This is a genomic window from Bacillus sp. DU-106, from assembly GCF_004799705.1.
Taxonomy (GTDB): domain Bacteria; phylum Bacillota; class Bacilli; order Bacillales; family Bacillaceae_G; genus Bacillus_A; species Bacillus_A cereus.
The window spans coordinates 4537297-4594967 of sequence record NZ_CP026607.1; the positions used below are offsets into that span (position 1 = coordinate 4537297).

The following is a 57671-nucleotide window of genomic DNA, read 5'->3' on the forward strand; positions in this document are numbered from 1 at the left end:
TTTTCCACTGCTTTACACGCGGATTTTGTACTGAATCAATGTTTTTCATAATATGTATTTCCCTCTCTTCTTGTCTTATCATTATAGCCTATTTTTCATACATATTTACATAAAAAAGAACAAAAACTAACGTCAGTTTCAATTCTGAAGAAGAGGTGAAAGCAATGAGTTTTAATTTACGCGGTGCCGTATTAGCGAATGTATCTGGAAATTCACAAGATCAATTACAAGAAACAATCGTCGATGCAATTCAAAGCGGTGAAGAAAAAATGCTTCCAGGTCTTGGCGTTTTATTTGAAGTCATTTGGAAAAACGCTGATGAAAATGAAAAGCACGAAATGTTAGAAACACTAGAGCAAGGATTAAAAAAATAAGCAATTTGAAAATCACCTTTGCATAAGCTAAGGTGATTTTTTTGCAGAAAAATTTTTTCTTCTCCTAAACATTTCTACTTTACTAACGAACTATGATGGAGTACAATGTTCAAAATACATTTAAACCGATCGATTTTTCTTCATATACACCATAAGATAAAAGGAGTGAATGTTTTATGCACCGTATTACGCTTGAACAAATTTTTAAACACCACATTACACAAAAATACGTAAACCGTTCTGGAATGGTCCACGCGATCGCTGTCGCTTACCATGCGTTTCACCTAGCCAAAAAGCATCACGCCTCAGTCGATGCTGCCACAAAAGCTGGCTTCCTTCATGATATCGGACATCATACGTGGTACACAGGCGGCGAATGGGATTATGACTTATATAAAAAGAATGATATCCATGCAATTAAAGGCGCTGAAAGAGCACATAAATTACTTATTAGATTAGGAGAACATCCAAAACTAGCAAAAGAAATTTCTATTGCAATTCTTCTTCATACAGATTCTTTCTTAGTGGAACAAGAAATTGAAAGAACATCTCTTCAAAATATTATTAAATGGGCAGACGAAGCAGATGAAGAACCGGGCGGAGCGCATCATTATCGAACAATTTCTTATGAAAAAGCACTTAAAGCAATTCAGCAATTAGATCGATTGGTAGAGCGTGAATTGCAAATAGAGCAAGCAAAATTGAATAACAAGACAGAACATAGTTATCAATGAGAAAGAGGCATCACTACAGGGTGATACCTCTTTTATTATTTTATGGAAAATAAACCTTTATCCCGCATTAACGAGCAGTAAGACCCCCACCTCGAAATTCAGCAAAGACGAGGAAGTTAGGTGGAGAATCAACTGCCCGTAAAAGCCCGATTGGTGAGGGCTGATAATCAGTGGGGGATGAACCTCCCCAATGATTAAAGTTTCACTTTATATGTAATATTTAAATGTTACATTCAAAAACATCTTACTTTATAATTAAATATACAAATATAAAAGAGGTGATTTTACAAATGCAACCCGCTACACAGCTTTCTAATGAACAAAAACACTCGATGTCATGGGGACAATTTATTAGCTCTGTTTTATTCGCCTTTTTTGGAACTGGACTTATTACTATGTTCCTCGCAATGCCATTAACAATTTATACAGCAGGTCTTACAGATAAAAAACAAGTTGCCCTGTATGAATCTATTGCAAATACTGCAAGTACCGTATTACAACTAGCTGTATTGTTATTCTTCATTTTTAAATTCGAACCCGCAAAAAAATTACTACTAAAATCTTTTAACTTTAAAACACTGAAAGAATGGCGCACATACGTATACTTACTTCTTTTCTTCGTTATCAACATCATACTCAATTACATCTTGTTAAATTATGTGTTCCAAGACGCAACAAAGCAGCAATCTTCCGCACTAAGCTTAGACGTCTTTAAGCAATATCAAATATTATTACTTCTCAGCTTTGCAATACTCACACCCATTTTTGAAGAACTTATTTTCCGTGGTTTTATACTTCGCTTCTTCTCAGAACGCTTTCCATTTTGGATTGCAGCCATCGTAACAAGTTTCTTCTTCGGTATCGCTCATACATACTCACTTGGGGTAATGGTAATTACTTTCTTTATGGGATTATTAATGGCCATTTTATGTAAAAAAACAAAGTCCATTATTCCAGCTATGTTATTTCATATTATGAATAACATGTTGGCATTCTTGAGTTAAAAAGAGGTATCATCGCGATACCTCTCTTTACTCTTTTATCATAACTTCAAACTCTTCTGCGGTTAGCGTTTTTGATAATCCGTATCGTTATTACCCATTTCCTTCAATTTATATATACTCATTAATAATATCCAAAATAAACCTCATGTAGTAAAATATAACTTAATTCACATAAAGGAGTTTACATATGTTCAGTATTATTTGGATGCTTTTCACGCCACTTCTCTTACTATGCGGGATTGCTGGTGGTATTTTTTTAATAGTAACGGGGATTAAATATCGGAAATTACTCGTTGGTTTAATGGGGCTACTTAGCCTATCCTTTGTCACACTACCTTTTGTTCTTTTAAGTGTAGGGATTCATATCGATACAATTTTCCCGATTCCAACTGCTCTTTACTGGACCCTATTTTCTTTAACTGGATTATTAGCAGGGGTAAGTGGAGTACAAGCCAAAATTAAAAGTATACGTAATATGGGATTCATTATTTTTACCATTGGAATATTAGGTGTTATCTTCTGGGAGCTCATGTCTGTAGGTGATTCATTCTATATATAATATTTTTTAGCAACCTACAAATCGGAGGTAATACAGAAGTGTTTGGAATATTAACTTGGATGATTTTAGCTCTTACTTTAATGTTATGCGCATTTATCGTTGGTATTTTTTTAATTATTTATGGTATTAAATGTCATAAATCACTCACTATTATAGCTGGTTTAATTAGCATATTACTTATCGTTGTTCCTATCGTTTGTATAGGTTCTGGAATAGATTTAGAGGGGATGGTTCCAATTTCGGGAACTTTATATTGGTGCTTCTTCTCTTTAGCTGGACTATTAGCTATTATAAGCGGCAGGCAAATATCGAGTATTTGTTCTATGGGGATAATTTTGTTTCTAGCAGGGCTGTGCTCCGTAACTGGTTATTATTTTTTATATCTCACTCTTTAAAAAGACAAAAAAGCAGGGAAATTAATTCCCTGCTTTTCTATTTGGTTTATTGCCTGATTGTAAGAAGAACGATAACACCCAAGCGATACCTGCTAGTATCGTTGCGATTAAGAAGGCATCGTTAATACCGTTAATTGCAGATAGCTTTGAAATTTGTCCATATAATAGTTGTGTGCTCATCGCGTCTCCTGCTTGAGCTGATCCAGCTAAGGCCGCTAAGCTTTGACCCATGCCGTGTACTTTATCAACTAAAATTGGGTTTGATGTTGTTAACATGTTGCCGTAATCAGCTACGTGAGCAGTCGTTTGTTGCGTCATAAGTGTAATTAAAATAGCTGTTCCGATTGAACCCGCTACTTGTCTTGACGTATTTTGCGTTGCTGTACCGTGAGAAATTAATTTCATCGGCAGCGCGTTCATACCAGCTGTCATAATTGGCATCATAATGAATGACATACCAATTGAACGTATAATATAATCCGTCATAATAACGCTATACGGTGTATCCATCGATAATTTTGTAAATTCATATGTCGCATACGTCGTAATTGCCAATCCAATTATCGCTAATGGACGAATACCATATTTATCGAATAATTTACCCGCTACTGGTCCCATGATCCCCATAATTAATGATCCTGGAAGAAGTAGTAAACCAGATTCAATTGGCGTAAAGCCACGAATGTTTTGCAGATATACTGGAAGCAATAACATACCTCCGAATAATGCCATCGTAACGATTGCATTAATTACTAAAGTAAAAGTAAATACTGGATATTTAAATACTTGTAAATCAAGCATTTTATTGTCCGTTGTTAACTCTCTCCAAATAAATAACGCTAAACCAATTACACCGATAACAAGTGAAATAATGACTTCTGCACTAGTCCAACTATTATTTCCAGCTTCACTAAATCCGTACAATAAGCTTCCTAGTCCAATACTTGAACTAACCACACCGAATATATCTAATTTCGTTTTAGACACCGGCTGAGCTAGTGTAAAGAATTTTAAAGATAGGAACGTAATAATTAAACCAATAATAAACATCGCATAGAACATTAAGTTCCAGCTATAGTTTTCAATCACCCAACCTGTTACAGTTGGTCCGATAGCTGGTGCTAAAATCATCGCTACACCTAGTAATCCCATCGCCGCTCCGCGTTTATGAGGCGGGAATAACGTCATGAAGATATTCATACCAACCGGCATTAAAATACCCGCACCAACTGCTTGAATTACGCGACCTGTCATCATCATTGTAAAGTTTCCTGAAGTAGCACAAATGATAGATCCTACCGTGAAGAATAACATTGCTGCTACGAATAATTTACGATACGTAAATCGTGAAACTAAAAAGGCACTAATCGGTACTAAAATACCATTTACAAGCATGAAGCCTGTAATTAACCATTGTGCTGTTGAAGTTGATACATTAAATTCATTCATTAACGGAGGTAATGCAACATTAATGATTGTTTGGTTTAAAATAGAAACGAACATGCCTAGAATTAATACAGCTACAACTGCTTTTACGTTCACATTCTCTACAGGCATAGACATTTGTTTTTTCGGCACTTCTTTTTCTTGTTTTACTTCTTCTTGCTTTCCTGTTTCTAACTCAACTACATTAGAAATTTCCGATTCTTGCTTTCGTTCAATTTCTTTCTCTTCTGTTTCAACTTTACTTACTTCTATTTTACTTACGGCTGGGACTTGTTCTTCTCCCATTTTCGTTTTTTTCTTTCGTAAAAGACGATTTACAAGGAAGAAGACGATTATACAAAATAGTGCATATCCTGCAATTACAATTGAGGACATCTCATCTCCCCCTTACTTATGAATACGAACTGTCACATTCATGCCAGGAACAATATTTACTGATTTGCTATGATCTAAAGAAATTTTAACTGGTACTACTTGTGTTACTTTCGTATAGTTCGCTGTTGCGTTGCTTGATGGCAACATAGAGAATGTATTCGCTGTTGTTAAGCCAACTTGTTCTACTTTTCCTGTTAACGTCGTATCTGGGTATGCATCTACATACACATCTACATCTTGACCTTTTTGAACATCATCAACATCTGTTTCTTCAATGTTTGCTGTTACCCATAAATTGTTCATATCAAATGCATAAGCAATCGGGCTACCCGCTCCAACGAAAGCATTTGTTGTCGCGTTTGATTGTACAACTGTTGCATTTTGTGGAATTGTTACATCTACTGTTTGTTCTCCATTAGCTGCCGCTACAGTAACAGTACCTAATTTATCGTTCTCATTATAATTTTTTCCTACTTCAGCTTTCCAGTCAGTTAGTTTACCTGCTACTGGTGAAGCAACCGGAATTACCTTTCCATCAATCTTTGCATTGTCTGTTTTTAAGTAATTTTCCGTTTGATTGTAATAGTAATAACCGCCAATACCGCCGCCAACTAGTACAATTAATGTGATAATGTTGATAATTACCATTCTTCGAAACTGATTCATTGCATTCCTCTCCTTATATCGCATATAATTTTTTTCTAAACTATTTATGTCCTTATTGTTTAGATTGTTTAATTGTTAATTATATTAACCTTTTAACAAAAAAATCACACCATCTGCAGCGTAAATCGAAATTTATCTACCTGCGAGCGGTGCTGATTTCTGAAGGACTATCGTTTATAATTATAAATAATTATTTTGAATCTACAACCGACAATTCACGTATGAAATGTCGTTTAAACAACAATATAATACCAATATGTTGTTTAAGTATAGAAAATTAAACGAGGGGAAATAAAAATGTCTATTAAAAATACAAATGATCCACGTGTAAAACGGACGAGACAACTCATACAGGATGCTTTTGTCGCTTTAGTAGGCGAAAAAGGCTTTGAAAATGTAACTGTGCAACATATCGCAGAACGCGCTCCTGTAAACCGCGCTACATTTTATAGCCATTACCACGATAAATATGACTTACTAGACAAAAGCATTGAAGAAATGTTAGAAAAGCTAACTGAAGTAATTAAACCGAGAAATAGAAATAAAGAAGATTTCCAACTAACATTTGATTCGCCACATCCAAGTTTTTTGGCCTTGTTCGAACATATTGCAGAAAACACTAACTTCTATAACGTCATGCTTGGTGATAAAGCTGCTGGAAACTATACGTATAAGATGATGAAAGCAATTCAAACGCATTTAACATTAAGCCTCTCTATTTCACAACCTAACGATGAAAAACTAATGGTTCCACGCGATATTCTCATTAGTTATGTTACTGGTGCCCACCTAGGAATGATTATGTCATGGCTAAAAAGAGGGATGATATATACCCCGCATTTTATGGCGATGCAATTAACTCGTTTAATTATTTTAGGGGCTCATACTGCTGCAGGATTAGAAAGGCCTTTTTAAAACATAAAAAAGCGAAGGAGAAGCTCCTTCGCTTTTTCTATTAATTAAATGTAATGTTATGTACAGCCTCTTTATCAAGACGTTTAATAACTTCTACAATTAACTTCACTGCATTTTCATAATCATCACGATGTAACATTGCCGCATGAGAATGGATATAGCGCGTTGCAATTGTAATTGCCATAGAAGGAATACCATTTACAGCAATGTGAATCGCACCCGCATCCGTTCCTCCGCCTGCTACTGAATCATATTGATACGGGATTTGTAATTCATCAGCAACATCAACTACGAAATCACGTAAACCTGTATGTCCAATAACAGAAGCATCATATAAAATGATTTGTGGTCCATCGCCCATTTTACTTTGTGCTTCTTTTGACGTTACACCCGGTGTATCTCCAGCGATACCAACATCTACTGCGAACGCGATATCTGGTTTAATATAATTCGCAGATGTTTTTGCGCCACGAAGACCAACTTCTTCTTGTACAGTTCCAACGCCATATACAACATTTGGATGCTTTTCATCTTTTAATTGTTTTAATACGTCAATTGCAATTGCACAACCGATTCGGTTATCCCATGCTTTTGCAAGTAACATTTTTTCATTCTTCATCACTTGGAATTCAAAGTAAGGTACAACTTGATCTCCTGGTCGTACGCCCCACTCCATCGCTTCTTCTTGGCTAGAAGCACCGATATCGATGAACATGTCTTTAATTTCAACTGGCTTTTTACGAGCTTCTGGAGGTAAAATGTGCGGTGGTTTTGAACCAATTACACCTGTTACATCTCCTTTACGCGTTACAATCGTCACGCGTTGCGCAAGCATAACTTGTGACCACCAGCCACCAACCGTTTGGAAGCGAAGGAAACCTTTGTCATCGATTTGTGTAATCATAAATCCAACTTCATCTAAATGACCTGCAACCATAATTTTCGGGCCGTTTTCTTCCCCTACTTTTTTCGCAACTAAACTCCCTAAATTATCAGTAGAAAGTTCGTCCGCAAACGGCTCAATATATTTCTTCATTACTTCACGTGGTTCACGCTCATTACCAGCAATACCACGTGCATCTGTTAATTCTTTTAGCATTGTCAATGTCGCGTCTAATTTTGTCATTGCCAACACCCTCCTTTTTCTTCAGTCAATTCATTATACAATAATTAAATTGAAATATTCAAAAATTAAATTAGTATCCTTGTGTTTGACGCTGATGATTTACTTCATTTTTATCTAAATATGCTTTTTCAATCTCTTCTTGTTCAAATTCAAGTGCTTGTCCAAGTCGAAGATAGCTCGTAAATAATTCAATATAGTTTGTAATAGATGGTTGATCTGTAAAACGAATTACTTTCGCATATGTGTCTAAGAAAATTTCCACTTGTGTTTTATTCGTCTGTGCACATTTATAGAATAGGAAGTTTTTATCAATACCTAAATCAATTCCGATTGATAAAATAAAATGCAAACCATCTACGTATTCTTCTAATATTACTTCACGTTCTGATGCCGGTTTGTTGCTCCAATATTTAAAACAACGTGTTTCATTTGCAAGTTCTCCAATTTCTACAAGAAGAGCTAACATTTTTTCTTTTAACAATTTTTTCGGTTGTAAGTCATGTTCTTTTGCAATACGGTCATCTAATTCTTTTTGTAATTTAAATAGTTGTAGTAAGTCCATTCTATTGTCCTCCTCCAACATCGCATTTTACGCAACAATGTTGTTTCATCTCAAAGTTCATTATTATGTTTCAGTTCTTATGAATAAGTCAGCTATCTAACTCTTTATAAAATAGCTTGTCCTTAATTTACAAATACGTTTCAGTCATCGCTCTTAAATTGTTCATCTGATGAAAGTTCCATATCATCTTTCCATTATAGCAGTGTCGTTTCAGCTAGGAAAGATACTCTTCTTTCCAAACGAGCAGAATTGAAAAAAGCCAGGAGTATTCTCCTGACTTCATATGTATATTCTTCTATACTGCTATAACTTTTATATTGATTTTGTCATATTGATAACAACATAGCCGTTAATCTTTAGAATTTCTTTCACTTCTAACTTCTATTTGAATACAAATAAAAAAACCTTAGAAGAAAATTCTTCTAAGGTTTCAACTAATTAATTAGTTAATGTTGTTTTTTGCAACTGTTGCTAATTCAGCGAAAGCTTTTTCGTCATGAACAGCTAAGTCAGCAAGCATCTTGCGGTTAACTTCGATGCCAGCATTTTTAAGACCGTGCATTAAGCGGCTGTAAGAAAGACCATTCATACGAGCTGCTGCGTTGATACGTGTAATCCATAATTTACGGAAGTCACGTTTCTTTTGACGGCGGTCACGGAATGCATACATTAGAGATTTCATAACCTGTTGGTTAGCAACCTTGAATAATGTATTTTTTGAACCGTAGTAACCTTTTGCTAATTTAATTACTTTTTTACGACGTTGACGAGTAACTGTACCACCTTTTACTCTTGGCATAATATTACCTCCTAATTGTTCTATATATCAGCCGAACTTATTTTAAGTTGTCAAGCATTTGACGAATGCGTTTGAAGTCACCAGCGCTTACTACACCAGCTTTACGTAGTTTACGTTTAGCTTTTGTAGATTTGTTAGCGAATAAATGGCTTGTGTAAGCGTGAGAACGTTTCAGTTTACCTGATCCAGTCTTTTTGAAACGCTTTGCAGCGCCGCGATGAGTTTTTTGTTTAGGCATAGGTATTTCCTCCTCTATCTATTACTTATCGTTTTTCGGTGCTAAAACTAAGAACATACTGCGTCCTTCCATTTTAGGCTTAGATTCAACTGTGCTAACTTCAGCACAAGCTTCTGAGAAGCGATCTAAAACACGTTGACCGATTTCTTTATGAGTAATGGCACGTCCTTTAAAGCGAATTGATGCTTTAACCTTGTCGCCTTTCTCTAAAAACTTGATAGCATTACGAAGTTTTGTGTTAAAGTCGTGTTCATCAATTGTTGGACTTAAACGAACTTCTTTCATGCTAATTACTTTTTGATTTTTGCGCTGCTCTTTTTCTTTCTTCTGTTGCTCAAAGCGGAATTTACCGTAGTCCATAATGCGGCATACTGGCGGTTTCGCATTTGGAGCAACTAATACTAAATCAAGATTAAGATTTGCAGCTAAGTCTAAAGCGTCATTACGAGACTTGATTCCAAGTTGATCGCCATTTGCGCCAACTAAACGTACTTCACGTGCACGAATTTGCTCGTTAATCATCATATCCTTGCTAATAGTAAGCCACCTCCAAGGTTTTCTCAGAACATATTTTGTAGTCATAGAACCCGAACAAAAAAAGTGCGGGCATACGACACCCACACTTGTAAAATCTTAAGTAAGAAATACATTTACCTGTTAACTGCGAATGCGTCCATCAGGTGAGAAGCGGGTGCTTCTACTTGTTCCACAAAACAATATTCTATTATCCTTGATGAGTTTATCATAGGACATGACGTCTGTCAAGAAGACGCGATGTGTTTTACTAACAACAAGAAATATTGTAACAAACAACTAACATACTTGCAATACTTTTTTATGATAAGTGTTACATGGTTATTTTTTCTAATTTTCCTCAAGTATATTACATAAAAAAGCCGCGGTATACCGCGGCTTTTTCTTATCGTTTTCCTTCTACTTTAATCATGTCAACAAAAGCATCTAATGCGATTGTTTCTGATTTTTGTTCACCATATTTACGTACGTTTACGCCGTTTTCAGTTACTTCATTGTCACCTACTACAAGCATGTACGGAATTTTTTGCATTTGTGCTTCACGGATTTTGTAACCGATCTTCTCTTCACGAGTGTCTAATTCAACACGGATACCAGCACGACGCAATTCGTCTTGTACTTTCTTCGCATAGTCTAAATGTACTTGCGGAGAAACTGGAATTACTTGTACTTGAACTGGAGCTAACCACGTTGGGAATGCACCTTTGTATTCTTCAATTAAGAAGGCTACAAAACGTTCCATAGTTGATACAACACCACGGTGAATTACAACTGGACGATGTTGTTTACCGTCTTCACCAACGTATGATAATTCAAAGCGTTCTGGAAGCAAGAAGTCTAATTGTACAGTTGAAAGTGTTTCGTCTTTTCCAAGAGCAGTACGAACTTGAACGTCAAGTTTTGGACCGTAGAATGCCGCTTCACCTTCAGCTTCATAGTAATCAAGACCCATTTCATCCATAGCTTCTTTTAACATACCTTGTGCTTTTTCCCACATCTCATCATCCGCATAATACTTTTTAGTATCTGCTGGGTCGCGGTAAGATAGACGGAATGAGTAGTTCTCTAAACCGAAATCTTTGTACACTTCTAGAGTTAAGTTTACAACACGTTTTAACTCTTCTTTAATTTGATCTGGACGAACGAAAATATGCGCATCGTTTAAAGTCATTCCGCGTACACGTTGTAATCCAGATAACGCACCTGACATTTCATAACGGTGCATTGTTCCAAGTTCCGCAATACGGATTGGTAATTCACGGTAGCTGTGAATATCATTTTTATAAACCATCATATGATGAGGACAGTTCATTGGACGAAGAACTAATTCTTCGTTATCCATTTCCATTGATGGGAACATGCCATCACGGTAGTGGTTCCAGTGACCAGAAGTTTCATAAAGCTCTCTGCTTCCTAGTACTGGAGTATATACGTGATCATAGCCTAAGCTTGCTTCTTTATCAACGATATAACGCTCGATAATACGACGAATTGTTGCACCCTTTGGTAACCAAAGTGGTAAACCTTGTCCTACTTTTTGGCTATTAGTAAATAGTTTTAATTCTTTACCTAATTTACGGTGATCGCGCTCTTTCGCTTCTTCAAGCATACGTAAGTGCTCATCTAATTCCGCTTTTTTAACGAATGCAGTACCGTAAATACGTTGTAGCATTTTATTATTGCTATCGCCGCGCCAGTAAGCACCTGCAACGCTTAATAATTTAAACACTTTAATTTTCCCTGTAGATGGAAGGTGAACACCACGACAAAGGTCGAAGAATTCGCCTTGCTCATAGATTGAAATAACTGCATCTTCTGGAAGATCGTTAATTAAATCTAATTTTAACTCATCGCCGATTTCTTCAAAGCGACGAATTGCTTCTGCACGTGGTACTTCATGACGAACGATTTCTAAGTTCTCGTTCACGATTTTTTGCATTTCTTTTTCGATTTTCTTGAAGTCTTCAACTGTAATTGCTTCTTCCATATCAATATCGTAGTAGAAGCCATTTTCAATTACTGGACCAATGCCGAGCTCAACCTTAACATCTTTATATAAACGTTTTAACGCTTGTGCTAAAAGGTGGGCTGTTGAATGGCGTAAAATATATAGGCCATCTTCAGAATCTAATGTAATGATAGAAACTGCACCATCTTCTTCGATTGGTGTAACAAGATCGATCATCTCATCGTTTAATTTTCCAGCTACAGCTTTTTTCTTTAAGCCTGGGCTAATAGAAGCTGCGATTTCTTCAGTTGTTACGCCTTTTGGAAACTCCTTCACAGCTCCATCAGGGAAAGTAATTTTAACTACATCTGCCATCACTGGTCACTCCTCTTTTTCTCAAAATAAAAAACACTCATCCCGTAAAAAGGGACGAGTGTTGAATTCGTGGTTCCACCCTTGTTCCAATTAACATAATTGTTAATTGCTCAAGTTCAACATAACGGTGTTGTCCGTTAGCAATTACTAGAAAAACCGTTCACTGCTAAAGTTTAGAGGTGGTAAGTAATAATCCCGTACTAGGAAGCTCACACCCTAAGGCTTCCCTCTCTGAAAATCGTAGAAAACTACTCATGTCCTCATCATGACATTTCAATATATTTCATTTATGTAGGTAATTATATGCTCAAAAACTTAGAAAATCAAGGGCGTTACCTTTATTTTTTAAATTTTTCACATTGCGCTCAAAATCATGTAATCCATGTAATTGGACCCGTTCTTGGAACACATTTCGCAAAGTAATAATCATATTATGGTCTTGTTCTTTCGTATATAAATAAATCTTTTTAGGCGAAATAGAAAGAAGCGGCGCAATTACTTTCGTATCAATATATACATCATTTTGCTTTAATAATTCCTCATCTATATATTGGACCAACTTCTCCTGTTTTAAACGTCTACCTTTATCATCATAAAAGATAAAGCTTTCATCAAAAATAAGATGCACGCAAGACAAACGTGATTTACGGCTACTTACTTGTTGCCGAAGCGTCTCAATGAACATTTGGTATTCTTGCTCCATCTTATATTCATCAATTGCCACTTCCGCAAGTTTAGCCACCATTTCCCTATATGTACGAAGACGAAAACGGATATATGATGAAAACGAGAATGAGAGCGGATCACAAAGCCAATTATTTAAAGAAGACTTAATATATGACTCAAATGCGTTACGCGTTAAATCCTGAGCTACACCTTTTCTTCTTCCCTTTAAAATCTCATGTGCCATGTGCAATATTTGATGACACTCTTCTTGTTCTTCATAAAAAAACTTTTCTTTTAAAATCGTATAAATCCACTCATTTTGTTTCACATTCACAATGAAATACACCATCACTGGCAATAAGATTTTTTCAATATAATTCGATTCACGTACTGGTATGTGAATCACCACTTTTTGTTCCTGTAAATACACACTCGTTTCCTTATATAACACTTCCGCTCTTTTCAGCAATTGTCTATATACGTGCATAGCATCATTTTTTTCTTCGAAGCAAATTTCAATCACTTTTGTCCCCCCTTTTATCCCCGCTCTAAAGGACTGTATCTATACGTTACAAATCCTATAAGAGTCCGTCCCGCGTGAATTTCACTCTTAGTAGAATCACATTTCCTATCGTTAGAAAATCCACTCAATATGGCTTGCTAATTTTATATATATTAAGGGAGGGAGAAAAAAATGATACAAGCTACTATGAATTTTTATTGTATACTTTACTTATCAATAAAAGGGGGTATCTGAATGTTTGAATATAAATTCGTAAAAGTCGAATTACATTGGGGGTTCACTCGCTCAAAACCAGCTGAAGACTACCAAGAAATTATTCAAGAACATGCTAGAGATGGCTGGAGGTTCGTACAGATTGTTGCCCCTACGTTTGGCAGTTCTGGACAACCTGAATATTTCGATCTCATATTCGAAAAGAAAATATCACTATAATACAAAAAAAGAGCAAGCTGAGAAGCTTACTCTTTTACTTATGACGACGGTTTTTCCCACCAATTGGAATTGGTTTCGCTAAATATTTAATTCTTTCCATAATACGTGCTGCTTTCATTTCTTCAGCCTCACCACGCTGCGTATACGTTAAATGGTGTTCCAGTTGTTTAAAATCAAAATTAGACGTAAAGAACGTCGGTAAGTTTTCTAACATACGGAATTGTAAGATTGCACCGAGTACATCGTCACGGACAAAGCTTGACATCGCTTCTGCCCCGATATCATCTAACATTAAAACTTGTACGCGTTTAACCGCATCAATCTTCTCACCAATCGAATTATCTTGAATTGAACTTTTAATTTCACGTAAAAATTCCGGGAAGTATACGAGCATCGAACTTATTTTCTTTCGAGCAAGCTCGTTCGCTATTGCTCCTAACAAATACGTTTTTCCTACACCAAATTTACCGTACAAATATAAACCTTGTGCTTTTTTACCTGGTTCATATGTACTTAAAAATTCATTCGCTGCACCAATCGCATCGATACGTGCATTTAAATCAGAAGGATCTAAGTTTTCCATAGTTGCCTGTAAAATATCCGTTGGCATATATACACTTTGAACAAGTTTTTCATATTTCTTTCTCTCGTCATGCGCTACTTTTCTAACGCAGCGATCGTATTGAATATCAATCATCTTCCCTTGAATAACAAGCTTTGGCTCGTACCCTTGTAGCATATTTTTACATGAGCCTAAATCCGGACAATCCACGCAACCTACACTTTGTCCAATATATTCATATAACTTCACAAGACTGCGCTCAATCATAGAAGTCGTTACTTCACCCTTATGTTCATCTATAAATTCTTTCACACGCGGATGCGCCATTACTTCTGCCTTTAATACTTCATATCTATTTTTAAAGTTTTCATTTTCCATTAATTTTGCAAATGAATTTTGAATATGCTCCATTTTCTCACCTCAAAGAGCGTTCATTCTCTTCTATTAATCACGCTTATATTTTTTTAACACTTCTTCTAGTCGTTTTCGTTCATCTTCTAGCGTACTTGCATCTTTTTCTACACTTACATCTTTCTTCACTGTTTCTTTCTCTTGTTCTTTCGGCTCTTCTTCCTTAAGCCAATCTGGCACCATTTCTTTCCGCACCGTTTTCTTCGCCGTACGGCCTTTTTTCTTCGTCTCAGCCCACTCTTGATATTGACGGTTCTCTTCTTTCGCTAACGCCATCGCGTCCGCTACTGTACCGACCTTTTTACGTGCCCAATGCCCAGCAATCTTCTCGACATACGTTTTCGCAAGTTTCATATCTGAGCGTAGCATAACATAATAAATAAGTACATTCACAACTCCTGGTGTCAATTTTTGATTAATCATGACATCTTCAACGATCTGCAAGTCCGCTTTCGTTGCCTCTGCACCACCAGAAATCTCTTTCAATAGTTGTTTTGGTGAGATTTCCTCTAGCTGCTTTATTAGCATCTCCTCTTGCGATGAAGGCTCTTTCTCTTTCATCGTACGTGCAGCATGAGGCTGTACTCTTTCACTTAATACCGGTAATGCTTGACCATTTTCAAATTGATACCAATCGCGCGCTCCTTTTCTAAGCCTTTCCATATCAATTGTTTGCATCTCTGTCACTGCACCAAGAACGATATTTTGCATCGATAACACATCTACACCATACACGTAAGCAAGTGTTATAACGCAGTCTCTCACTTGATCTGTAATCGCCTTTTTAGGAACAAGAGCGGACAATCCATCTACAAATAAAGAGAAATCAAAGAAATCATTCCAAACTTTCGGAGCATCTCCCTTCTCGTTACTTGGCATAGTTGTCGTTTTCGGAATACGAAGGTCTTCTTGCGCATGCTCAAGCTGTCCTGGATTAAACGAACCAAACACATCATTGAAAGAACGCGTAACATTTTCATAAGAAGCAAAATCAAATTCTTCTTCTAAGAAATATTGCTTTACTTGATTATATTTTGTCCTGCTCAATCGATTGTATAAAAAAATACTTAAAACAATATCATCAAAAAACTGCTTCGGAGATAAAGGTGGTTGCAACTCATATATGAACATTCGAATATCTTTTTCTTTCTTAATATATACCTTCAAAAGCCCAATTGCCTCTAACTTTACTCGTTCCTCATATACTTCAGGAAGTTGCATTTGCATAGTCACCATAAGGGAATGATGCGTATTCTCTTTTCCAAATACACGATCTTGCTCAAGCTCTCCCCATAGTGTCATGTATAAGCTAAAAGCTCTACTACCTATTAACGGCTGATACAACATCGTTAACACTTTCCGGTCGTAATTGTGCAGTAGTCCTTTCGCACTTACTTTATAACGATCAATCGGCAATAGCTCCATCCATGACTGTTTTTCCATTCTTGCTTTTCCTTTCTCTCATCCAATCTATCCTCTACTTCATTCGTTCTATCTTCATTATATAAATTCTTAGTGAAAAAGAGCTATTAGCTTGCGCTTCTAGCTCTCTTATCCTATTACTTACGGTATGTAAAGAGAATAAAATACAACTTCTACTCTCTTTCTTTTTGCAGTATATCTTTTAATTCTTCAATAAATACATTTAAATCTTTAAATTGACGATATACAGAAGCAAAACGTACGTAAGCAACATCATCAATATCGCGAAGTTCTTCCATAACAATTTCACCAATCATATCACTTTTCACTTCTGATATACCTAAATTACGCAGTTCACGTTCCACGCTTTGTGTTACTTCTTCTAATTGTCTTAAAGATACTGGTCTTTTTTCACACGCTTTAATTAAACCGCGTAAAATCTTTTCTTTATTAAACTCTTCTCGTGTGCCTTCTTTTTTTACAACGATAAGAGGTGACTCTTCTACCCTTTCAAAGGTCGTAAAGCGACTTAAGCAGCTTTCACACTCTCTCCTTCTTCGAATAGAGCGCCCCTCGTCTACCGGACGCGAATCTAACACTCTTGTACCATTATGAGAACAGGATGGACAACGCAATTCATTCACTCCTTTACATTATACTCTTTATTTTTCTCTACTCACTTCACCTAAAATATATATACAATATTATATAACTCATTCTAACTCTCTTACCACTTTAAGTTCCAGCGCATCACTTTATCATCTCATCCTTAAAAATAAGATGGTATATAGGGCACTACCTCATTTGCAAGAGTCCAATTTATTCAACTAACGAGTACGTTATATTTTCCCTTTTTTATAAACTAAAAAAGAGGTGCATTATACACCTCTTTACATTTTAAATCAATTATGTTCTTTTTTAAAGAGCTTTTGTTTCTCTCTGCTTAATTTCGAAGCTACCAGTGCCTCGAGGAAGCTCGATGCTCTCACGCGTTTTCGCGTTTAAACCTTCTGCAATATATTCTGCAGCAACATTTGGATCAATACGATCCCCACAAGTATAAACATCAATACTTGCGTAACCGTGCTCCGGAAAGCTATGAATTGTTAAATGTGATTCTGAGATAATTACTACTCCACTTACACCTTGTGGTGCAAATTTATGGAAAGCAACCTCACGCACTTCAGCACCAGCTCTTAGTGCTGCATCCACAAATAATTGTTCAATATACGGCATGTCATTAAGCTTGTCGAAATCGCAATCCCAAAGTTCAGCGATCACGTGACGACCCATCGTATCCATAGTATCCATTCTACAGTTCCCCCTTGTAAATTTATTCTAACTGTTCGAATTGAAAACTAATTTGCAATTTGGCTTGCTCCACTACCACGGGGGAAAGTTAGTCCAGAGAGGTCCTAACCCTTTAAGTAGTGACTACGTACCTCAGCTCTTAAGTTTACGAGTGTTAGTATACTTTGTTTATTTTCATTTTGCAACAACAGTTTTTTCGATTTTCTGTCATATTTTCCTCTTTACTTTTCCCTAAAAAAAATAAACGATTCACAAATGCAGTAATCACAACGTTTCGTGGTATGTCCACTTTTTAAAATATACTTATATAATTTTTTTCCTTTTCAGAAAAAATTAAAAAAAGAGGGCAAATATTGCCTTGCCCTCTCCTCCCTTATTCACTTAAATGTGTTGCACATTTTCTTGTTTCGCTAACTCTTGAACAACTAACGTTACAAGATCTACAACACGACGAGAGTAGCCCCACTCGTTATCATACCAAGCAAGTACTTTCACTTTACGATCACCCATTACCATTGTAGATAAACCATCGATAATAGCTGAGTGTGTATTTGTATTAAAGTCGATAGATACTAAAGGCTCTTCGCTGAATTCTACAATACCTTTTAACGCACCGTTTGCAACAGTTTTGAATGCATCGTTAATAGCTTCAACTGTCACATCGCGTTTTACATCTACTACTAAATCAACAAGAGACACGTTTGGTGTTGGTACACGAAGTGCCATACCATGAAGTTTTCCGTTTAAATGTGGAAGAACTTTTGCTAGCGCTTTCGCAGCACCTGTCGTTGTCGGAATGATTGATTGTCCGCAAGCACGTGCTCTTCTTAAATCTTTATGTGGGTTATCAATATTTTTTTGGTCATTTGTATAAGCGTGAACTGTCGTCATTAAACCGTTTTCAATTCCAAACTGCTCATCTAACACCTTCACAACAGGCGCTAAACAATTTGTTGTACAAGATGCATTTGAAATAACAGTATGTTTTGTAATATCTAATTGGTCTTCGTTCACACCAACTACAATTGTTACATCTTCATTTTTACCAGGCGCTGTTAAAATAACTTTTTTCGCTCCAGCTTCAACGTGAAGAATTGCTTTTTCTTTCGAATTAAATTTACCAGTTGCTTCAATTACAACTTCAACACCTAAATCTGTCCAAGGCAATTCCTTTGGATCGCGGTTGTTTAAAAGGCGAATCATTTTTCCATCAACTAATAAGTGATCTTCAAATGCTTCTACTGTTCCGTCAAACTTGCCATGAACTGTATCATATTTAATTAAGTGTGCTAACGTTTCAGATGGATAGCTTGCATTGATTGCTACAATTTCGAATGCGCTTTCTTTTATTGCTTGACGAAATACCATTCTCCCAATACGTCCAAATCCATTAATTGCCACACGAGTCATAATATGTTATCCCCCTTGAATGCGTTATACTATTTATCTCCAATCCCAATAATAGTATAACACAAAAAGGGGATATGTCACTAAGCATTTTCATTAATTTCACAATTTTTTAGTCAATAATGTTCCACTTTTTTAAAATTACCTGCAATTGTGTTTTCGTTCCCATAATTGTGCCATCATTATTTATCACTTCATCTGCATTTTTCACTTTTTCTTCTAACGGCATTTGAGATTGAATACGAGCTGTTGCTTCTTCTTCTAAAAAGTTATTTCGTTTCATTAAACGTTCTAATTGCGTATGCGGCTTAACCGCTACAACTAAAATGCGGTCAACGAGACTTGTTAATTTGCTTTCAAATAAGAGAGGAATATCTAACACAACCGCTTGCATACCTTCTTTTATGTACATTTCCTTTTGCCTATTCATTTCCTCACGCACTGCAGGATGAACAATTTTATTTAACTGCAATCGTTTTTCTTCATTATAGAAAACGACACTTCCTAGTTTTGGACGATCTAGTTCTCCATCCTCTTGTAACACTTCCGTTCCAAATACTTCTACTATTTTGTTATATGCTGGTTTTCCTCGCTCTACAACTTCTCTTGCGATAATATCTGCATCAATAACTGGTATGCTCAGTTCACGAAACATTTGAGACACTGTACTTTTTCCGCTTGCAATGCCTCCCGTTAATCCAATTACTACTGTCATAATAATCCTCCTCATAATAAAAGGCGCGAAACTAATGTTCCACGCCCATACTTACATTTTCCAAATTCCAATAATGATGAGTAATACTCCAGGCAGGAATGTAAATTTTTGTAACCACTTCATATTTGATAAAACCGTTCCAAGTTTCATTCCAATAAATAAAAACAAAGAACTCATAACTGCAACTAATATCGCCATCATAGCGGGTGCATACCCTAATAAAGATGCACCAATTCCGGCACCAAATGAATCTACAGAAAGAGCTATACCAAGAAGTAATGCTTCTCCTGCAGAAATGGTGCCTGATTTATCAAAATCTGCAACAGTCGGTTTCCGTAAAATTTGAATCACTAGGCCTAGCGAGGCAATCTCTAATTTCCAGACCTTCTCCTCTTGCTTCGGTTCTTCTTTTCTCTCACTTCGAAAAAATTGATATAATACCCAAATCCCTATTCCAATAAGAACAAGCCCACCGATACGCGTTGCGATAACAGGTGAAAATACTTTCGCGATCATATGTCCAATTCCCATTGAAACAAGCATAACAGCCGCTGAACACATTCCGATAATTATAATTGATCTTAGTGGAATTCTTACGCTTCTTAAACCATATGTTAGCCCTACACTACAGCTATCTAAGCTTAATGTAAAAGCTAATAAAATAAGAGATAAATAAAGGTACATCGGTAAGCTCCTCCCTTATACATAGCTCTGCTGTATGTATATGACAAATGCCTATCCGATGTTATCTCTTTTCTATATTCTAGGCTGACAAATTGGGCAGTAATGCGTTCCTCGCCCGCCAACAACTGTTTTTTCTAATATCGTGCCACAAGTTACGCACGGCTCTCCTTTTTTCCCATATACATTTAGGAGTTCTTGGAACGAACCAATTTGCCCTTGTGAGTTGATATACGTCCGAATTGTACTTCCGCCACGCTTTACTGCTTCGCCTAGCGTTGTAACGGTAGCCTCATAAATTCGCTCAATTTCTTCTACTGTTAAAGACGAAGCTTCTCGTTCTGGATGGATTTGAGAACGGAATAAAACTTCATCTACATATATATTTCCAAGCCCTACTAAAAGACGCTGGTCCAGTAGCACAACTTTTATTTTACGATTTGTCTTTTGTAATCTTTCTTGCAAATACTGCGGTGTCATTTCAGCATCAAATGGCTCCGGACCTAAGTCAGCAAGAGGCATTTGGTTCATTTCTTCACCTTTCTTAAAGAGATGCATCGTACCAAACTTTCTCACATCTTTATAATGTAATTCCGTTCCATCTGTAAATAAGAAACGGACGTGCGTATGTTTATCAATCGGCTCATCCTCTTGATGTAATAAAAACTTACCTTCCATACGCAAATGTGAAACAATGACATAATTCGTTACATATAAAAGCAAAAACTTTCCTCTTCGCTTTATATTTTCAATCTTCTCGCCTTTTAGCATTTCTTTAAAGATTTCTGCATCATCCGGTCGTTTCACTATTTTTGGATAAGTAACAATAACATCTTCAATCGTTTTTCCTGTTACAAGATTTTCAAGTGTCCGTCTGACGTTTTCAACCTCTGGTAATTCAGGCATTTCATCACTTCCTTATTTTGCGTCGTACCAAGTTGGACCGTAAGAATAATCAACTTTCAGCGGAACTGCAAGTTCAATCGCATGTTCCATTACTTCAGGTACAAGCTGCTCTAATTTTTCGATTTCTTCTTTTGGTGCTTCAAATATTAATTCATCGTGTACTTGCAGAAGAAGACGCGCTTGTAATCCTTCTTCTTCTAAACGATCTGCCATAATAATCATCGCTTTTTTAATAATATCTGCTGCAGTACCTTGAATTGGTGTATTCATCGCTGTACGCTCAGCGAAGCTACGCAAGTTAAAATTACGACTCGTAATTTCTGGAATATAACGGCGACGATTTAATAATGTAGCTACATATCCTTTTTGTTTCGCATCTTTTACGATGTCCTCCATGTATTCTTGTACACCAGGGAAACTTTCTAAATACTTTTCAATAAATTCCGCTGCTGCTTTTCTTGTAATTCCTAAGTTTTGTGAAAGACCATAATCACTAATACCATACACAATTCCGAAGTTAACAGCTTTCGCTTGTCGTCTCATATTTGAAGTTACTTCATCTTTTTCAACGCCAAATACATCCATAGCTGTTTTCGTATGAATATCCATGTCATGTTGGAACGCTTCAACTAGCCCTTTATCATTTGCAATATGAGCTAATACACGCAGTTCGATTTGTGAATAATCAGCCGCATACATAATCCATCCTTCTTCTGATGGAACAAATGCCTGACGAATCTTTCTTCCTTCTTCTAATCGAATCGGGATATTTTGCAAGTTCGGATCCGTTGAACTTAATCGACCTGTTTGCGTTAACACTTGATTAAAGCGAGTATGAATTTTAGATGAATCTTCATGTACAACTTTCAGTAAACCTTCAATGTAAGTTGAATTTAGTTTCCCTAATTGACGATAATGTAAAATATTTGGAATAATTTCATGGTGATTCATAAGCTTATCTAGTACATCAGCTGACGTAGAATAACCTGTTTTCGTCTTTTTAATAACCGGTAAGTTTAAGTTCTCAAACAGAATAACACCAAGCTGCTTCGGTGAATTAATATTAAACTCTGTTCCCGCAAGCTTATAGATTTCCTGTTCCATTTCCTTTAATCTACCCGCAAGTTCTTCTCCCATATTACGAAGACGCTCTGTATCAACTTTTACACCCTTTACTTCCATATCAGCTAATACACGTGCAAGCGGCAATTCTAACTCTGTAAACAGTTCATATTGCTCATTCTTCTTTAACTCTTCAACGAATGTTTGCTTTACATCATATAATACATGCACTTTACGAGCCACATGCTCCGCGACTACCTTTAACTCTGGAACAGCACGTTTCGCACCTTTTCCGTAAACTTCTTCATCTGATTTCACAGCATGCGTTTCTTTCATTTTCGCTACAGTACGGAAATCTTTATCTGTATCAGCCGGGTCAAGTAAATAAGCAGCGATTAATAGATCAAAGTCAATCCCTTGCATATCTATCCCATTCCATTTCAGTGCAACGATTGCACGCTTCGCATCAAATGTATGCTTTCTCATCTCTCCATCTGCAAGCCACTCTTTAAAAGCATCTGACTTGAGAGCAATGTCTGTCTGAATAAAGTAACATCCATTTTCATTTTGAATACCGAAACCTTGAATGTCTGCTTTATGATAGTTATCTTCTTGTACTTCAACGATAAGCGCACTATCTTGCTGAAGCATTTCTTCTGTAACTTCTTCCACAATATCAAATGTAATATCATCTAATTCAGCTGGAGCTGTTTCTTCTGGCGTAACGCCTAATTTATTTAAAAGAGATGTAAATCCTAAACTCTCGAACATTGGAATGACATCACTTGCTTCATATCCTTTATACGCCATATCATCCACATGAACTGTAATCGGCGCATCTGTAATAATAGTTGCAAGATCCTTACTCATAAGAGCTTGTTCTTTATTTTCTTCCAGTTTTTCTTTTAATTTCTTCCCACTTACTTGATCTATATTTTCATACACCGCTTCAACCGTTCCAAACTGTGTTAACAATTTAATTGCCGTTTTTTCACCAACTCCTGGTACACCCGGTATATTATCTGACTGGTCTCCCATTAAACCTTTCATATCGATAATTTGCTTTGGTGATAAGCTGTATTTTTCAAATAAAGCTTCTTTCGTATATTCATCCACTTCTGTAATCCCTTTTCGCGGAATACATACAAGCGTGTTATCAGAAACAAGTTGAAGTAAATCTTTATCTCCTGAAATAACTTTTACACTCGCCCCTTGCTCACTCGCTTCTTTCGCTAACGTTCCCATGATGTCATCCGCTTCATAATTTTCTAATTCATAACGCGGTACATTGAACGCATCCAGCATCTCACGAATAAACGGGAACTGCTCTGATAATTCAGGTGGAGTCTTTTGACGTCCTCCTTTATACTCACTATACGTTTTATGACGGAACGTTGTTTTGCCTGCATCAAACGCCACTAACATATGAGTTGGCTTTTCTTCCTCTAATATTCTCATTAACATCATTGTAAAACCGTAAATTGCGTTCGTATGTATACCTTTGTCGTTATTTAAAAGCGGTAGTGCAAAGAAAGCACGATACGCGATATTATTACCATCTACTAATACGACCTTTTTTTCCAAAATTGAAACCTCCCCATACAAATTTGAAATGATTTTTTTCACAGAAAAAAACCGTTCCTTTCCTCTCTCTATATTAACATGACTAATAGAGAGAAGAAAAATAACGGCTATTTTCTTTCATATATAAAACAGACTTATATTGGCATAAAGGGAAGTGACGAGAACAGCTTAACTATTCTCGTCCAAAATTACTCCTTGGATGAAGGGGTTTTCATGTATTATATTAACAGAGCTTTATTAATATTTAATTAAGCCATTGTTAATATATTGTAAACATCCTTCATCCTATTTTTCAGTTGCTGATTTCGGTAAAACAACTGTAAACGTTGTCCCTTCTCCAACTTCACTATCTACTGTAATCGTACCTTGATGCGCCTCAACTAAATGCTTTACGATCGACAATCCAAGGCCGGTACCACCAGTATTTCTACTTCTTGCTTTATCCACCCGGTAGAAACGTTCAAAAATACGCGGAATTTCCTCTTTACTAATACCAATTCCAGTATCCGATACTTTTATATAAGCATTATATTTATCTTCCGCTAACTCTACTGAAACAACGCCTCCAGCCGGTGTATATACGATTGCGTTATTAATTAAATTAATAAAGATTTGTTTCAAACGACTTGGATCTCCAATAACAGAGGCACGTTTTAATACATTAACTTGTAAAGAGATTTCTTTTTCTCCTGCTTTATTATCAAGTACCATATGAATATCTTCAAGCAGCCCCTTCATATCAACGGTTCCCATATTTAATTTAAATCCTTGTTGTTCGATCTTCGACAAATCTAATAAATCTTCAATTAATCCTTGCATGCGCTCACTTTCTTTTAAAATAATGTGCAAGAAATGTTCGCAGAATTTTTTATTATCCATCGCTCCGTCTAAGAGTGTTTCTGAAAAACCTTTAATAGAAGTAATCGGTGTCTTTAATTCATGAGAAACATTCGCTAAAAAGTCTTTTCTCATTTGTTCTAATTTCTTTAACTCTGTTATGTCATGGAATACGAGAACAATCCCTTTCCATTCATGGTTTGTCCCGATAATCGGCGCTCCATATACTTCGAAATGCTTCCGTTCAATTCCAAGTGGCAATAACATTTGTTTACGCACTTTCACTTCTGTCATAAAGATTTCTTCTACAAGCTCAATAATTTCTGTATGATGAAACGATTCATAATATAAGCGATCTAAATATTCTTCATCTGTTACGTGGAAAGTTTCCTTATAAGAGCGGTTTACAAGGTTTATATATCCTCGGCTATCAATTAAAATCATTCCGCTTCCCATATTTTCAATTAACGTATGCAGACGATCTTGCTGCATTTCTTGTTCAAGTGTCATCTCTTGTAAATTTCGAGCTAAAATATTAATCGCTTTACTCAGCATTCCAGTTTCATCCGAATGACTTTCGTATGCACGTGCTTTATAATTGCCCTTTGCCAATTCAATTGCAACTTTCGTAACCGATTCAATTGGCCTAATATATTGCCCTGTAATTTTCATACCTAAAAATACAACTACGAGACAAGCAATGACAAATCCGATAATTAATAATCCCCACGTTTTTTGATGTACGTCTCTTAAAGGATCAATTATACTTTTCACCAAAATGTATCCTTGTTTTCCTTCTACATCTTGAACGAACACCGCATGATAAAATTCATTCTTTCGATCCGTTTCTTTCGTAATCACTTTACTTCGTTGTTTTGCCACTTCCGAAGAAAGTTCTTTAATCGTCTCTGGACTAAATGCCAATTCTTGTCCTTTTCTATATTGAACTTTCTTTTTTTCATCCAAAAATACGATAGAAGCTGGTATTTTTTCTTCTAACTTTTCAAATATGTATGGGTTTTTTAAGACATTATCAAAACCTTGCTCTTCTGCTAACGTCGCAACATACTCTGTCTCTTTTACCATTCTCTCTTTAGCATGATCTATATAGTAGTTTTCAAACACAGTTTCTAGTAATAAACCTAGTCCAACTAAAATAAATACAATAAGAGAAACAAATGTAAAAAGAAGCCTGGAACGAAATTTATTCATTCCCTTTTGGCTCCTCTAATTTATATCCTAAACCACGTATCGTTTTAATGTACGTCGGTTTTTTCGTATTTTGTTCAATTTTATCGCGCAAATGGCTAATATGAACATCAACAATTCGTGTATCACCAGCAAAATCGTAATTCCATACAGCACTTAGTAATTGATCACGTGTCAACACGCGACTTTTATTTTTCGCAAGATACACAAGTAGTTCAAATTCTTTTGGTGTTAATTCAAGCTTTCTTCCTTGGAAATAAGCCTCATAAAATTCCGGTAAAATTTTAAGTTCTGCAATTGTGATGCTATCTTCATCTGGCGCTTCTGCAACTTGTTCTTCTTGTTGTAATTTCGTACGACGCAAAATCGCCTTCACACGAGCAACAACTTCTCTTGGACTAAATGGCTTTGTCATATAATCATCCGCCCCAAGTTCAAGGCCTAGCACCTTATCAAACTCATCATCTTTTGCCGTTAACATTAAAATCGGCGTCATAACGCGCTGCAATCGTAATTCTTTACACACTTCCATACCATCCATTTTCGGAAGCATTAAATCTAATATAATTAAATCTGGGCGTTCTGTTGTCGCTTTTTGAAGCGCCATTTCTCCATCCATCGCTGTTATAACTTCAAACCCAGCTTGTTGTAAATTAAATTCGATTAAAGTTAAGATAAATTCCTCATCATCAACTACTAAAATACGATTGTTCATTCTTTTCCTCCAAGTTATAGACTTGAAACCTTCTTCATCCTAGTATTTTCCCCGTTATTCTCATCATACTAGAAAACAAGGTCCCTCTCAATATAATTGTCTATTCATGGAGATCGTTTGTGTAGAATTGAGAAAATAGAAGTAATTACGATTCACCTGCAACTACACAGGATTTTGCCAAACTTTATAGATTGCTCTCTCTTCTTTAAAGCTCACTTCCGTATGAACTATAAAATCTTGATTTTGTGCTAGGAAAAACGAAAGAGCATACGCTATTTTATAATCTGGTGTTTCATATCCATCAAATACTCTCCCGTACATTTCATTCACAACCCCGTCTGCCCACACTTCAGCTTCTCTTACCGTTTCAAAGATCACGTCTTCTCTTTTCCACCTCACCTAAAAAACCACTCCTTTAATTGACTTCAATTACCGATAATTATATTATTAATCTTAATATATAAATCAATAATATAAAGAGGTCTATTATGCGACTAATACTATCTATTCTATCTTTAGCAGTCACATGTATCCTTGCTTTTAACGCTCCGAGCTGGGATACGATTAAAACGGGGTGCTCAGAATTTGCTGAAGGGTTCAAAGAAGGGTTCTTCAACTAAAAATAGCGCTAGCATCCTTATTAAAGGTATGCTAGCGCTATTCATATTTTCATCTTTTAAAAATTATCTAATGCTTTTTCCATAATAGAGACTGATTTAAAAGGTGGCGTTACTGTTAATGAACCTTTCACAACAGTTTCTCCTTTTTCATCATGAGCAGATACAAGCATATCAATTGTATGTTCCTCCTCAGAAACAGCCACAACTTCAAAGTGGATTTGTAACGTTTCATAATGGTGAACATGTTTCACGAATGTAAGGTCCTTTCTCGTAATATGACTTCCTGGACCCGGTAAATATTTCGTAACCGCCGTTGTAATCATTCCCGTTAGCATAATGCTTGGTACAATCGGCTTTTCATACGGAGTTTGGGATGCGTAATCATGCTGAATATATAATGGATTGGCATCATTCGTTAACCCTAAGTACAATAACAAATCTTTATCCTCAATTTTTTCAGTGATAGATAATTTCTCTCCTACTGTAATTTCATCCATTTTACGACCAATTTGAACTTTTTTCTTTAACATGTTACAACCCCCTCCGATTTTTTCACCTTATTATCCTACTAAAAGCGATACCTTATCCGAAATTTACTATGATGAGGGCAATGTATAGTATAAATCTACAGTTTCATTATAGGATATTACAAATGATAGCGTTTTCATATTATTTCAAAAAAACAATTCGGTAAATAGTAGAAAAAGATTCGGAATCCCGAATCTTTTTCACTACTATTCAATTATTAAACAAGAACTTTCATTACATTACGTACAGATTCTACAGAGCGATCTAACGCTTCTTTTTCATCTGCAAGAAGTTCTAATTCAATAATTTTTTCAATTCCGTTACCACCTAGAATTACTGGTACCCCTAAGTAAAGGTCACTATAACCATACTCACCTTCAAGGTACGCAATAGCTGGTAATATACGGCGTTGATCTTTTAAGATTGCTTCTGTCATTTCAACTAAAGAAGCTGCTGGTGCGTAATATGCACTACCGTTTCCTAATAAGCCTACAATCTCACCGCCACCTTTACGTGTACGTTCTACGATTGCTTCTAAACGCTCTTTCGGAATTAACGTTTCTAACGGAATACCGCCTGCATAAGAATAACGCACAAGAGGTACCATGTCGTCACCGTGTCCGCCAAGAACAAATCCTGTAATGTCTTTTACAGAAAGATTTAATTCTTGTGCGATGAATGTACGGAAACGAGCTGTATCTAATACACCCGATTGGCCGATTACACGCTCTTTCGGGAATCCTGCTTCTTTAAATACAGAATATGTCATTGCATCAACTGGATTTGTTAACACAACAATAATTGCATTTGGTGAATGTTTTGCAATGTCGCGCGTAATACTTTTCATAATTTTAGAGTTTGTTGCTACTAAGTCATCACGGCTCATACCAGGCTTACGTGCAATACCTGCTGTAATAACGACAACGTCAGAATCAGCAGTATCTGCGTAATCAGATGTTCCAATAATGTTAGCATCAAAACCTTGTACTGGGCTCGCTTCTAACATATCTAACGCTTTCCCTTTTGTTGGATTTTCCAGTTGTGGAATGTCCACTAATACAACATCTGCAAGTTCTTTTTGTGCTAATAAGAATGCCGTTGTTGCTCCTGTAAATCCTGCACCGATGACTGAAACCTTCTTGCGTTTGATTGTCATAATTTACCCCCCGCTTTAATTATGCGTTTTTGATTATCGCTACATCCATGTTTTTAATAAGTTCATTAGCGAACTCAGAACATTTCACTTCTGTTGCACCTTCCATTAAGCGTGCGAAATCATAAGTTACTACTTTTGAAGCAATTGTTTTCTCAACAGAAGCAGTTACTAATTTCGCAGCTTCGTTCCATCCTAAGTGTTCTAATAATAATACACCTGAAAGAAGAACAGAAGATGGGTTTACTTTATCTAAACCTGCATATTTTGGAGCTGTACCGTGTGTAGCTTCAAAGATAGCATGTCCAGTCACATAGTTAATGTTTGCACCAGGTGCAATACCAATTCCACCTACTTGTGCAGCAAGTGCATCAGAGATATAGTCACCATTTAAGTTCATTGTTGCAACAACATCGAACTCACGTGGACGAGTTAAAATTTGTTGTAAGAAGATGTCTGCAATAGAATCTTTTACGATGATTTTTCCAGCCACTTCAGCGTCTGCCATCGCTTTATTCGCTGCATCTTTACCATCTTTTTCAACGATACGATCGTATTCAGCCCAAGTAAATACTTTGTCGCCGAATTCTTGTTCCGCTACTTCGTAACCCCAGTTTTTGAAAGCACCTTCTGTAAATTTCATAATGTTTCCTTTATGAACTAATGTAACAGAAGAGCGTTTTTCGTTAATTGCATATTGAATTGCAGCACGAACAAGACGCTTTGTCCCTTCTTCTGAAATTGGCTTAATACCAATACCAGATGTTTCTGGGAAGCGGATTTTATTAACACCCATTGCTTCTTTTAAGAAAGCAAGAACTTTTTCTGCTTCTGGAGATCCTTGCGCATATTCAATTCCAGCATAAATGTCTTCTGTATTTTCACGGAAAATAACCATATCAGTATCTTCCGGACGTTTTACAGGTGAAGGAACACCTTCAAAATAACGAACTGGACGTAGACATACATATAAATCTAATTCTTGACGAAGTGCTACGTTTAGAGAACGAATACCACCGCCAACTGGAGTTGTAAGTGGACCTTTAATCGCGATTAAATATTCACGAATTAAGTTTAAAGTTTCTTCTGGTAACCACTCGCCTGTTTGGTTGAATGCTTTTTCCCCTGCAAGCACTTCTTTCCAAACGATTTTCTTCTCACCATCATAAGCTTTTTCAACTGCTGCTTCTAGTACGCGAGATGCAGCTGCCCAAATATCAGGACCAATTCCATCTCCCTCGATAAATGGAATAATCGGATTGTTTGGTACATTCATAACACCATTAGTTACAGTAATTTTTTCACCTGTCGTCAATGTGATAACCCCCATGTTTGAAATTTCATATGTATGAAACTGAGGGAATAACCCCTCAGTTCAAACCGTTAGTCAAATTAAAATATTCTAATCATTACATCTTTCCGAAAAAATCAGACTTTTGAAAGCGTATTTTCACTATCAAAATAGTGTTATTCGCTTATCGTTGTGCAATTGGAACATACACTTGATGCGTTGGTCCATTATAATCAGCACGCGGACGAATTAAACGGTTGTTTTCATATTGTTCTAGAATATGAGCTAACCAGCCTGACATACGGCTAATTGCAAAAATAGGTGTAAATAAGTCATGGTCAATTCCTAAACAATGGTATACAGAAGCTGAATAGAAATCAACATTTGGTGGAAGACCTTTTTCTTTTGTTACAATGTCTTCAATTTTGATAGACATATTATACCATTTCTCTTCTCCTAAAAGCACGCATAATCTCTTAGACATTTCACGTAAGTGTTTTGCACGTGGATCACCCTGCTCATACACACGGTGGCCAAAGCCCATGATTTTCACTTTATTTTGAAGAGCATTATGAATATATGACTCTACATTTTCTTCTTCACCAATCTCAGTTAACATCTTCATTACATTTTCATTTGCCCCACCGTGAAGAGGACCTTTTAATGCACCGATTGCTGCTGTAATACCAGAATATACATCTGAAAGTGTAGCTACGCAAACACGTGCAGTAAATGTAGAAGCGTTTAACTCATGATCTGCATGAAGTACAAGCGCCTTATCAAAAGCTTCAATTTCAACTTCATTTGGCTCGCGATCATTTAACATGTACAAGAAGTTTGCAGCTAATGATAAATCCTTTCTTGGCTCAACAATATCTAAACCTTTACGGATTCTCGCGTAAGCAGCAACTAAAGTTCCTACTTGCGCCTGTAATTTAACCGCTTTCAAATAATTGGACTTTTCGTCCATAATTTCAGCGCTCTCATCGTATAATGATAGCATGGAAATTGCAGTTCGTAAAACAGACATCGGATGTGCAATTTTTAAATCTACTTGTTTCAAATATGTTAAAATCTCACCTGGAACTTTATAGTATTCTGATACAATTTCATTAAATTCTGCTAGTTCTTTTTCATTAGGAAGCTTGCGGTGCCATAATAAGTACACTACTTCTTCAAACGTAGCATTCTCAGCTAAATCATCAATATTATACCCAACATAAGTTAATGTATCATCAATAATAGAGCTCACAGATGATGTTGTTGCTACTACCCCTTCTAAACCTCGAATAACAGTCATGACATTCTCTCCTTTTCCTGAAAATTCTCCCAACCTTGCTCCTTATATCTATTTGCTCCCCTTTTGAATTATGAACGCCCGTTCACTCTTTAGGCAAGCAAAATGCACGATCATGCAAATTTGTTGCGATGTTCCCCTCTTATTGTCCATTGTTTACATGGAAAGCATGAGCGTGAATGTCTCCCCGAATCCTCACGCTCAAAACAACAAGTTAGTGAGGAAAATTAATTCCGAAGAGTTTTATGATAAAAACAACATAAAACAATATCATTATAAAATTGTTTTATGTTGTTTTTATTTTATCTGGTGTAAAGTCTCTGCTGTTATGTAACTTTTCAAAGTTTCTAATCCTATTATAAACAATTATCTGACTTTTGTGAACAGAAAGAATTCAAAAATTTTATATTACTATAAAATTCCTTATTTAAACATTTGTATAATACTCATAACCGCATAGGCAATTCCAGCCCCAATTAACGGACCAACAGCAACCCCATTAAATAGCGCAACCGCTATAATTGTCCCAAAAACAAGCGCAGTTGTAATGTGGGGATCCGTTGTCAACAATTGTACGCCGCCTTTCGCTAACAAAGCGACCGCTACACCTGAAGCTAAAGCAATCCACGCATAATAAGATTTTGCCGCTTCTCCAAGTTGTTTAAAACCTATTTCCCCCGTCGCAATCGGTACGAGCACCGCTATTGTAATGACCGTTACACCTAGGTTAATTCCTTTCGTTTGTAAGTAAGGAAAGACCTTATCTCCTAAAAACGTAAACTTCAATAAAAATAACACACCAATAGCCACAGTAAGCGATTGGTTTTTCGCAATAAGTCCTATAATAAGTAGTATGAATAAAAATAACGTTGACTGACTAATCATGTTTGCACTTCCTTTCTGAAAATAATGAACTCATTTCCAAACAAAAATACCTTTAAACCTATCGTTATACATGATATATCGATGCCTATTCAACATGAATCACTTCATTTTTTATGTATTTTAAAATGATAAATTGAGACTTTCACCATAAAAATTTAAGCGTGTATACATTTTAAAAAACAGACGTCTCTTCTTTCTTTTCTAATTAGAAACAGGTAAAATAAAAAGAAGAGAAAATGAAGTTTTTACCATATAGTAGAAGCATCAACACCAAGCTTTCACAGTCACTCACATACTGAAAAAGCAGGAAAAATCCATCATTCCACTATAACATAAAGTGAAACTTTAATCAGTGGGGCACACTCGTTATAAGTTGAACGAATTAGGATAATCCAAATTGGAATGGGAGGTATACATCTTTGAACCGAAACTTACTATATATGATATTGCGACTCATATTTGTCATTGTAGCAACGGTAGCTGGGTTCTATGTATTACTATACATGTCAGGGCTTATCTATCCTTTTATTATCGCTTTTGCATTTGCTTATTTGATTAATCCTGTCGTCAATTTCCTTAATCAAAAACTACAATTTCCTCGCGCACTAGCAGTACTCGTTAGCTTAATTCTCGTATTTGGAGCTATCGTTGGACTTGTTACATATCTTGTGACTGAAGCAATATCTGCCACAACATACTTACTACAACTTGTTACAGTAAAGTTTCCAGATATCGTTACATTCGCTCAGCAATTTGCACTTAATCATATTATGCCTCTCTACGATGATTTAATCTCTAAATTTAATCATCTTGGAGAACCACAGCGCTATACAATTACACAAAACATTCAAAACTTAGGAACAGAAGCGACAACACAAATGAAAGAACTTTTAACCGCCATTATAAGCGGGTTAACGAATTTCATTAGTGCACTGCCAACAACTTTAACTGTCCTTGTATTCATTTTATTAGCCACTTTCTTCATTAGTTACGATTGGCACCGTCTTGCTCAGAAAGCAAGAAAATTGCTACCGAATCGTGTACATGGCTATGGAAAAACTATTTTTGTCGACTTAAGAAAAGCTTTGTTTGGTTTTGTGAAAGCACAACTTACACTCGTATCTATGACAACTGTCATTGTACTAATCGGGCTTTTAATATTACGCGTACCATACGCCATTACTATCGCGATTATTACAGGGGTTGTAGATTTACTACCATATTTAGGAACAGGCGCAGTCTTTGTTCCATGGGTTATATACGTATTTTTCACTGGCGATACCGCATTCGCCATTGGTCTTCTCATTTTATACATCGTCGTGATTGTCCAAAGACAAATTATGGAGCCGAAAGTACTTTCATCTAACATCGGTCTCGATCCATTAGCAACACTCGTCGCTCTATTTGTCGGCTTTAAACTTTTTGGCTTTTTAGGATTAATCATCGGCCCAGTCACCTTAGTACTACTTAATACATTACACAAAGCTAATGTCTTCCATGACTTGTGGAAATATATTAAAGGTTCACCTTCAAAATAATAGTTTCTAATTCATACACAACAAAAAACTTACATGTAATCAGTGGGAAATTCCCACTGATTATTCCTTGTACTTATTTTTCATACTTATTACATAAAACAAGAGAATTGCACTCAAAAAAGATAATTCTCTTGTTTTTTTGCATGAAAAACGCATATTCCGTGGTGTTTTTACATATTTATTCTATTTATTTTATAATTATCATTTACATTTATTACTTTTTATGTAAATGAATAAATATACAAAATAGCATAAAATAAGACTTCAACTAACAATCTCCGCCTTTTTATATGAATTTTTTACACCAATCGTTCCTCTATATAAGAAAACAAAACTTTAATTTAGCAGTGTTTCCCTCCATCTTATTCATCTAAATTAATAGCACTAAAAAATCACAAGTTTAATCGAAGTACACACAAGAGTTCAAACGAAAATTATATAGCAAATATAATAAGCGAACGTTTTGTTCATCCCCACTCATCATTCGCCCCACATCAGACACTTACGAGCAGCCCAGCTTTGAGATAGAAATTCCACCCCACAAATAGCGCGGTAAAACAAAGCTTCAATCAGCAAGTTCCTCTCCTTTTACAAGACAAAAAAATAGCACTTAGATTTCTACAATCTAAGTGCTATTTCTGAATAATAATAGTAGAATTCTTTCTAAATTTCCATTCCATCCACTTCATAACAAGCGGCTTCAATAAAGCTCTCGTAATAGGGATCACGCAGATAAACCCTAGCATATCTGTCACATACCCAGGAAGCACTAAGAGAATACCTCCTACAAATACAAAAATACCATCTAGTACCGCCTCACCTGGCATTTCCCCTCTATTCAACTTAGATTGAATCTCTCCAAGCACTTTAAACCCTTGTCTTTTCGCCAAATACACACCTACAACACCTGTAAATACAATCATAGCGAACGTAGACCATAAACCTATTACATGACTTGATCCAATTAAGACCGTAATCTCAATCGCCGGTATTAAAATAAACAAGAATAGTAACCACTTCATAGTTCTACACCTCTCTCACATCTCACTTTTAACGCCCTCACAATGCCTATATACATCATATGAAATATAGATACCCTTTCATATTAAAACCCATAACAAACAGCTTTTAAAAGCAATTCTAGGCGCTTTAAGCTAATTTTATCTCGTTTTTGTGTAAAAAAAAAGAGAAGGACTCCGATCCTTCTCTCCATATTACTTATAGCACTTCCGCATGTCCATTATAAACAATTCCGCGTGCTGCATCAACTGTTACTTCTTGGCCATTTTTTAAAGTTGCTGTTACGCCGTTTACACCAACGATAACAGGAATACCGATTGATACACCTACAACAGCTGCATGGCTTGTTAAGCCACCTTCTTCTACAACTAAAGCTGCAGCTTTTTCGATTGCAGGAATCATATCTTTATCAGTGCTTGTTGTAACAAGGATATCACCTTCGTTTACGTTCGCTACAGCTTCAGCAGCTGTTTTTGCTACAACTACTTTACCTTTTGCAGCTTTACGACCGATTCCTTGTCCTTTAGCAATTTCTTCACCAACAACGTGGATTTTCATTAAGTTTGTTGTACCAGTTTCAGCAACTGGAACACCAGCAGTAATCACTACAGTATCTCCAAGTCCGATTAGGCCTGCATCCATACCTGTTTGAATTGCTGTATCTAACATTTCGTCAGTTGAAGCTGCGCGCTTCTCAGCCATAAATGCTTGTACACCCCAAACAAGCGCAAGACGACGTCCTACTTGCTCGTCAGATGTTACAGCTACGATTGGAGATTTTGGACGGTATTTAGAGATCATTTTCGCAGTATATCCACTTTCTGTTGGAGCTACGATTGCAGCTACATCAAGAGCAAGTGCTGTATGTGCAACAGATTGACTAATTGCATCTGTAATTGTTGGAGTGAACTCTTTAATACGTTTTTTGAACATATCTTCATATTGTAATGATTTTTCAACACGTACCGCAATGTTAGCCATCATTGTTACTGCTTCTACTGGGTATTGTCCAGCAGCTGTTTCACCTGAAAGCATGATTGCATCTGTACCATCGAAGATTGCATTAGCTACGTCACTTGCTTCCGCACGAGTTGGACGTGGGTTACGTTGCATAGAATCTAACATTTGTGTTGCAGTAATAACTGGTTTACCTAACACGTTACATTTTTTAATTAGACGTTTTTGTACTAACGGTACTTCTTCTGGTGGAATTTCTACACCCATGTCACCACGAGCTACCATTAAACCGTCAGAAACTTCTAAGATTGAATCGATGTTGTCGATACCTTCTTGGTTTTCGATTTTTGGTACGATTTGGATATATTGAGCGTTATGCTCTTCTAATAATTCACGGATTTCTAATACGTCAGACGCTTTACGTACGAATGAAGCTGCAATGAAATCAACTTTTTGCTCGATACCGAAGATGATATCTTTTACGTCTTTTTCAGTGATACCAGGAAGCTTAATGCTTACGTTTGGTACGTTAACACCTTTTTTATTTTTTACAGTTCCGCTGTTAAGAACTTTTGTACGGATGTTTCCATCAGCTTTTTCGATTACTTCTAGTTCGATAAGACCGTCATCGATTAGAATACGAGAACCTGGGTCTACATCGTCATAAAGACCAGCATAAGATACAGAGAACTTCTCTGCAGTACCTAATACTTGCTCAGTAGAAAGAACTACTTCTGCACCTGTTACAAGCTCAGCTTGTCCGTCTACGAAGTCGTGAGTACGGATTTCTGGACCTTTTGTATCAAGTAAGATACCAACTGTTTTACCAGTTTTCTTTGAAGCTTCACGAATGTTTTTAATACGAGCTCCGTGCTCTTCATGGCTACCATGAGAGAAGTTTAAACGAGCAACGTTCATACCTGCTTCTATTAATTGCTCTAATTTTTCAATACTTTCACTAGCAGGACCTATAGTACATACAATTTTAGTTTTACGCATATTGCACCTCCGAAAATTATGAAACCGTTCCCAAATATCTGACATTACGCCGATTAGATGGATAATTCTTTAGATAATTGATACATATCTTTATCGATTGTATGCTTTTGAGCTAACGCTTCGATAATGTCATGATCAACAAGTTTGTTATCTTGAATACCTACACAACGTCCGCCTTTACCAGCAATTAACAATTCAACTGCTCTTGCGCCAAGACGACTTGCTAATACACGGTCTTGTGCACTTGGTGATCCACCACGTTGTACGTGACCTAATACAGTTACACGAGTATCAAAGTTTGTCGCTTCTTCAATGTGCTTACCGATGTCAATTGCACTTCCAACACCTTCAGCTACAACGATAATACTGTGTTTTTTACCACGTTCACTACCACGCTTCAGACGAGCGATAACATCATCCATGTCATACTCTTCTTCTGGAATTAAGATTGTTTCCGCACCATCAGCTAAACCAGCCCATAATGCGATATCACCAGCGTGACGTCCCATTACTTCGATAACATATGTACGTTCATGAGATGTAGCTGTGTCACGAATTTTATCAATTGCATCAATAACAGTGTTTAAAGCTGTATCGAAACCAATTGTGAAGTCTGTTCCAGGGATATCATTGTCGATTGTACCTGGTACACCAACACATGGGAATCCTTGTTCAGTTAATTTTTTAGCGCCTTGGTAAGAACCATCTCCACCAATAACAACAAGTCCTTCGATACCGTGTTTCTTTAATTGCTCGATACCTTTTAGTCGTACTTCTGGATCTTTAAACTCAGGACATCTTGCTGTATATAATTTTGTACCACCGCGGTGGATAATATCGCCAACAGAACCAAGTTCTAATTTTTCAATGTGACCAGAAATTAATCCAGCGTATCCATGGTAAATACCATATACTTCAATATCATGGAAAATCGCTTTACGAACAACTGCACGAATGGCAGCATTCATACCAGGTGAATCTCCACCACTTGTTAATACACCAATACGTTTCATTTGTACTCACCTCATAAAGATTATTTGCCTTATAATAAAATAACACGAAAAAATATAAAAATACAATGGAGAAGATGTGTCTTTTCATAATAAAAACGTGCATTCGCGAAGTGGAACGCACGCTTTTCTTATTTTATCCAAATGGAAGCGTTTGAAAACGAAACTTGCCCAATTTTCATATATTTTTCATAACGTTTTTCGATTAATTCATCTTTCGAAATTCCGTTTAATTGTTCAAAAGTTTTTCGAATCATTAAGTCTATATTTTCTGACTGTTTCAAAATATTACGGTGAGCTCCGCCTCTTGCTTCTGGAATAATTTCGTCAATTACACCTAATTCTTTCAAATCTGCTGCTGTAATTTTCATTGCCTCTGCAGCTTCCTTTGCTTTTCCTGAATCTTTCCAAAGAATTGCCGCTGCACCCTCTGGTGTAATAACAGAATAAGTGGAATTTTCTAGCATATGAATGTAATCTCCAACTCCAAGGCCTAGCGCACCACCACTACCACCTTCGCCGATAACGATACAAATAACAGGTACCGTTAAACCTGCCATTTCAAATAAATTGCGGGCGATAGCTTCACTTTGACCACGTTCTTCAGCAGCTTTACCAGGATAAGCTCCTTTCGTATCAATAAAACAAATAATAGGACGATTGAACTTTTCCGCCTGCTTCATTAAACGTAATGCTTTTCGATATCCTTCTGGATGAGGCATTCCAAAGTTACGGCGAATATTTTCTTTCGTATCTTTTCCGCGCTGATGCCCAATTACAGTTACAGGCATCCCTTTATATTTCGCAATGCCGCCGACAATCGCTGCATCATCGCCAAATAGACGATCTCCATGACATTCGAAAAAATCAGTAAATAAGTGCTCAATATAATCGAGCGTTGTCGGTCGTTCAGCATGACGAGCAATTTGAACACGGTCCCATACTTTCAGATTGCCGTATATATCTTCCTCTAAATTTTCTAGCTTTTCTTCCAAAATACGAATCTCCTCACTGAAGTCCATCTGGCTGTTTTTCGTATAGTCTTTCAGTTCACGAATCTTATTTCTTAGCTCAACAACTGGTTTTTCAAATTCTAGCTCTGCCATACAGCCATTTCCCCTCCTTGATGAACTTCTAAAATCTTGCGAAGTGATTCTCTCATATCATCACGATGCACCACCGCATCTAATTGACCATGATCTAGTAAGAATTCTGCCGTTTGGAAATCTTCTGGTAGTTTCTCACGCACCGTTTGTTCAATTACACGTCTACCAGCAAATCCGATAAGTGCACCTGGTTCTGCAAGATTATAATCACCAAGTGAAGCGAAACTCGCTGAAACCCCGCCCGTCGTTGGGTGAGTCATAACAGAAATAAATAATCCTCCTGCATTACTATGCTTTTTCAAAGCTACGCTTGTTTTTGCCATTTGCATTAAACTTAATATACCTTCTTGCATACGGGCACCACCCGAAGCAGTAAAGATAATAAATGGAACTTGTAAGTCGTACGCCTTTTCAACCGCACGGGCGATTTTTTCTCCTACTACAGAGCCCATGCTCCCCATTCGAAAACGAGAATCCATTACTGCAACAACAACAAGCATGTCATCAATTGTTCCTTCACCAGTTACAACCGCTTCGTTCAATTCAGTCTTCTTACGATCGCTCTCTAGTTTCTCTTCATAACCTGGAAACTCGAGTGGATTTAATGAAACCATTTCTTTGTCATACTCACGGAATGACCCTTCGTCCAATATACTATCAAGACGTTCCCATGCATTCATAGGATGATGATATCCACAATTCACACATACTTTTAAATTTTTTAGAAGTTCTTTCGTATACATGATTTTTTTACATTCCGGACATTTTGTCATAACGCCATCTGGTACATCTTTTCGTACTTGTTCTGAAGGTATTGCAGCGTACTTTTTCTTTTTCACGAATAAATCTCTTAGCACAATTTGACCCCCTTCGTTGAGAGCTAAGGTTAGCGTAAGAAGAAAATGGGGCTAACACCAAAGTTTGATGTTAGCCTTATCTTCTCAATCTGTCTAATAACCTCACTCTTTACGTTTAACTTTAACCGCTAAGCGGTAGAATGTTTGTCATAACGTGTCATGGTCATTTCGACAAATTTTATACATTACGAGTGAAACTGTATATTCTCTACTAATTCATCGTAAATTTTTAGTGCATCATTTTCTTGTTTTTCTTCCAAAGTAGCATAAAGCTTTCTATACATATCGATAGAATCTCTTGAAACTTTACAAGAAAGAGTTGCTACGTAATCATTTACGATCATCCAAATGCGATATAGTAAATAATTATCGACTTGTTCAATAAGTGTTTTAAAGAACGTTTGATGAAGCGTTGGGACTGAGCTTTCATTTCCTTCAAGTACTTGGTGTAATCTACTTAGTACTTTAGAAAACGTTTCTTTCGGTAAATTACATACAATTCGAATCATATCTTTCTCAAGTAATCGTTTCGTTTGTAATAAATCACGAATTGTTTTCTCATCTTGCAATAAGAACGGGGCAATTAATTGTACAAGACCGTTATCATAAAAGTTTCGAATAAACGTCCCTTCACCACGTCTCGTTTCAATCAATCCTACCAGTTCTAAAGCACGCAATGCTTCTCTTACAGAGGAACGTCCTACGTTTAAGCGTGAACTTAACTCACGCTCAGACGGCAAACGATCCCCCGCCACCAAACCATCCTCTTCCATAATGGAACGGATTTTTTTTACAATTTCGAGATATACTTTTGTATTTGATGATGTCAATGGAAATTCCTCGCTTATTCTTTACCAATCAGCGCTAATTGTTTTGTTTTTTCAGCGATCTCATTTGGATCTACTTGACGGCGAGCTACTCCTGTCTCCATTGCTGCTTTTGCAACGTAAGCCGCTACTTGAGGCGCTACACGCGCGTCAAATGGTGCCGGAATGATATAGTCTGCATTTAACTCATCTTCTGCTACAAGCTCAGCAATAGCCTGTACAGCTGCCATCTTCATTTCTTCGTTAATTTGTGTCGCATGTACGTCAAGTGCACCGCGGAAAATACCAGGGAACGCCAGTACATTATTTACTTGGTTCGGGAAGTCAGAACGACCTGTTCCAACAACAGCTGCGCCCGCTGCTTTTGCCAATTCTGGCATAATTTCTGGAACTGGATTCGCCATTGCAAAAATAATCGCATCGTCATTCATTGTACGAACCATCTCTTCTGTTAATGCACCTTCTGCAGATACACCAATGAATACGTCCGCACCTTGTACAACATCAGCTAAAGAACCTTTTATACGATTCTTATTTGTATATTTTGCAACTTCATCCTTCACCGGATTCATACCTGTAGGACGACCATCATAGATTGCGCCTTTACGGTCACACATAATAATGTCGCGTACACCATAGCGATATAAAAGTTTAATAATTGCAATACCTGCTGCACCTGCGCCATTTGCGACAACTTTAATGTCAGACATTTTCTTTCCAACTAATTTCAGTGCGTTTACAAGACCTGCTACTGTTACAATAGCTGTTCCGTGTTGATCATCATGGAAGATAGGAATATTTGTTTCTTTTTTCAAACGCTCTTCAATAATGAAGCAGTTTGGTGCTGCGATATCTTCTAAGTTAACGCCGCCAAAAGTTGGCTCCATTAATTTTACAGTTTCAACAATTTTATCTACATCGTTTGTATTTAAGGCAATTGGGAATGCATCTACACCAGCAAAGCTCTTGAATAATACAGCTTTACCTTCCATTACTGGAAGAGATGCTTCAGGTCCAATGTTACCAAGACCAAGTACAGCTGTTCCATCTGTCACAACTGCTACCATATTTCCCTTCATCGTATATTCATATACCTTACTTTTATCGTCATAAATTTCTTTACAAGGTTCTGCAACCCCTGGAGAATATGCAAGACTTAAATCTTTTGCATTTTCTACTTTTACTTTTGATACAGTTTCTAATTTTCCTTGATGCACTTTATGCATGTGAAGTGCTTCTTCACGAAGTGTTGACAAACTATCCACTCTCCTCAAATTATTCTTGCTGATATCAATTTCTCCAAGTGGTCTGACCACGAACACTACTACTATAATAATCGAAGTGTAGGGAAATTGTCCATTATATTTTCACAACTACATTTTCTTCCCCGACAATTTCACGAAGTGCTCCTAAACATTCTTCACTTGGATGAATCGATAAACTCCGAGATAATTGTACCATTTTATGTTCCTTTTCATAATAAATTAGTACTTTCGCAAAACCTGAATAGTCGAACAATATTTTCGTAACCTGATTTAAAAGCTTTTTCTCATACTGAGACGGCAATTTCACGTAAACAGATGCGTCTTTCTTTTCTTCATAAACATCCATTTCCTCTAGCGGATATAGTCCATTTACAATCCATTGCAGCTTATGATTTCTTAGCTCAATCGTACCGTCAACTAAAACAATTGCTCCTTCTTGCAACTTATCCGAGAAATGTATATACGTTTCCGGGAAGAGGACCGCTTCCATTTCATCATTTTGATCACAGAATGTAATAAATGCCATCTTTTGAAACTTTTTCGTACGAATCACTCTCACACTTGTTATATACACAATAGCTCTTTGTACTTTTTTCTTGTGTCGCATCGCCTGAGCGAGAGATGGAATTTCTAATTCTTTTGCTAACTTCACATATTGCGCTGTCGGATAACTTGATAAATAAAAGCCAAGCGCTTCCTTCTCTTTATTTAGTTGTTCAATAAAAGATAACTCTTCTCCTTGTACATATTTTGATTTTGGAACAGCATCTCCTAAATCACGTGCGAGATTCGCGTACTCTAACGCCCCTTTAATACTTTTCCATAAATTCGTTCTCGAAACACCAAAATCGTCAAAACATCCCGACCAGACGAAAGCTTCTAAATTACGCTCCGTTACGAACTTTGACGGCATACGAAGACAAAATTCAAATAAATCTTCGAACATTTTTTCCTCTCGTTCTTCTAATAATGCCGTCACTGTAGCCATTCCAATATTTCGGATCGAAAGTAAACTGTAACGTATCGCATTCCCTTCTATTTGGAAGTTGTAGCCACTCCTCTGAAGAGACGGTGGCAAAACGTGAAAACCTTTCCGCTTCGTTTCTCGTATATACTGTACAATCTTATCTTCATTTCCAATTGCGCTTGATAATAATGCCGTCATAAATTCCAGCGTATAATTCGCTTTCAAATAGGCAAGCTGATATCCGATCATACTGTAAGCTACAGCGTGACTTCGGTTAAAACCGTAATTCGCAAATCTTACAATTAAATCATAAATTTTCTCTGCGGATGTCTCATCATAACCATTTCGCAAACATCCTTGGACGAAATGCTTACGTTCCTGATCTAAAATATCACGATTTTTTTTACTCACCGCACGGCGCAGTAAATCTGCTTCTCCGAGCGAAAAACCAGCTAACTTCGATGCAATTTGCATAATTTGTTCTTGGTATACAATGACGCCGTATGTTCTTTCTAAAATTGGCTTTAAATCCGGATGTAAATATTCAATTTTTCTTTTTCCATGTTTCGATTCAATAAAAGTCGGTATCTGTTCCATCGGTCCTGGTCTATATAACGAGTTAACAGCTACGATATCTTCAAACTCATTCGGTTTTAACCCGCGAAGTACATTTCGCATACCACCCGACTCAAGCTGAAATACACCTGTTGTATCCCCTCCCCCTAATAATTGGAACGTCTTTTCATCTTGAAGAGGTAAGTTTCTTATATCGATTTCTTTCCCTGTTTTGTTCGCGATAAATTTTATAATATTTTCAAGTAACGTTAAATTACGTAATCCTAAAAAGTCCATCTTAAGCAAACCAAGTTCTTCTAGCGCATCGGCTGGATATTGCGTAACATAAACATCGTTATGTCCTTCTTGAATTGCTACACTTCCTGTTAGCGGTTCTTGACTCATAATAACACCAGCCGCATGAATAGACGTATGACGTGGTAAACCTTCTACACGTTTTGCGATTTCAAATACACGCTCATGCAGAAGATTCCCTTGTATAAACTCACGAAGTGATTGTGATTCTTCATATGCATCTTTTAACGTTATACCAAGCTTTGATGGAATAAGTTTTGAAAATATATCAATATCTCGCGGCGGAAGCCCCATTACGCGGGCAATGTCTCTAATTGCCGCTTTTGCTGCAAGCGTACCAAACGTTACAATTTGCGCAACACGGAGCTGACCGTATTTATCTTTCACATAGCGAATCATCTCATCACGTCTTACGTCTGGAAAATCAATATCAATATCGGGAAGCGTCACACGTTCAGGATTTAAAAACCTTTCAAATAATAGATCGTATTCAATTGGATCAATATCTGTAATTTCTAATACGTATGAAACGAGTGAACCAGCTGCCGATCCACGACCTGGTCCTGTTAGAATATGATTTTCATGTGCATACTTCATAAAATCCCATACGATGAGGAAATAATCACTAAATCCCATACGAGAAATAACATTTAATTCATGATCCAAACGCTTTATATGCACTTCTTTCGGTTCACCATATCGTTTCCGCAAACCTTCTTCACAAACACGACGCAAGTATATATCACTCGTTTCATTAGACGGAACAGGAAACTTCGGAAGTTGATTTACATGGAACGGTATTTCTACTTGGCAACGCTCTGCAATTTTTATTGTATTTTGGATTGCTTCCGGCGCATGGGAAAATAGTGCTTCCATTTCATCCGATGACTTTAAATAATACTGATCTGTTTTCAGCCTCGGCCTATCTGGATCAGTCATTTTCGTTCCACTTTCAACAGATAGTAAACATTCGTGAACAAGCGCGTCACTTTGATTGATATAGCGCACATCGTTTGTTGCAACGACTGGAATATTAACCCTACTAATAAATTCAGGTAGTTTCTCTTGTAAAAGCAACTCATCTTGAATCGCATGATGCTGCAAACTCATATAAAAATGGCCAAACATATTTTGATACGTGCGAGCTACTTCTTCAGCCTGACTCTCATTGTCTTCTAGTAATAATTGCTCAATTTCGCCATCTTTACCTGGTGAAATTGCAATTAATCCTTTCGCATAATGCGCAAGCCACTTCTTAGGAATACCTTCTTTGGACTTTGTCATAATACTGCTAGAAATCTTTAATAAATTTTGGTAGCCTATTTCATTCTCAGCAAGTAATACAAGCGGATAAGACCTTTCTTCTTCTTCACTAAAAATAGAAGCGGTTAATCCAATAACGGGCTGTATACCATGTTTCTTACATGCTTTATAAAACGGAATAACGCCATACATAACATTTTCATCCGTAATAGCCAGCGATGAAAAACCGAGTTCTTTCGCCCTGACTACAAGCTCATCAATTTTACAAGCACTTTTTAATAAACTAAAAACGGTTTGACATTGTAAATGCACAAACTTCACTGTTGTACCCTCTCTTTACCTATTTGACTACTTTTATTATAGGTGATGAGGAAAGCGGAAATCAAAACATACTTCTTATACTTTGTCCATATATATGAAGAAGAAAGGGGAATGACGATGGATGTAAGAGAACATACTTTTTTCTCTCTGCTTATTATTAGTTATTTTATTGCCTTTGGGGTTATACTTGGCGGTTCATTAATTGGTGGATTTGGTGCGTTTCTTATCGGAAAACCAGCTCTAACTTACATTAATCAATTCGCCCAAAATTTAAGAATTTGGGCACTCGTTGCAGCAATCGGCGGAACATTCGATACCTTTTATAGCTTTGAAAGAAGTTTCTTTGGCGGAGATATGAAAGATATCGTAAAGCAAATTCTCCTTATTTTTTTCGCAACTGGTGGTATGCAAACAGGTCTCATTATTATTAAATGGCTAACGCAGGAACATGTATGAGAGTACCAAGTGCCAATACAGCAAAAAGATGGTACTTAGTATTAGCTGGGGCTGCTGTTGGAGGCGTGTTGAGCTGGTTTATTTTTTTGTACATATACGGTGTTTTTCAAGAAGAACAAGCTAGTAAAATAGCAGAACAAAGAGAAATTATAGAAAAACAAGAAGCAAAGCTCCACGTCCTTCTCGAAGATCAAGAAAAATTGAACACTGAAAATAAACGGCTCTTAACCATTCAAGAGATTAAAATAAAACTTATCAATCGAGAAAAATACGATTTAGACAATCTCACACTCGAAAATATGACTACATCTATCCATAATGACCTCCAACATCTTTTAACGAAAAACATTCAAAGTATCGCAAAAAATAAAGACCTACTTAAAAAGGTAATCGAAAATAAAACGTACAAACATTACGATCGGCTATACCGTTTTAAAGTCGATACAATATCTTTTGATACAGTGCTTGAAATTAGCATTACTATAGAGAAAGAAAAATAAAGAAGGAGGGCTTTAGCGCCGCTCCTTCTTTTCGTTCTAACATATAGTCTCTTATTTACAAATCTCACGTAAATCAGCAAAAAGACGATCCGCTTCTTCCCAAGAAGATGCCTTCGCACCAGAAGCCATCGGATGCCCCCCGCCGTTATATTGCATTGCTAATTTGTTTATAACTGGTCCTTTTGAACGAAGACGAACACGAATTACGTCGTCTTCCTCTAAAAATAGAACCCACGCCTTTAATCCATCAATATTGCCAAGCGCTCCAACAACACCAGATGCTTCAGAAGGAAGTACATCAAACTCTTCTAATACTTCTTTCGTTAATTTAATGTAAGCTGCTCCTTCTTCTACCATCGTAAAGTTTTGTAAAATATAACCGTTTAAACGAGCAATTTTTTCTTTTGTCTTATACATCTCATTGTATAAATCTGTGAATTTCACACCCATGTCAACAAGCTCACTTACGTAACGAAGTGTTTTTGCTGTCGTATTCGGGAATAAGAAACGACCTGTATCTCCAACAATTCCTGCTAAAATAAGGCGGGCTGCTTCTTTTGTTATTTTTAATCCTTTATCTTTTCCATAGTTATAAAACTCATAAATCATTTCACTTGTAGAACTCGCTGTCGTATCTACCCACGTAATATCTCCATACGGATCTTCATTTGGATGATGATCAATTTTAATTAACATCTTCCCTTTTGTATAGCGTTGATCGTCAACACGTTCTTGATTCGCAGTATCACAAACAATAACAAGCGCATTTTCGTATACACTATCTTCAATATCATCCATTACTCGTAAGTATGCTAGTGACGGCTCATTATACCCAACCGTATAAATATTTTTCTCTGGAAACGATTCTTGTAGAATTGTACCAAGACCACCCTGTGAACCTAACGCATCTGGATCCGGACGCACGTGGCGATGAATAATAATTGTATCAAACTCTTTAATTGCTCCTAAAATTTGCTCATGCATATGTATAATCTCCTTTTTAATCAACTTCTTCACTTTATCCTCCATTATAACGGAAAGTATTTCATACATGCGAACAATTGCTTTATAATAAAAGTTAGAAAGTTTAGATATTTCTTTTTCTTTTCTATTATTTTTCACAAAGCGATGGGAGTGTTCATTATGCCAGTATTAGTCTTCTGTATTATCGTCTCATTTATGTTGTACCTCTTTTACAAAACAAAATACTTTCGTACAAACCGCCCAATGGAGAAAGGTTGGCTCTCAGGAAAATCCGCAATGGCACTCGGTTCATTCGTTTTATTTTTCGGGATAAACCAATTCTTTTTAGAACTTTCAACCGCTCGTATTATCGTTGGTGTTTTATTCGTTCTATTTGGTAGTGCAAGTGTATTTAACGGGTTTCGCCAATACAAACATTTCTTGCCATTAGCAGTTAAAGAAGCTGAAGTCTATGAAGCAACGTAAAAAAGCATCAATATTGTGATGCTTTTTTACGTCCCTTAACTTTCAAAATCATATACGCAACAAACGCAGATGGTATATTAAATGGGTTCCCTTGTACGTGAAAATGTAATTGTTCTTCTCCAAAAGACATTTTTTCATATAGCTCTCGCTGAGATAATCCTGTCTTTTCCTTTTTTTCATGTAAACCTTGTAAATATAAATATTGAATCGGTATCATTACAAGAAAGTAAAATAGTGCGATACTACCAAAAAAGAGTACGGCTGACGACATAATGCATACCACCTCTCGCGATTCCATTTTCTTACAATATAATCATAACACAATATACAACTGAATTGAATTATTATTCCGTCTTTTCTCACATTACTTTTCCACTCCATCCCATACATATTTCACTAAAACTCCCATCTAAAATCATGCCTTTCAAATTTAAAACAACAAAAAAAGATGGAACAAATCAAAACGATTTGTTCCATCTTTTTATTTATCGATTAACTGAACCATAAGTAATGCTTTTCCAACAACATTACCTTCATGATGCACCTCTACATCGACCTTACCAAATTTACGTCCAATTTCTAATACTTTCGGATGAACAGATACAACATTATCAATTTGAACCGGCTTTACGAAATAAATCGTTAAGTTTTCAACAATTAAATCACTTTTCTTTTGCGCACGAATGACGCGATTTGTCGCTTCTGTCACAATTGTTGCAAATACACCGTACGATAACGTCCCGATTGAGTTCGTCATTTGCGGCGTCACCGAAAATTGATATAGATGCTCATTCTTCGCTTCTTTTGGTGTCATAAATTGATTCGTTACAATATCATCAATGGTTTCTCCAACTTGTGGCTGACGTTGAATCATTTGCAGTGCCTGAAGTACATCTTGACGGCTAATAATACCTTGCAGTTTGTTTCCTTCCTCAACGACAGGAAGTAATTCAATTCCTTCCCACACCATCATACGTGCCGCAGCTGCGACAGACATTTTACCGTTCACTGTAATTGGGTGTTTTGTCATTACTTTATCAATTGGTGTTTCTTTCGCTACTCCGATCATATCTTTTGAAGTTACGATTCCTAGTACTTTGTTACTTTCATCGACAATTGGATATCTTCCGTGCATTGTCTCTTCGTTATATGCATGCCATTGCTGTACTGTATCACTCGGCTTTAAATATAACGTTTCTTCAATTGGCGTTAAAATATCTTCAACGAGTACAATTTCTTTCTTAATAAGTTGGTCATAAATTGCACGATTAATTAACGTTGCGACCGTAAATGTATCGTAGCTACTTGAAATGATCGGCAGCTTTAATTCGTCTGCTAATTTCTTCACATGATCTTCCGTATCAAATCCGCCCGTAATTAATACAGCGGCTCCAGTTTCTAGCGCTAATTCATGTGCATTGGTACGGTTACCAATAATGAGTAAATTCCCAGCTTCTGTATAGCGCATCATCGCTTCTAATTTCATAGCTCCGATTACGAATTTATTTAATGTTTTATGTAGTCCTTCTCTGCCTCCAAGTACTTGACCGTCGACAATGTTAACGACTTCTGCATATGTCAGTTTTTCGATATTCTCTTTCTTCTTTTGTTCAATTCGAATTGTTCCGACACGTTCAATTGTACTAACATATCCTTTATTTTCTGCATCTTTAATTGCACGGTAAGCGGTCCCTTCACTTACACTCAAATCTTTCGCAATTTGTCTTACAGAAATTTTATGGCCTACTGGCAGGCTATTAATATGTTCTAAAATTTGGTTATGCTTGGTAGCCAAATGGTTTCACCATACTTTCTTTTCCCTAAATTCTTCATGTGTTGTACTTTTAGTATACTATATTTTCAAAACTGTTACACTCTCTCTTTGCATACCTGTACTATTTTTTTTATAACAAAATGACGCTTACATTCCACCAGTCATTCTATTACAACAATGTAATGCTATTGTCATCTCATTCGATAGTTCGCCCACTTAATTGCCTATACAATTAAGACAAGAAATAAAACAAAGGAGCGAACACATGATGAAAAAACTTTTAGAGGTTGTAGGTGCTGTATTTTTAGCTTTCGTAGATGGGAAAAAAGTTGCAATGGAATTGAATGAAACACCTGAACAACCACGTACCAAAAGAGAAGAATCACCAAAACAAATACAAGCATTAAAAGCTGTCCTACACACGTAAAAAACCCTTCACTTTTCTTTTCAAATGAAGGGTTTCTTTTCTATAGTGTAATACTTTCTCCAGCTTCTAATACTTTCCCTGTACAATTTTGTAGCTTTTCTACAAATTGATATGGATCTTGTTCAATAACTGGGAACGTATTGTAATGCATCGGTACAACAGTTTTCGCATTAATCCATTTTGCCGCTAGTACAGCATCTTCTGGCCCCATTGTGAAATTATCACCAATTGGTAAAAATGCTAGATCAACTTTATTTAATTCCCCAATTAACTTCATATCAGAGAATAGTGCAGTATCTCCTGCGTGGTATACAGTTTTCTCTTCTGCTGTAAATAAAATACCTGCTGGCATACCTGTATATGTAATCGTCTTATTTTCTTCATCAATATAACTAGAGCCGTGGAATGCTTGTGTAAACTTCACTTTTCCGAAGTCAAATTCATGTGAACCACCAATATGCATCGGGTGTGTATTTACACCTTGCCAACTTAAAAATGTTGCTAGTTCAAATGGCGCTACAACAACTGCATTATTTTTCTTCGCAAGTTCTACTGTATCTCCAACATGATCACCGTGTCCATGCGATAAAAGAATTGCATCCACTTTTACATCTTCAGTTTTTAAATCTGTTTTCGGATTACCTGTTAAAAACGGGTCAATTAAAATAACTTTTCCATTCGCCTCAATTTTCACAACTGAATGTCCATGATAAGATACTTTCATTATTACATTCCTCCCCTGTTCACATTCTCACTTTGTATTCTACATGATTTTTCAATTCCCTGTCTTTTCTAACATCTATTTACTTGTCATAACGCTTTCTTCCGAGTTAAAGTTATATTTGTAATTAAATATCTCGGGGGTGCCAATCGATGAATGCTAGATTAGAAAATTTAATGCAATGGCTAAAAGAAAAAAACGTAGAAGCTGCGTTCTTAACTTCTACACCAAACGTCTTCTACATGACAAACTTCCACTGTGAACCACACGAAAGATTACTTGGTATGTTTGTATTCCAAGAAAAAGAACCTATTTTAATTTGCCCTAAAATGGAAGAAGGTCAAGCACGTAACGCTGGCTGGGCACATGAAATTATCGGATTTACTGATACTGACAGACCATGGGATATGATTGCAAAAGCAATTAAAGACCGCGGCATCAATGCAAATGCAGTTGCAATTGAAAAAGAACATTTAAACGTAGAGCGCTACGAAGAATTAACGAAATTATTCCCAAATGCAGCTTTCAAATCAGCTGAGGAGAAAGTTCGCGAACTTCGTTTAATTAAAGATGAAAAAGAACTTTCTATTTTACGCGAAGCAGCTAAAATGGCGGACTATGCTGTTGAAGTTGGTGTAAATGCAATTAAAGAAGATCGTAGTGAACTAGAAGTATTAGCAATTATTGAACACGAATTAAAAACAAAAGGCATACATAAAATGTCATTTGATACGATGGTATTAGCAGGTGCGAACTCAGCTCTTCCACACGGTATTCCTGGCGCAAACAAAATGAAACGCGGTGATTTCGTACTATTTGATTTAGGCGTAATCATTGACGGTTATTGCTCTGATATTACACGTACAGTGGCATTCGGCGAGATTTCTGAAGAACAAACTCGTATTTACAACACTGTACTTGCTGGACAACTACAAGCAGTTGAAGCATGTAAACCAGGTGTTACACTTGGCGCAATCGACAACGCTGCTCGTTCTGTTATCGCAGATGCAGGTTACGGAGACTTCTTCCCACACCGACTTGGTCACGGACTTGGAATTAGCGTACACGAATATCCAGATGTAAAAGCTGGTAACGAGTCTCCATTAAAAGAAGGTATGGTCTTCACAATCGAACCTGGTATTTACGTACCAAACGTAGGTGGCGTTCGTATTGAAGATGATATTTACATCACAAAAGACGGATCAGAAATTTTAACGAAATTCCCGAAAGAGTTACAATTTGTAAAATAATAGAAAAAGGCAGCGGGAGTGCTGCCTTTTTCTATTTCCCTACTATTTCAAATTTCTCTACAATCATTTTTGCTGGATAACTTTCAAGTATTTGAGAAAACCATACTTTTATTTTATCCCCTGTTTTTAACTGTTTATATGCGTCTTTGTCCTTAAAGCTCAAGACTATATGTGCTGGATGCTCTTTATTCATTTGTTGTTCTATATAATGTTGCAACTCTACTTTTGTTTCAACCGTTTTATCATCGGCAAAAAACATCGTGTCATTTCTTAATATGATATACCCTTCTTTAGGTACTTCTTTTACCGTTACTTGCTCTACTTGTTTTGTATCACACGCTGATAATACGACTAGAAATACACTTAAAAACATAACAATTTTCATATGCCTATTCATTTTTAACTCCTTACTCTAGGCTATTTCAAATTTAACACCATCTTCTCCTCATACTTATCATCCCATTTAATCACAACTTCTATAGGTTCATCTTTAGAGACAGGCGCGCAACTTACACAAGAAGACTTCATTTCAACCTTTGCTCCTCTATGAACTTCTGACGTTTGTGTCATTGTACTAAAGGCTCCATTAATAGCAATCTCTAAGTTTTTAAATTCTGTCTTTCCATCCCCGCCCTTATATTGAAACGTAAACATTCCATCTTCACTGTCATCCTTAATATGCCCTTTATATTGTCCAGTCCAACTTTTGCTCTCGCTAGAAAAAGTAAAATACCAAATCGAGCAGCTTCCTAAAAAGAAAATACTAATGAAAAAGAATAACGCTCTCTTCATCATGCCCCTCCATTCAAATGCACTTATTTATTGTCTATTTCTTCCTTCTATTATACTATTAAAATACAGAATTTTCTAAAATATGGGGTTTATATGTTACAACAACAGTTAGAAGAAATTCGTAATAATAATTACATACTGGATAACACACTTAACATTGATTCTTTAAGTTCCAATATGCTTGAGCAAATTGGCGATACTGATAGCTATTTAAGGGACAAACTCATCTACTCTACTTTTTTCATCTCATCAAGAAGGAATATCTTTCACACACACAATTACAGAAACTATTATTAGAAAGCATCGGTGAAAAATATTTATTGTATAAGATTCATTCAGATGATGAAGATGCGGTATTTACCCGAGCATTTACAACATTATTAATCGCCCTCATTATTGATGCTGATACAAATCATAATTTCTTATCACAGACTGATATTTCAAATGTAAAAGATCAACTAATTCTATATATGAACAACGAACATGATTTCCGGGGATATGTGCAAAAACACGGCTGGGCACATAGTATCGCTCATGCTTCTGATACATTTGAGGCGCTTGTGAATAGTCCTAAACTGGAAACTTTATATTACGAAGAAATATTACAAACTTTATTAAACAAAGTTTGTGTTCATTCCATCTATTACAAATATGAAGAAGATGAACGTATCGTTTATCCGATTGTCGCAATGCTACAAAATGGCTTAAAGGAAGAAGCACTCATATTAGCCCTTCGTGATTTAGTAGCTCAATTACCCGTTCAAAAACAAACATTACATATTGAATCATACGAGTTTCTATACGGAAATATAAAATCTTTCTTACGCAGCTTATTTTTCAGACTGCGCAAGCTTTCTATATGCGAAGAAACAGAATGCGAAATTGAAAAATTGCTACAAGAACTTCCAAAATATTATTAAAAAAAGAAGGCCACTCAAAAAGTGCCTTCTTCTATTTCACTAATATTTAATTGAAATTTCACGATCCAAACTGAGAAAAGGTGGACAAGAAGCGCAAACGCCATACATGCTCCGCTTAAAAAAGTTAGTATAGGATGCGAATACACGTGCCCCAATCCATAGGATACCGCCACGAAAAACATTGTTATGTAAATATAAATTGCTCCATGTATTTGCCTCATATAAACCTCCTTTTCCCATATTATAACATAAATTTTCTGATTATTCACATTAATTGCTTGTAATCAATATTTCTCAACTGTTACACCTCTTACAGCAGCCTTAATATATGGTGCTCCTTGTAAACTTTGTAAATCCTCTGTTTTGCCTGTTACGACTACACCGTATATTGGTAGGTCTTTTGGTTTGGTGTTTTTTATTTCTTTATAGTTTGTCCTAAAAGATTCTTAATATCCCTTTTATTTTTACTTAAAGATATCCAAATACAGCTGTTCTACATTTTTATCATAATAAAAAGCACATCTATTTTGATGCGCCCTTCACATATATTTTATTAACATATAAATCACTTTTTTGAAACAAAAACTCTCACTCATCTCTCTCCATACTATCGTTATGACTTAGTTTCCATAATAATTGAACGAGGATAAAACCCCAGCTTTTCATAAAACGATACAGCTTCATTTCCGTACACTACTGTTAATTCAATTTCATCTATCTTCTTCGCTTTAAACCATTCCACTGCACTATTCATTAATTTCAAACCAAATCCGTTTCTTCGGTATCTTTCATCAACGAATAAAACTTCAATCTTTCCGTTTACACTTTTGCTATACGCTATACAACATCCTAATATATTATCTGTTTCCGCCTCAACTAATAATTCAATTCTATACTCTCCATACTTTGAATTTTGTTTATAAATTTCAATACGTTCCTCAAATGTCATTCTTGGATAGTCACCAGAAAAATGCCTTGATGTATTATTATGATATTCATGCAATTTATTTAAAGGTTCTCTTATTACTTCTATTTCATCGAGAGTGATATATTTATTACTAATTCTCATCCTACAGCATCTCCAATAATATATATTCCAACCAAAAAGATGACCATTTTACGGTTATAAAATACCAATCTATTATTTCATCGCGTCCTTCACAACATCTTGAATCATAACGACTTCTGTTTTCATATCAACAGAGGGTGCTTCTTCATCAATACACTCATACCAAAATTCCAAGTGCTTTTTATCAATTTCATAATGAGAATTTTCGACAAGAGCCCCACCTTCTCCTTGCACAGAATACCAATATAAGTACTCTTCTCCATCTCTTATTTCCCGGAAAATTGTCTCAACGTACATCTTTTCGTCGTTTAATGTCAAAAGTACTTCTTTCATATTGTCATTCAGAAGCTGCATCCATTCATTTACTCGATGACTCTTACCAGGCTTAACTTTAAATCTCGTTAATTCTACATTCATTTTTCTTCCCCCGTTTTCTTACGTACAAACAAACTGTATTCTATTGGATGATAAAAACTTAATTTACTAGCTAATTTTCGCGAAGGAATATTGTCTACATAACAATCCCAGCTCGGTATAATATCATTTTGCATGCAATGTTCAATGAACCGTGTTGCAACAGCTTGAGCTAATCCTTTCCCTTGATGCGCTTCATGTGTTGCAATATCTATTTCAGCATAACCATTCCCGCTAAATATCGAGACACATTCAGCTACAATTATCCCATCTTGTTCTATACAAAATCCAAAACCACTATTCAAAAACGTTTCTTTTGATCCCCAATATTCTTTGTAGTACTCCTCTTTAAATTCACTGCTTCGCTCTATATCTCTTCTATCAATACGCTTCACTTCATATGTATTTTTGTTAAAATCTCGTTTTCTCTCCTCAAAGGTTACTCTTTGAAATTTCATTCGCGGGATGTTCCGAAGTGTATTACTAAAACGCTCTTCTAACATCATTTCCCAATCTTCACTTGAAGTAAAGAGTGTAAATCTCTTCTCTGTTTTCTCAATAGCTGTTTTTAAATATGAAAATAACTCTTCGTTATAATTTTGATCATCAGTATCACCAAATAAATAATAGATACCGTTAGCTGTAATAATTAATCCTGCTGTTAATTTCTCGTTTGCAAAAACCTCACCATCTATCACTTGATCACATACCGCATAAGCAAACGTCGTCGTTTTTGTATGACTTTCTAAAATCGGAAGGATTTTTCTATACTCGGCTACGGATAATTTTTTCATAATTGCTCCACTTTAATCGTATCCGCCTCTATATGTTCAAAACAAAGATTTACAGTTCTCTTTAATGCTCTCGTTCTATGAATCTTACATGCTGGAATTAAGATTGAATCATTTGGCTTTAAAACCGCTGTTTCTCCATCTTCAAAATCAATAAGTAATTCTCCCTCTAACACAATAAATAATTCATCCGAATTAGAATGATAGTGCCAATCATATTCACCAGTAAATACAGCGATTCGTAAGCAATGACTGTTTATATTTGAAACGACGAAGTTTTTATGTTGATCTTTAATATCCTTTGTTAATTCTATTAAGTTCACAGTCTCCATCTTTCGTCCCATCCTTTCATTAGTCGTTCTTCTAAAAAACTAACTTAATCTCCACCACCTCCGCAATCTCCTCCACCATCACTTGAGCTACTACAGTCATTGCTACTGTAGTCACCGAATCCACTTGATGAGCTTGAAGCGTATGAAGATTTTTTGCTTCTTTTTCTATCTTTTTTACTTTCATGACTAGGCCATACTGTAGCAAAGAGTATAACGAATAAGGCTAATTCTATTACAACAAGTATAAATTCTAGAATGCTCTCAATAATATTGGGAGTTATCCCAAAACTGTAAAACACTCCAAATGAATACATACACAAAATTACATACAGAGCCATACAAATATACCGAAATGTTTTCTCTATCGTAATGACTACTTTTTGTGAAAAAGGTATGTTCTGTTCCTTTTTGTTCTTTATATACCTTTGTCTCTTTGCCTGTTTTTTCTTCCTCTTTTTGCTCCCCATCGAATCCCCTCTTTTTATTATATAATTCTAAATTATCATAATAAAAATCGATTTACACCAATAAATAACAATTATTCACATGTTATTTCTCCATATAAAAAAGACCCTCCTCACGAAAAGGAAGGTCTCAAATGTATTTCTATTATGATAAAGCAGGAGCTTTTTCAAGAAGCTCTTTTGCATCAGCGTATTGTAAGCCGTGAGCTTCCGCAACTGCTTCGAATGTTACATAACCATCTAATGTGTTAATACCTTTTAATAATGCAGTGTTGCCTAAGCAAGCTTCTTTGTAGCCCTTGTTAGCAATTTGTACTGCATATGGTACTGTTACGTTTGTTAACGCAAGAGTTGACGTACGTGGAACTGCACCTGGCATATTAGCAACTGCATAATGAACAACGCCATGTTTTTCGTAAGTTGGGTTGTCATGAGTTGTAATACGATCAGTTGTTTCAAAAATACCACCTTGGTCAATCGCGATATCTACAACGACAGAACCTGGTTCCATTGATTGAATCATTTCTTCAGTTACAAGTTTTGGCGCTTTTGCACCCGGAATTAATACTGCTCCAATAACAAGGTCAGATTCTTTAACAGCTTCTGCAATGTTGTATGGATTAGACATTAATGTTTTTACTTGGTTACCGAAAATATCATCTAATTGACGAAGACGTTCTGCACTTAAGTCAATGATTGTTACATCTGCACCTAAACCTACTGCAATCTTAGCTGCGTTTGTACCAGCTTGACCACCGCCGATGATTGTTACTTTGCCGCGTTTTACCCCTGGAACGCCTGCAAGTAAAATACCTTTACCGCCTTTGTTTTTCTCAAGGAATTGTGCACCGATTTGTGCAGACATACGACCAGCCACTTCACTCATAGGTGCAAGTAATGGTAAAGAACGATTGTCTAATTGTACTGTTTCGTATGCGATTGATGCAACTTTGTTATCGATTAATGCTTTCGTTAATTCTGGTTCTGGAGCTAAGTGTAAGTATGTGAATAAGATTAAGCCTTCACGGAAATAGCCGTATTCACT

62 protein-coding genes, 2 pseudogenes and 2 other annotated features (2 of these 66 only partly in view) are annotated in these 57671 nt (G+C 36.3%); of the genes and pseudogenes, 15 read left to right on the plus strand and 49 right to left on the minus strand.

What is annotated here, in order from left to right; genetic code table 11:
* Nucleotides 1-82, minus strand: the beginning of a protein-coding gene (locus C3Y97_RS23055; protein ID WP_002204703.1) for a TrmH family RNA methyltransferase. The gene continues 716 nt to the left of window position 1, outside the view; 82 of the gene's 798 nt are visible here — the first part of the coding sequence; it begins with the start codon at nt 80-82; the stop codon falls past the left edge of the window.
* 82 nt (nt 83-164) lie between these two features.
* On the opposite strand from C3Y97_RS23055, the gene sspI reads away from it, so the two are divergent.
* From sspI to C3Y97_RS23080, 5 genes are all read left to right on the plus strand, one after another.
* Nucleotides 165-374, plus strand: coding sequence for a small acid-soluble spore protein SspI (gene sspI, locus C3Y97_RS23060; RefSeq protein WP_000009509.1), 210 nt, complete (start codon nt 165-167; stop codon nt 372-374).
* 176 nt (nt 375-550) lie between these two features.
* Nucleotides 551-1108 (plus strand): HD domain-containing protein, encoded by a 558-nt coding sequence (locus C3Y97_RS23065; RefSeq protein ID WP_000554786.1) that lies wholly within the window; start codon nt 551-553, stop codon nt 1106-1108.
* 290 nt (nt 1109-1398) lie between these two features.
* Complete coding sequence (locus tag C3Y97_RS23070) at nt 1399-2112, plus strand: CPBP family intramembrane glutamic endopeptidase (RefSeq protein ID WP_001182108.1); 714 nt, start codon at nt 1399-1401, stop codon at nt 2110-2112.
* Between the two features lie 187 nt (nt 2113-2299).
* On the plus strand, nt 2300-2671 hold the full coding sequence (locus C3Y97_RS23075; protein ID WP_000491395.1) for a hypothetical protein: 372 nt from the start codon (nt 2300-2302) through the stop codon (nt 2669-2671).
* A gap of 38 nt (nt 2672-2709) precedes the next feature.
* A complete protein-coding gene (locus C3Y97_RS23080) occupies nt 2710-3066 on the plus strand; it encodes an ammonia permease (protein ID WP_136363668.1) in 357 nt (118 codons plus the stop codon).
* Between the two features lie 21 nt (nt 3067-3087).
* Here C3Y97_RS23080 and C3Y97_RS23085 read toward each other — a convergent pair whose 3' ends face one another.
* A complete protein-coding gene (locus C3Y97_RS23085; protein WP_000095295.1) occupies nt 3088-4887 on the minus strand; it encodes a DHA2 family efflux MFS transporter permease subunit in 1800 nt (599 codons plus the stop codon).
* A 12-nt stretch (nt 4888-4899) separates the two neighbouring features.
* On the minus strand, nt 4900-5553 hold the full coding sequence (locus C3Y97_RS23090) for an HlyD family secretion protein (protein WP_001071419.1): 654 nt from the start codon (nt 5551-5553) through the stop codon (nt 4900-4902).
* A gap of 297 nt (nt 5554-5850) precedes the next feature.
* Between C3Y97_RS23090 and C3Y97_RS23095 the strand changes: the two genes are divergently transcribed.
* A complete protein-coding gene (locus tag C3Y97_RS23095) occupies nt 5851-6468 on the plus strand; it encodes a TetR/AcrR family transcriptional regulator (RefSeq protein WP_000023672.1) in 618 nt (205 codons plus the stop codon).
* Nucleotides 6469-6508: 40 nt separating this feature from the next.
* Here C3Y97_RS23095 and C3Y97_RS23100 read toward each other — a convergent pair whose 3' ends face one another.
* From C3Y97_RS23100 to ytxC, 7 genes are all read right to left on the minus strand, one after another.
* On the minus strand, nt 6509-7594 hold the full coding sequence (locus tag C3Y97_RS23100) for a M42 family metallopeptidase (RefSeq protein WP_000163555.1): 1086 nt from the start codon (nt 7592-7594) through the stop codon (nt 6509-6511).
* A gap of 70 nt (nt 7595-7664) precedes the next feature.
* On the minus strand, nt 7665-8156 hold the full coding sequence (locus C3Y97_RS23105) for a dUTP diphosphatase (RefSeq protein WP_000365050.1): 492 nt from the start codon (nt 8154-8156) through the stop codon (nt 7665-7667).
* A 442-nt stretch (nt 8157-8598) separates the two neighbouring features.
* Nucleotides 8599-8955 carry a 50S ribosomal protein L20 gene (gene rplT / locus C3Y97_RS23110; protein WP_001138362.1) on the minus strand — a complete coding sequence of 119 codons (357 nt, stop codon included), beginning with the start codon at nt 8953-8955 and terminating at the stop codon, nt 8599-8601.
* A gap of 37 nt (nt 8956-8992) precedes the next feature.
* Nucleotides 8993-9193, minus strand: a complete 201-nt coding sequence (gene rpmI / locus C3Y97_RS23115; protein WP_001125945.1) for a 50S ribosomal protein L35 — start codon at nt 9191-9193, stop codon at nt 8993-8995.
* Between the two features lie 21 nt (nt 9194-9214).
* Nucleotides 9215-9718 (minus strand): translation initiation factor IF-3, encoded by a 504-nt coding sequence (gene infC / locus C3Y97_RS23120; RefSeq protein WP_000973215.1) that lies wholly within the window; start codon nt 9716-9718, stop codon nt 9215-9217.
* A 63-nt stretch (nt 9719-9781) separates the two neighbouring features.
* Nucleotides 9782-9902 (minus strand) — a sequence feature (ribosomal protein L20 leader region).
* 210 nt (nt 9903-10112) lie between these two features.
* Nucleotides 10113-12050 carry a threonine--tRNA ligase gene (thrS, locus tag C3Y97_RS23125; protein ID WP_000786083.1) on the minus strand — a complete coding sequence of 646 codons (1938 nt, stop codon included), beginning with the start codon at nt 12048-12050 and terminating at the stop codon, nt 10113-10115.
* Between the two features lie 47 nt (nt 12051-12097).
* Nucleotides 12098-12326: a binding site (T-box leader), on the minus strand.
* A 31-nt stretch (nt 12327-12357) separates the two neighbouring features.
* A complete protein-coding gene (ytxC, locus tag C3Y97_RS23130) occupies nt 12358-13239 on the minus strand; it encodes a putative sporulation protein YtxC (protein ID WP_000569629.1) in 882 nt (293 codons plus the stop codon).
* Between the two features lie 234 nt (nt 13240-13473).
* Between ytxC and C3Y97_RS23135 the strand changes: the two genes are divergently transcribed.
* Nucleotides 13474-13671: a DUF4177 domain-containing protein gene (locus tag C3Y97_RS23135; RefSeq protein WP_000464456.1), complete on the plus strand. Its 198-nt coding sequence runs from the start codon at nt 13474-13476 to the stop codon at nt 13669-13671.
* Nucleotides 13672-13705: 34 nt separating this feature from the next.
* Here C3Y97_RS23135 and dnaI read toward each other — a convergent pair whose 3' ends face one another.
* The 12 genes from dnaI to C3Y97_RS23195 all read right to left on the minus strand — a co-directional run bounded on the left by dnaI (nt 13706) and on the right by C3Y97_RS23195 (nt 26892).
* Nucleotides 13706-14644, minus strand: a complete 939-nt coding sequence (gene dnaI, locus C3Y97_RS23140; protein ID WP_000400104.1) for a primosomal protein DnaI — start codon at nt 14642-14644, stop codon at nt 13706-13708.
* Nucleotides 14645-14677: 33 nt separating this feature from the next.
* Nucleotides 14678-16087 (minus strand): replication initiation and membrane attachment family protein, encoded by a 1410-nt coding sequence (locus C3Y97_RS23145; RefSeq protein ID WP_000415049.1) that lies wholly within the window; start codon nt 16085-16087, stop codon nt 14678-14680.
* Nucleotides 16088-16239: 152 nt separating this feature from the next.
* Nucleotides 16240-16701: a transcriptional regulator NrdR gene (gene nrdR, locus C3Y97_RS23150; protein WP_001203687.1), complete on the minus strand. Its 462-nt coding sequence runs from the start codon at nt 16699-16701 to the stop codon at nt 16240-16242.
* 283 nt (nt 16702-16984) lie between these two features.
* Nucleotides 16985-17368 (minus strand): adenosylmethionine decarboxylase, encoded by a 384-nt coding sequence (gene speD / locus C3Y97_RS23155; protein WP_002003660.1) that lies wholly within the window; start codon nt 17366-17368, stop codon nt 16985-16987.
* Nucleotides 17369-17758: 390 nt separating this feature from the next.
* Nucleotides 17759-18787: a glyceraldehyde-3-phosphate dehydrogenase gene (locus C3Y97_RS23160; protein ID WP_000198975.1), complete on the minus strand. Its 1029-nt coding sequence runs from the start codon at nt 18785-18787 to the stop codon at nt 17759-17761.
* Nucleotides 18788-18896: 109 nt separating this feature from the next.
* Nucleotides 18897-19499 carry a dephospho-CoA kinase gene (gene coaE / locus C3Y97_RS23165; protein WP_000219314.1) on the minus strand — a complete coding sequence of 201 codons (603 nt, stop codon included), beginning with the start codon at nt 19497-19499 and terminating at the stop codon, nt 18897-18899.
* Between the two features lie 51 nt (nt 19500-19550).
* Nucleotides 19551-20183, minus strand: coding sequence for a sporulation membrane protein YtaF (gene ytaF, locus C3Y97_RS23170; RefSeq protein ID WP_000281747.1), 633 nt, complete (start codon nt 20181-20183; stop codon nt 19551-19553).
* Nucleotides 20184-20255: 72 nt separating this feature from the next.
* Nucleotides 20256-21086 carry a DNA-formamidopyrimidine glycosylase gene (mutM, locus tag C3Y97_RS23175; protein ID WP_001114478.1) on the minus strand — a complete coding sequence of 277 codons (831 nt, stop codon included), beginning with the start codon at nt 21084-21086 and terminating at the stop codon, nt 20256-20258.
* Nucleotides 21087-21098: 12 nt separating this feature from the next.
* On the minus strand, nt 21099-23732 hold the full coding sequence (gene polA, locus C3Y97_RS23180) for a DNA polymerase I (protein WP_000412802.1): 2634 nt from the start codon (nt 23730-23732) through the stop codon (nt 21099-21101).
* Nucleotides 23733-24017: 285 nt separating this feature from the next.
* Nucleotides 24018-25781, minus strand: a complete 1764-nt coding sequence (gene phoR, locus C3Y97_RS23185; protein WP_001032102.1) for a sensory box histidine kinase PhoR — start codon at nt 25779-25781, stop codon at nt 24018-24020.
* Complete coding sequence (gene phoP / locus C3Y97_RS23190) at nt 25774-26493, minus strand: two-component system response regulator PhoP (RefSeq protein ID WP_001065220.1); 720 nt, start codon at nt 26491-26493, stop codon at nt 25774-25776. The genes phoR and phoP overlap by 8 nt, the downstream gene beginning before the upstream one ends.
* A 162-nt stretch (nt 26494-26655) precedes the next feature.
* Nucleotides 26656-26892 (minus strand): hypothetical protein, encoded by a 237-nt coding sequence (locus C3Y97_RS23195; protein ID WP_071740839.1) that lies wholly within the window; start codon nt 26890-26892, stop codon nt 26656-26658.
* Nucleotides 26893-26981: 89 nt separating this feature from the next.
* Between C3Y97_RS23195 and C3Y97_RS28290 the strand changes: the two genes are divergently transcribed.
* Nucleotides 26982-27113, plus strand: a complete 132-nt coding sequence (locus C3Y97_RS28290) for a hypothetical protein (RefSeq protein WP_001237022.1) — start codon at nt 26982-26984, stop codon at nt 27111-27113.
* Nucleotides 27114-27169: 56 nt separating this feature from the next.
* Here C3Y97_RS28290 and C3Y97_RS23200 read toward each other — a convergent pair whose 3' ends face one another.
* The 5 genes from C3Y97_RS23200 to C3Y97_RS23225 all read right to left on the minus strand — a co-directional run bounded on the left by C3Y97_RS23200 (nt 27170) and on the right by C3Y97_RS23225 (nt 32267).
* Nucleotides 27170-27643 (minus strand): MaoC family dehydratase, encoded by a 474-nt coding sequence (locus C3Y97_RS23200; RefSeq protein WP_000914180.1) that lies wholly within the window; start codon nt 27641-27643, stop codon nt 27170-27172.
* 215 nt (nt 27644-27858) lie between these two features.
* The gene (gene mdh / locus C3Y97_RS23205) at nt 27859-28797 is read right to left on the minus strand and encodes a malate dehydrogenase (RefSeq protein WP_000153230.1); all 939 of its coding nucleotides are present in this window, start codon (nt 28795-28797) and stop codon (nt 27859-27861) included.
* Nucleotides 28798-28816: 19 nt separating this feature from the next.
* Nucleotides 28817-30109, minus strand: a complete 1293-nt coding sequence (gene icd, locus C3Y97_RS23210) for an NADP-dependent isocitrate dehydrogenase (RefSeq protein ID WP_000206898.1) — start codon at nt 30107-30109, stop codon at nt 28817-28819.
* Between the two features lie 160 nt (nt 30110-30269).
* On the minus strand, nt 30270-31418 hold the full coding sequence (gene citZ, locus C3Y97_RS23215; protein ID WP_000503652.1) for a citrate synthase: 1149 nt from the start codon (nt 31416-31418) through the stop codon (nt 30270-30272).
* Between the two features lie 387 nt (nt 31419-31805).
* Entirely contained in the window at nt 31806-32267 is a 462-nt protein-coding gene (locus C3Y97_RS23225) for a DUF441 domain-containing protein (protein WP_000625507.1), read from the minus strand.
* Nucleotides 32268-32686: 419 nt separating this feature from the next.
* On the opposite strand from C3Y97_RS23225, the gene ytvI reads away from it, so the two are divergent.
* Nucleotides 32687-33805, plus strand: a complete 1119-nt coding sequence (ytvI, locus tag C3Y97_RS23230; RefSeq protein ID WP_001081388.1) for a sporulation integral membrane protein YtvI — start codon at nt 32687-32689, stop codon at nt 33803-33805.
* A 632-nt stretch (nt 33806-34437) separates the two neighbouring features.
* Here ytvI and C3Y97_RS23235 read toward each other — a convergent pair.
* From C3Y97_RS23235 to dnaE, 8 genes are all read right to left on the minus strand, one after another.
* Nucleotides 34438-34827 carry an FxsA family protein gene (locus C3Y97_RS23235; protein WP_000871628.1) on the minus strand — a complete coding sequence of 130 codons (390 nt, stop codon included), beginning with the start codon at nt 34825-34827 and terminating at the stop codon, nt 34438-34440.
* 196 nt (nt 34828-35023) lie between these two features.
* A complete protein-coding gene (pyk, locus tag C3Y97_RS23240; protein WP_001232673.1) occupies nt 35024-36781 on the minus strand; it encodes a pyruvate kinase in 1758 nt (585 codons plus the stop codon).
* Nucleotides 36782-36834: 53 nt separating this feature from the next.
* Nucleotides 36835-37794, minus strand: a complete 960-nt coding sequence (gene pfkA / locus C3Y97_RS23245; RefSeq protein ID WP_000821157.1) for a 6-phosphofructokinase — start codon at nt 37792-37794, stop codon at nt 36835-36837.
* Nucleotides 37795-37922: 128 nt separating this feature from the next.
* A complete protein-coding gene (accA, locus tag C3Y97_RS23250; protein ID WP_000818810.1) occupies nt 37923-38897 on the minus strand; it encodes an acetyl-CoA carboxylase carboxyl transferase subunit alpha in 975 nt (324 codons plus the stop codon).
* Nucleotides 38885-39754 carry an acetyl-CoA carboxylase, carboxyltransferase subunit beta gene (gene accD / locus C3Y97_RS23255; protein WP_000942856.1) on the minus strand — a complete coding sequence of 290 codons (870 nt, stop codon included), beginning with the start codon at nt 39752-39754 and terminating at the stop codon, nt 38885-38887. The genes accA and accD overlap by 13 nt, the downstream gene beginning before the upstream one ends.
* Before the next feature lie 185 nt (nt 39755-39939).
* Nucleotides 39940-40584 carry a FadR/GntR family transcriptional regulator gene (locus C3Y97_RS23260; RefSeq protein ID WP_000204448.1) on the minus strand — a complete coding sequence of 215 codons (645 nt, stop codon included), beginning with the start codon at nt 40582-40584 and terminating at the stop codon, nt 39940-39942.
* 14 nt (nt 40585-40598) lie between these two features.
* Nucleotides 40599-41807: an NADP-dependent malic enzyme gene (gene ystJ / locus C3Y97_RS23265; protein WP_168732382.1), complete on the minus strand. Its 1209-nt coding sequence runs from the start codon at nt 41805-41807 to the stop codon at nt 40599-40601.
* A 133-nt stretch (nt 41808-41940) separates the two neighbouring features.
* Nucleotides 41941-45267 carry a DNA polymerase III subunit alpha gene (gene dnaE, locus C3Y97_RS23270; RefSeq protein WP_136363670.1) on the minus strand — a complete coding sequence of 1109 codons (3327 nt, stop codon included), beginning with the start codon at nt 45265-45267 and terminating at the stop codon, nt 41941-41943.
* A gap of 42 nt (nt 45268-45309) precedes the next feature.
* On the opposite strand from dnaE, the gene C3Y97_RS23275 reads away from it, so the two are divergent.
* Nucleotides 45310-45723: a YtrH family sporulation protein gene (locus tag C3Y97_RS23275; RefSeq protein ID WP_002005839.1), complete on the plus strand. Its 414-nt coding sequence runs from the start codon at nt 45310-45312 to the stop codon at nt 45721-45723.
* Nucleotides 45720-46223 carry a sporulation membrane protein YtrI gene (gene ytrI, locus C3Y97_RS23280; RefSeq protein ID WP_001265736.1) on the plus strand — a complete coding sequence of 168 codons (504 nt, stop codon included), beginning with the start codon at nt 45720-45722 and terminating at the stop codon, nt 46221-46223. The genes C3Y97_RS23275 and ytrI overlap by 4 nt, the downstream gene beginning before the upstream one ends.
* Nucleotides 46224-46274: 51 nt before the next feature.
* Here the strand turns inward: ytrI and C3Y97_RS23285 are convergent, their stop codons facing one another.
* The gene (locus C3Y97_RS23285) at nt 46275-47207 is read right to left on the minus strand and encodes a DHH family phosphoesterase (protein WP_000545136.1); all 933 of its coding nucleotides are present in this window, start codon (nt 47205-47207) and stop codon (nt 46275-46277) included.
* 159 nt (nt 47208-47366) lie between these two features.
* Here C3Y97_RS23285 and C3Y97_RS23290 point away from each other — a divergent pair, with 159 nt between their 5' ends.
* Nucleotides 47367-47672 carry a YtpI family protein gene (locus C3Y97_RS23290; RefSeq protein WP_001144776.1) on the plus strand — a complete coding sequence of 102 codons (306 nt, stop codon included), beginning with the start codon at nt 47367-47369 and terminating at the stop codon, nt 47670-47672.
* A gap of 7 nt (nt 47673-47679) precedes the next feature.
* Here the strand turns inward: C3Y97_RS23290 and C3Y97_RS23295 are convergent, their stop codons facing one another.
* Nucleotides 47680-47943, minus strand: coding sequence for a DUF3949 domain-containing protein (locus C3Y97_RS23295; RefSeq protein WP_000093045.1), 264 nt, complete (start codon nt 47941-47943; stop codon nt 47680-47682).
* A 210-nt stretch (nt 47944-48153) separates the two neighbouring features.
* A complete protein-coding gene (locus C3Y97_RS23300) occupies nt 48154-49467 on the minus strand; it encodes a CBS domain-containing protein (RefSeq protein ID WP_000201572.1) in 1314 nt (437 codons plus the stop codon).
* A 244-nt stretch (nt 49468-49711) separates the two neighbouring features.
* On the opposite strand from C3Y97_RS23300, the gene C3Y97_RS27930 reads away from it, so the two are divergent.
* Complete coding sequence (locus C3Y97_RS27930) at nt 49712-49873, plus strand: hypothetical protein (RefSeq protein ID WP_000976303.1); 162 nt, start codon at nt 49712-49714, stop codon at nt 49871-49873.
* Between the two features lie 40 nt (nt 49874-49913).
* On the opposite strand, the gene C3Y97_RS23305 is transcribed toward C3Y97_RS27930, so the two are convergent.
* Nucleotides 49914-50597 carry a metal-dependent hydrolase gene (locus C3Y97_RS23305; RefSeq protein WP_000868927.1) on the minus strand — a complete coding sequence of 228 codons (684 nt, stop codon included), beginning with the start codon at nt 50595-50597 and terminating at the stop codon, nt 49914-49916.
* A 149-nt stretch (nt 50598-50746) separates the two neighbouring features.
* Here C3Y97_RS23305 and pepQ point away from each other — a divergent pair, with 149 nt between their 5' ends.
* The gene (gene pepQ, locus C3Y97_RS23310) at nt 50747-51844 is read left to right on the plus strand and encodes a Xaa-Pro dipeptidase (RefSeq protein WP_000994026.1); all 1098 of its coding nucleotides are present in this window, start codon (nt 50747-50749) and stop codon (nt 51842-51844) included.
* Nucleotides 51845-51875: 31 nt separating this feature from the next.
* On the opposite strand, the gene C3Y97_RS23315 is transcribed toward pepQ, so the two are convergent.
* Together C3Y97_RS23315 and C3Y97_RS23320 are read right to left on the minus strand one after the other, a co-directional pair.
* Nucleotides 51876-52241, minus strand: a complete 366-nt coding sequence (locus C3Y97_RS23315) for a DUF3221 domain-containing protein (protein ID WP_001079377.1) — start codon at nt 52239-52241, stop codon at nt 51876-51878.
* A gap of 20 nt (nt 52242-52261) precedes the next feature.
* Nucleotides 52262-52636, minus strand: a complete 375-nt coding sequence (locus C3Y97_RS23320) for a hypothetical protein (protein WP_000816718.1) — start codon at nt 52634-52636, stop codon at nt 52262-52264.
* Between the two features lie 93 nt (nt 52637-52729).
* On the opposite strand from C3Y97_RS23320, the pseudogene C3Y97_RS23325 reads away from it, so the two are divergent.
* Nucleotides 52730-53556: pseudogene (locus C3Y97_RS23325) on the plus strand (DUF2785 domain-containing protein).
* A 14-nt stretch (nt 53557-53570) separates the two neighbouring features.
* Here C3Y97_RS23325 and C3Y97_RS23330 read toward each other — a convergent pair.
* From C3Y97_RS23330 to ald, 8 genes and pseudogenes are all read right to left on the minus strand, one after another.
* Nucleotides 53571-53777: a hypothetical protein gene (locus C3Y97_RS23330; RefSeq protein ID WP_001248908.1), complete on the minus strand. Its 207-nt coding sequence runs from the start codon at nt 53775-53777 to the stop codon at nt 53571-53573.
* A gap of 63 nt (nt 53778-53840) precedes the next feature.
* Nucleotides 53841-54002: pseudogene (locus C3Y97_RS23335) on the minus strand (anti sigma factor C-terminal domain-containing protein); the annotation flags it as partial.
* Nucleotides 54003-54169: 167 nt separating this feature from the next.
* The gene (locus tag C3Y97_RS23340) at nt 54170-54625 is read right to left on the minus strand and encodes a GNAT family N-acetyltransferase (protein WP_001222930.1); all 456 of its coding nucleotides are present in this window, start codon (nt 54623-54625) and stop codon (nt 54170-54172) included.
* Between the two features lie 72 nt (nt 54626-54697).
* On the minus strand, nt 54698-55042 hold the full coding sequence (locus tag C3Y97_RS23345; protein WP_001100217.1) for a DUF6176 family protein: 345 nt from the start codon (nt 55040-55042) through the stop codon (nt 54698-54700).
* Nucleotides 55039-55833: a GNAT family N-acetyltransferase gene (locus C3Y97_RS23350; protein WP_000736743.1), complete on the minus strand. Its 795-nt coding sequence runs from the start codon at nt 55831-55833 to the stop codon at nt 55039-55041. Before C3Y97_RS23350 ends, C3Y97_RS23345 begins: the two co-directional genes overlap by 4 nt.
* Nucleotides 55830-56162: a cupin domain-containing protein gene (locus C3Y97_RS23355; protein WP_000450925.1), complete on the minus strand. Its 333-nt coding sequence runs from the start codon at nt 56160-56162 to the stop codon at nt 55830-55832. Before C3Y97_RS23355 ends, C3Y97_RS23350 begins: the two co-directional genes overlap by 4 nt.
* Nucleotides 56163-56206: 44 nt before the next feature.
* Nucleotides 56207-56629: a hypothetical protein gene (locus C3Y97_RS23360; protein ID WP_000534945.1), complete on the minus strand. Its 423-nt coding sequence runs from the start codon at nt 56627-56629 to the stop codon at nt 56207-56209.
* Nucleotides 56630-56771: 142 nt separating this feature from the next.
* Nucleotides 56772-57671, minus strand: partial view of an alanine dehydrogenase gene (gene ald, locus C3Y97_RS23365; RefSeq protein ID WP_001219403.1) — the 3' portion only. It continues 234 nt past the right edge of the window; only the last 900 of its 1134 coding nucleotides appear in the window; its start codon lies beyond the right edge, outside the window; it ends in the stop codon at nt 56772-56774.

Bases quoted from the DNA above. Each gene is read 5' to 3' on its own strand.
- sspI (WP_000009509.1), top strand. From the start codon at position 165: ATGAGTTTTAATTTACGCGGTGCCGTATTAGCGAATGTATCTGGAAAT.
- C3Y97_RS23065 (WP_000554786.1), top strand. From the start codon at position 551: ATGCACCGTATTACGCTTGAACAAATTTTTAAACACCACATTACACAA.
- C3Y97_RS23070 (WP_001182108.1), top strand. From the start codon at position 1,399: ATGCAACCCGCTACACAGCTTTCTAATGAACAAAAACACTCGATGTCA.
- C3Y97_RS23075 (WP_000491395.1), top strand. From the start codon at position 2,300: ATGTTCAGTATTATTTGGATGCTTTTCACGCCACTTCTCTTACTATGC.
- C3Y97_RS23085 (WP_000095295.1), bottom strand. From the start codon at position 4,887: ATGTCCTCAATTGTAATTGCAGGATATGCACTATTTTGTATAATCGTC.
- C3Y97_RS23090 (WP_001071419.1), bottom strand. From the start codon at position 5,553: ATGAATCAGTTTCGAAGAATGGTAATTATCAACATTATCACATTAATT.
- C3Y97_RS23095 (WP_000023672.1), top strand. From the start codon at position 5,851: ATGTCTATTAAAAATACAAATGATCCACGTGTAAAACGGACGAGACAA.
- C3Y97_RS23100 (WP_000163555.1), bottom strand. From the start codon at position 7,594: ATGACAAAATTAGACGCGACATTGACAATGCTAAAAGAATTAACAGAT.
- C3Y97_RS23105 (WP_000365050.1), bottom strand. From the start codon at position 8,156: ATGGACTTACTACAACTATTTAAATTACAAAAAGAATTAGATGACCGT.
- rplT (WP_001138362.1), bottom strand. From the start codon at position 8,955: ATGCCAAGAGTAAAAGGTGGTACAGTTACTCGTCAACGTCGTAAAAAA.
- rpmI (WP_001125945.1), bottom strand. From the start codon at position 9,193: ATGCCTAAACAAAAAACTCATCGCGGCGCTGCAAAGCGTTTCAAAAAG.
- infC (WP_000973215.1), bottom strand. From the start codon at position 9,718: ATGATGATTAACGAGCAAATTCGTGCACGTGAAGTACGTTTAGTTGGC.
- thrS (WP_000786083.1), bottom strand. From the start codon at position 12,050: ATGGCAGATGTAGTTAAAATTACTTTCCCTGATGGAGCTGTGAAGGAG.
- C3Y97_RS23135 (WP_000464456.1), top strand. From the start codon at position 13,474: ATGTTTGAATATAAATTCGTAAAAGTCGAATTACATTGGGGGTTCACT.
- dnaI (WP_000400104.1), bottom strand. From the start codon at position 14,644: ATGGAGCATATTCAAAATTCATTTGCAAAATTAATGGAAAATGAAAAC.
- C3Y97_RS23145 (WP_000415049.1), bottom strand. From the start codon at position 16,087: ATGGAAAAACAGTCATGGATGGAGCTATTGCCGATTGATCGTTATAAA.
- speD (WP_002003660.1), bottom strand. From the start codon at position 17,368: ATGGATACGATGGGTCGTCACGTGATCGCTGAACTTTGGGATTGCGAT.
- C3Y97_RS23160 (WP_000198975.1), bottom strand. From the start codon at position 18,787: ATGACTCGTGTGGCAATTAATGGATTTGGACGTATTGGGAGAATGGTA.
- coaE (WP_000219314.1), bottom strand. From the start codon at position 19,499: ATGACAGTAGTAATTGGATTAACGGGAGGCATTGCAAGCGGAAAAAGT.
- ytaF (WP_000281747.1), bottom strand. From the start codon at position 20,183: ATGTACCTTTATTTATCTCTTATTTTATTAGCTTTTACATTAAGCTTA.
- mutM (WP_001114478.1), bottom strand. From the start codon at position 21,086: ATGCCTGAATTACCAGAGGTTGAAAACGTCAGACGGACACTTGAAAAT.
- phoR (WP_001032102.1), bottom strand. From the start codon at position 25,781: ATGAATAAATTTCGTTCCAGGCTTCTTTTTACATTTGTTTCTCTTATT.
- phoP (WP_001065220.1), bottom strand. From the start codon at position 26,493: ATGAACAATCGTATTTTAGTAGTTGATGATGAGGAATTTATCTTAACT.
- C3Y97_RS28290 (WP_001237022.1), top strand. From the start codon at position 26,982: ATGCGACTAATACTATCTATTCTATCTTTAGCAGTCACATGTATCCTT.
- C3Y97_RS23200 (WP_000914180.1), bottom strand. From the start codon at position 27,643: ATGTTAAAGAAAAAAGTTCAAATTGGTCGTAAAATGGATGAAATTACA.
- mdh (WP_000153230.1), bottom strand. From the start codon at position 28,797: ATGACAATCAAACGCAAGAAGGTTTCAGTCATCGGTGCAGGATTTACA.
- C3Y97_RS23225 (WP_000625507.1), bottom strand. From the start codon at position 32,267: ATGATTAGTCAGTCAACGTTATTTTTATTCATACTACTTATTATAGGA.
- C3Y97_RS23235 (WP_000871628.1), bottom strand. From the start codon at position 34,827: ATGAAGTGGTTACTATTCTTGTTTATTTTAATACCGGCGATTGAGATT.
- pyk (WP_001232673.1), bottom strand. From the start codon at position 36,781: ATGCGTAAAACTAAAATTGTATGTACTATAGGTCCTGCTAGTGAAAGT.
- pfkA (WP_000821157.1), bottom strand. From the start codon at position 37,794: ATGAAACGTATTGGTGTATTAACAAGTGGTGGAGATTCACCTGGTATG.
- accA (WP_000818810.1), bottom strand. From the start codon at position 38,897: ATGGCAGAGCTAGAATTTGAAAAACCAGTTGTTGAGCTAAGAAATAAG.
- ystJ (WP_168732382.1), bottom strand. From the start codon at position 41,807: ATGCATAAAGTGCATCAAGGAAAATTAGAAACTGTATCAAAAGTAAAA.
- ytrI (WP_001265736.1), top strand. From the start codon at position 45,720: ATGAGAGTACCAAGTGCCAATACAGCAAAAAGATGGTACTTAGTATTA.
- C3Y97_RS23285 (WP_000545136.1), bottom strand. From the start codon at position 47,207: ATGCATGAGCAAATTTTAGGAGCAATTAAAGAGTTTGATACAATTATT.
- C3Y97_RS23290 (WP_001144776.1), top strand. From the start codon at position 47,367: ATGCCAGTATTAGTCTTCTGTATTATCGTCTCATTTATGTTGTACCTC.
- C3Y97_RS23295 (WP_000093045.1), bottom strand. From the start codon at position 47,943: ATGTCGTCAGCCGTACTCTTTTTTGGTAGTATCGCACTATTTTACTTT.
- C3Y97_RS27930 (WP_000976303.1), top strand. From the start codon at position 49,712: ATGATGAAAAAACTTTTAGAGGTTGTAGGTGCTGTATTTTTAGCTTTC.
- C3Y97_RS23305 (WP_000868927.1), bottom strand. From the start codon at position 50,597: ATGAAAGTATCTTATCATGGACATTCAGTTGTGAAAATTGAGGCGAAT.
- pepQ (WP_000994026.1), top strand. From the start codon at position 50,747: ATGAATGCTAGATTAGAAAATTTAATGCAATGGCTAAAAGAAAAAAAC.
- C3Y97_RS23315 (WP_001079377.1), bottom strand. From the start codon at position 52,241: ATGAATAGGCATATGAAAATTGTTATGTTTTTAAGTGTATTTCTAGTC.
- C3Y97_RS23320 (WP_000816718.1), bottom strand. From the start codon at position 52,636: ATGAAGAGAGCGTTATTCTTTTTCATTAGTATTTTCTTTTTAGGAAGC.
- C3Y97_RS23330 (WP_001248908.1), bottom strand. From the start codon at position 53,777: ATGAGGCAAATACATGGAGCAATTTATATTTACATAACAATGTTTTTC.
- C3Y97_RS23340 (WP_001222930.1), bottom strand. From the start codon at position 54,625: ATGAGAATTAGTAATAAATATATCACTCTCGATGAAATAGAAGTAATA.
- C3Y97_RS23345 (WP_001100217.1), bottom strand. From the start codon at position 55,042: ATGAATGTAGAATTAACGAGATTTAAAGTTAAGCCTGGTAAGAGTCAT.
- C3Y97_RS23350 (WP_000736743.1), bottom strand. From the start codon at position 55,833: ATGAAAAAATTATCCGTAGCCGAGTATAGAAAAATCCTTCCGATTTTA.
- C3Y97_RS23355 (WP_000450925.1), bottom strand. From the start codon at position 56,162: ATGGAGACTGTGAACTTAATAGAATTAACAAAGGATATTAAAGATCAA.
- C3Y97_RS23360 (WP_000534945.1), bottom strand. From the start codon at position 56,629: ATGGGGAGCAAAAAGAGGAAGAAAAAACAGGCAAAGAGACAAAGGTAT.